Raw genomic sequence first — 57,123 nt, forward strand, 5'->3', positions numbered from 1 at the left:
GCCACATCGTTGACCAAACGCTCACCTATGAAGATGTTGCCCGCGGTCGCCTCTTCCAGCCCGGCGATCAATCGGAGCGCCGTCGTCTTGCCGCACCCCGAGGGACCCACGAGCACCGTGAACTGCCGGTCGGGAATCTCCAGCGTTACGTCGTTTACCGCGGTAACAGCGCCGAACTTCTTGCTCACCTGTTCGAGGTAGACGCGGGCCATTCGAACGCCTCCGTTTCCTTCCGGATCCAGCGAACGTGCTTCTAGTACACATTCCGCGGGGACAGGTGGCTTCCTGCCGGATCAGCGACCTCCCATCCGCCGCTTGATCTCCGAGATGATCTCCACCGGGGTCGGATCTACGGCGGTCAGCAGCGCGAGATACACGCTGACCAGATCGCCGAACAGGATCAGAGAGAGAAGGCGCGCCAGCAGGGCGGTACCCTGAGACCATACCTCGGTGACGCCGTCGGCCCTTCGCTCCAGCAGCTCTCGCGTGATCTCGACCCTGAGCGCGTTGCGGGCTCCCTCGTCCCGATCGCGCAGGAGCACGGCGTGCAGGCGCGGGTTCCCTCCGCGGATCCCCTCCCACCCAACCGTCTCGTTGTGATTGATTTCGGGAAATGCGTTCCAGCACGCGAAGACCCTGCTGTTCTCGTTGAGCTGGGTCTTCCAGCGCTGGGCCACCGGTTCAAGCTGTGAAGAGGAAGCGTACACGACGGGAACCGCGTCCTTCAGCGCCGCGGCCAGCGCCTTTGTGGGATTCCCGCCGGAATGCGCCTCCGGCCCCCACCGCACGGCCAGTTCGCCCAGCACTGCTGCCGCCTCGCGGACTTCGGAATCGCGGACTTCGGGATCGGTGACGCCGCTGACACCCAGCCGGTCGGTGATGCGTAGCAGCGGCATCAGCATGTACGGCAGCGCCGCGCGCGGTGGGAGCCCGGGCGGCACGCGCACGACCGGGTGGCCGTCGCAAGCCGCGAGCCCGGCCAGCGTCCCTCCCGAGGTCACGGCGACGACCGCTGCGCCGGCGGCGTGTGCCTCCTTGTAGGCGGCCAGCGTCTCCTCTGTGTTCCCTGAGTAGGAGCACGCGAAGATCAGCGTGTCGCGCCCGACGAACGCCGGCAGCCGGTAGTCCTTGACCGTGATCACGGGGACGGCGGCGGTCGGAGCCAGCAGCGCGCGAAGGAGGTCGCCGCCGATGCCGGACCCACCCATCCCACTGACGATAACCGCGCATGGACTCACCGGGGTCAGCGCCAGATCAGACGCAGCTTCCCAGCCCTCGACGGTCATCGCGCCCAAACGCAGGACCAGACCCAGCATCCCGCCGGGGTCAAGGCGGGCGATCTCCTGGCTGTCATCAAGGACCATAGGGTACGTGTTCGGACGCACGCCAGGGATTCCTTTGTAGGGGCTCACTGCTGTGCGGGAGGGGCGAAGGAGGCAGCAGCGAACCCATCCACAATGACCATGGATGCGGCTCCTCGGACACTGCTCCTCTCGGGCTCGGATCTCAGGCGGTTGCTTGTGCTACGCGAACGGCTACGAAGAGAGATCGTGGAAGGAAGCCGGCGGCAGCGGCAGGAGGTGCTCCGCGCGATGGAGCAGGCACGCCAGAAGCGGCTCCATGGCCGGACAGTCCCCCATCAGGTGCCGGCGATGACCTCTTCCGAACTGCTGCGCGAAATCAAATGGCAGCTGGACGCCGCGTCGCTGGAGGAAGCTACCGCGGCCGCCCGCGTGATGGACTCGGCCAGAAGGAGAGCCCGCGGTGCTCGCTGAGTCCGACCGGATCGGTCGCGCGATCGAGGCCCTGCTTACCCCTGCCAGGATCGAGGCGATGGTGGAGGCGGTCATTGCGGTCGCCGTCATTGCCGCGGGCCTTCGATTGGCCCTGTACCTGGCCACCGTGGTGCTCCAGCGGTGGCTGCGGCCTGACGACCCGCGCCGAGACCCCGAGCGAGCGGCCCAGATCCGCACGCTGGCCCCGCTGCTTGGGAGCGCAATCCGGTACCTCTTCTATTTCGCCGCCGCGGTCATGATCCTGGACAGGCTGGGGGTCAACGTCGCGGCGATTCTGGCCAGCGCAGGAATTGCCGGGATAGCCATCGGGTTCGGAGCGCAGCACCTCATACGCGACGTAATCGCCGGCTTCTTCCTCATCTTTGAGGGGCTGATCCAGGTGGGCGACGTTGTCCGCGTCGGTGAGGTCACGGGAACGGTGGAGCGGATCCACCTGCGGACCACGCAGGTCCGCCAGTTCTCAGGCGAACTGACCACGATTCCCAACGGAGAGATCCAGAGGTTCGGCAACATGAACCGCGGGTTCATGAGGGCCATAGTGCAGGTCGGCCTTGCGTACGAGGCGAACCTGGAGCGCGCCATCGCCGTGATGCACCAGGTCAGCGAGTCCTGGGCTGCCGATAACCCGGACCTGGCGCTGGCCCCGCCCGAGGTGCAGGGAATCATGGAGTTCGGCGCGTCGGAGGTGCAGGTGCGCATGGTGATCATGGTGAGGCCGCAGACCCATTGGGAGGCGGAGCGACAGCTCCGCGTGTTGTTGAAGGCCGCGTTCGAGGCAGCGGGCATTGAGATCGCCTTCCCGCGCCAGGTGGTGTACCTGCGATGAGGGTGCTGATCACCGGAGGCGCCGGGTTCATTGGCTCCCACATAGCCGATGCCCACCTGGCCCGCGGGGACGAGGTGACCGTGGTGGATTCGCTGGTCTCCGGCAGGCAGGAGTTCGTGGGGACGGCGGCGCGATTCTACCAGATGGACATCCGCGATCCGGGGTTGCGCGAGGTCTTCGAACGGACACGCCCCCAGTTGGTGAACCACCATGCCGCCCAGGTGTCGGTCAGCGTCTCGGTCCGGGAGCCGCTGCCGGACGCGGAGATCAACGTCCTGGGCACGCTGAGGGTGGCGGCGCTGGCTGTGGAGTACGGCGTCGAGCAGCTCATCTTCGCCTCCACAGGCGGAGCGCTGTACGGCGAACCGAAGCTGCTGCCGGCGGACGAGGCAACCCCTATCCTTCCGTTGAGCCCCTACGGCTGCGCCAAGGCGGCCGCAGAGGGCTACCTGGGGCTCTACCGGCGCCTGCACGGACTGCCGGTCTGCTGTCTGCGCTACGCCAACGTCTACGGCCCGCGCCAGGACCCGCACGGCGAGGCAGGCGTTGTGGCGATCTTCGCGCGGGCGTTGCTGGCCGGGGAATCCCCCACCATCTTCGGCGACGGAGAGCAGACGCGCGACTTCGTTCACGCGGACGACGTCACGCGCGCGAATCTTCTGGCAGCCGATCGCAGGGTAGAGGGTGCCTTCAACATCGGAACCGGGGAAGGCACCTCGGTCAACGCCATCTTTCGCGTCCTGGCCCGGAAGATCGGCGCTACGGTCGCGCCGCGCTGCGCCTCCCCGCGTTCCGGCGACGTTCGCCACATCCGGCTCGCCGCCGACTCCGCGCGCCGGCACCTGGGCTGGATGCCGATGGTCTCGCTCGAAGAAGGCCTGGCTTCCACTGCCGCCTGGTTTGCACGGCAGGCCGGGTAGCGACGCCCATGCAGGATTTCGTCTGCCCGGCCGATAAGTGAGCCGGAGGAGCCATGGCCCCTTCGCGCGGGAGCTTCTTGCTGGTTCTCCACTCACACCTGCCCCTGGTCCTCGGGCACGGCAGGTGGCCGCACGGGAGCGACTGGCTGTGTGAGGTAGCGATCGGGTGCTACCTGCCGCTGATCGAGGTGTTTGAACGCCTCGGCACCCGCGGCCGCGGTTCTCGCGTAACGCTGAACGTCACCCCGATCCTCGCCGAGCAACTCGCGCACCCTTCTTTCCCGCCGGAGATGGAGGCGTTCTTGCGGCAGCGGCTGGAATCGGCCGCGGAGAACCGCACCCACTTCGAGCGCAGCGGGCTGCCGGACCTTGCAGGACTTGCTCAGTTGTGGGGACAGACCTACCAGAACACGCTGAGCCGGTTCCACGCCTTGGGGGGCGACCTGCTTGGTGCCGTAAGACGGCTGGCCGAAGCCGGGGTGATCGAGCTGATCAGTTCGGCCGCGACCCACGGATATCTTCCCCTCCTTGGACGCGAGGAGTCGGTGGATTTGCAGTTGCGCGCCGGCAGCGCGGCGCACCTGCGGCACTTCGGTGCCCCCCCGCGCGGCGCCTGGCTGCCGGAATGTGGCTACCGCTCGCGCTACGAGTGGACACCGCCGGCCGGACCGCAGGCAGGCAAGGTACGACGGCGGCGGCGCGGGATCGAGGAGTTCCTGGCTGCGCACGGCCTGGAGTTCTTCGTAACCGACTCCCACCTGCTGCGCGGCGGCGTGCCCATGTCGTTCTACGCCGACCACTACCCGGCGCTGCGTACCCTGGCCGCGGGCGCGGAATACCCTGCCTACACCCGCGACCGAAGCCCGTACCGTCCCTATTCCGTCGCTTCTCGCGGCGGGAGCGGAAGCGCAGTTGCCTTCACGCGCGACCCACGGACCACAATGCAGGTGTGGAGCAGAGAGGCAGGGTACCCGGGCGATCACAGGTACCTGGAGTTCCACAAGAAGCACTTCCCCGGTGGGATCCGATACTGGCGGGTCACCGACTCCCGCGGCGACCTGGGGTCCAAACTGCCCTACGAGCCGCAGGCCGCGCAGGCGGCCGCGCGAGGGCACGCCGAGCACTTCGTCCGGATAGTCGGCGACCTCGCGGAAGCCGAGGCGAACCAATCGGCGTGGCCGGTCGCGGTCTGCAACCCCTACGACACGGAACTGTTCGGGCACTGGTGGTTCGAGGGGCCGGCGTTCCTTGAGGAGGTCCTGGAGCGGCTCCCCGCGGCCGGCGTCGAGCCCGAGTCGTTGGGCCGGTACCTCGATCGCTGCCAGCGGCCGGAGACGATCACCCTGCCCGAAGGATCGTGGGGCGAGGGAGGCGACCACCGCGTCTGGCTCAACCGCGACACCCGATGGACCTGGGAGATGGTGTACGCGGCGGAAGAGGAGTTCTGGTCCGTGGGCTGCGACCTGGCCTGGGAAGGCAATCCGTTCCTCCGGCGGGCAATGGCCCAACTGGCCCGCGAGCTGCTGATCCTCCAGGCGTCGGACTGGCAGTTCCTCATCACGACCTGGGCGGCCCGCAACTACGCCGAGGCACGGTTCGCCGAGCACTACGCCCACTTCACGCGCCTGGGACACATGCTGCGCCGCGTCGCCGAGGGGCAGCCGGTACAGCAGGAGGACGAGTTGTTCCTGGCCGCGCGGGAGGCGCAGGATTTCCCGTTCCCCGACGTGCTCGATCATGTGCTCGCCGCGCGGGAGGTGCGGTCGCTGTGATCCTCCGGGCGCGGCCGTACCGGCCGCGCGTCCTGGCGTTCGTCCTGGCCGGAGGCCGCGGCGAACGGCTGGAGCCGCTCACCCGCGAGCGGGGCAAGCCAGCGGTGCCATTCGGGGGCAAGTACCGGATCGTGGACTTCGTCCTTTCCAACTTCGTCAACTCGGGGATCTACGCCATCTACGTGATGGTCCAGTACAAGGCGCAGTCGCTGCTCGAGCACCTGCGCGTGGGCTGGCGGTTCGGAGGCCTGCCAGACCAGTTCGTAATCGCGGTCCCCCCTCAGATGCGATGGGGCGAGTCCTGGTACAGCGGGACCGCCAACTCGGTCTACCAGAACCTAAATCTATTGAGGGACTTCAATCCGGACATCATCATGGTCTTCGGCGCCGACCACATTTACCGGATGGACCTCAACCAGGCGTTGGCCTTCCACCTGGATCGCGGGGCCCAACTTACGGTTGCTGCGCGACCGGTACCCATCGGCGAGGCCTCCGAGTTCGGCATCGTCGAGACCGACGGGGATGGGCGGATCGTCGGTTTCGAGGAGAAGCCGGCCAAGCCGCGGCCAATGCCCACGGATCCCTCAAGAGCCCTTTCCTCGATGGGCAACTACGTCTTCAACCGCGACATCCTGGTCGAGACGCTCATCGAGGATGCCCGCCGCAGCACCGACCATGACTTCGGGCGGACGATCATCCCGGAACTCCACCCGTACGCCGACGTCTTCGCTTACAACTTCCTCGACAACGAGATCCCGGGCACCAAGGCCCACGAGGAGCGCGGATACTGGCGCGACGTGGGAACGATCGGAGCGTACTGGCAGGCGCAGATGGATCTGCTGGGCATCACGCCGGTGTTCGACCTGGATAACCCTCAGTGGCCCATCCACACGAGCGCATACAGCGGCCCGCCGGCCCGCCTGGTCGGCGGCGAGATAACCGACTCGCTGCTCGGTGAGGGAACCCGGGTGGAGAGCGCCATCGTTCGCCGCTCGATCCTGGGCCGCGGCGTCCGGATCGGTGAAGGCGCACTGATAGAAGAGTCCGTCGTCATGGACCACACAACGGTCGGCAGGGGCGCGCACCTGCGGCGTGTCATCGTTGACCGCCACAACGCGATCCCCGACCATGCGGAGATTGGCACCGATCCGGCCCGGGACGCCCGGCACTACCAGGTTGACGCCTCGGGCATCGTCGTGCTGCCGCGAGGCGCAACCCGCTACACCTCGTGAGCGCGCTGATCTGCATCCACGGGCACTTCTACCAGCCCTCGCGCGAGAACCCCTGGCTGGAGCAGGTGGAGGTGGACGACTCCGCGGCGCCGTACCACGACTGGAACGCGCGCATCACCGCCGAGTGTTACTCCTCCAACGCCGCCGCGCGGATCCTCGACGCGCAGGGTCGCATCGAGCGCATCGTCAACAACTACTCGGCGATCTCTTTCAACCTGGGACCGGCCCTGGCTACCTGGCTCGAACGCAACGCCCCAGAGGTCCTCGGTCAGATCCTGCGCGCGGACAAGGAGCGTCTGGCGGCCCTCGGGTACGGCAACGCCATAGCGCAGCCCTACACGCACGTGATCCTGCCGCTGGCCTCGCGGCATGACAAGATGACACAGGTCCGCTGGGGGATCGCGGACTTCACGCGCCGGTTCGGCCGGCCGCCGGAAGGGATGTGGTTGCCCGAGACCGCGGTGGATCGCGAAGTGCTTGCCGTGCTCGCCGAGTGCGGGATCGCCTTCACGATCCTGGCCCCACATCAGGCGGCGCGCGTTCGCGCGGCCCCTGCCGGTGAATGGGTGGACGTGCGACCAGAGGTGCTGGACACCACGCGGGCATACCTGTGTCGTCCGGCCGCGGGGCTACGCATCGCCCTGTTCTTCTACGATGGCGCACTGTCCCGTGATATCGCGTTCGGCAACCTGCTGGACAGCGGAGCGGGACTGGCCGGCCGGCTGGTGGGGGTGGCAGCCGACGCCGGGTGGGCGGGCGGCCGCGTGGTCCACGTGGCCACGGACGGCGAGACCTACGGTCACCACCACCGCTTCGGGGAGATGGCCCTGGCGTACGCGGCCGAGGTGCTCGAACGCAACGGTAGCGGGCGCCTCACGAACTACGCCGCGTTCCTGGCAGATCATCCGCCCACGCACGAGGTGGAAATCCACGAGCGCACATCATGGTCCTGCGCCCACGGCATAGAGCGGTGGCGGGCAGACTGCGGCTGCCGAACCCGGCCCGACTGGCACCAGCGCTGGAGGGCGCCACTGCGCGCGGCGCTGGACTGGTTGAAGGCCGAGGCCGACGCGCTCTTCGAGGAGGCCGGCGCCCGGGTCTTCCACGATCCTTGGGCCGCGCGCGACGCCTACATTGACGTCGTGTTGGACCGCGGGGAGACATCGCTGGCGCGGTTTCTGACGGTGCAGGCCCTACGGCGCGACGATCCGCAGGATCGCCACACCGCGCTGCGACTGCTGGAGATGCAGCGGCACGCGATGCTGATGTTCGCGTCCGACGGCTGGTTCTTCGACGAGATCTCGCGGGTCGAGACCGTGCAGTTGCTGCGACACGCGGCCAGGGTGATCCATCTTGCCGGGGCGGGCCGTGCGCTCGAGGCATCGTTCCTCGACCGACTGCGCGGGGCGGAGAGCAACCTGCCGGCCTTCCGGAACGGTGAGGCCGCCTACGACCGCCTTGTGCGCCCGGCGATGGTGGACGCGCGCCGCGCCGCGGCCCACTATGCCATCATGTCGCTCTTCCAGGAGTTCCCGGACGACGCGCGTCTCTACACCTACCGAGCAGTGCGCCGGGCAATGCGCCGGCTGGCCCGCGGCCCCCTAACCCTGCTGATCGGGCGCGTCGAGATCACCGAGACGCTGGTTGAACATGCGCACGACTTCTCGTTCGCGGTCCTCCATATCGGCGGCACCGACGTCCACTGCTGCGTGGCCGAGGGCTGGAGCGACGGGGCCCACGCCACGGTCGCCGACGCCCTGACCACGGTGTTCGAGGGGGGAACGGTTACCGAGGTCATCCGGCGGATGGACGAGATCTTCGGCCGCCAGTTCTACACCCTCCGAGACCTGTTCATCGAGGAGCGGCGCCATGTGTTGGCCCGCCTCTCGGAGGAGACCATGGCACACCTCGAGGCGTCTTACCGGCGGCTCTACCACGAGAGCCGCGGCCTGATGGAAACGCTCCGCGACGCCGACGTGCCGGTGCCTCGTGAGTTCGTCGCGGCCGCGGAGTTCATCCTGACCGCCGATCTCCGCAGGGCGCTGGATGCGCCCGGAGCGCTCAGCGCCACGGCATGGGATGCCCTTGCCGAGCTGCGCTCGTGGGGGCTGGCGTTGCCGGCCGAGGAGTTCGAGCCGCTGCTGCGCGCGCGCATCGAGCGCCGCCTGCGCGACGCCAACGGGCTCTTCCTCGTGGAGAACCTGGCAGAGGTGGAGCGCACGCTCGACTTCGCCCGCGACGCCGGGATCACGGTCAACCTGTGGCAGGCCCAGAACCTGTTCGTGGAGCGGTTTGCCCCGCGGATGGGTGGGGCGGCAGGCGCAGGTGGGGCAGGCGGCGGTGAGGCAGCGGGCGGCGGCGCCGAGGAGACCGTGCGGGTCGCCCTAGAGGCGATAGCCGGACGTCTCTACTTCAACCTGGACGCGCTGCGGGTGCGGGCTGGGGGCGATCCAGTCAAAGCGTACGGCTCGACCCAATATTGACATTCATCGAATTACCATGTAATCTGATCTTATGAAGATCATCGCGGAACGCCCTGCCGAGGGCGCCTGCTGTCCTGAGTGTGGCTGCCAGTCTCACACCGATTCCCTGGATCGCGCCGCGGTGGATGCTGGCGCGGCCCTGCTTGCCGCGCTGGGCGACCCGGTCCGCCTGGGCATCGTCGAGCTCCTTGCCCGTCACGACAGGATGTGCGTCTGCGACATCGCCGAGGCGTTCCCGGTCGGCCAGCCCACGATCTCGCACCACCTGCGGCTGCTGCGCGAGGCCGGGCTGGCGGACGTGGTGCGCCGGGGAAACTGGGCGTTCTACGGTCTGCGCCGGGAAGTGCTGAAGCAGGTGGCCCACCAGATTCTGAACCTGCTGTGATATCGAGGAATGTCGAACGATCACGATTGCTCAATGACAACCGCGACGATCTCTGAAGGCCGCGCAGCCGATCTGGATGAGGTGCTGGCGCTGCTTGCATCCGCCGGTCTGCATGGCGGCGGGATGCCCGAGCACCTCGACGGCTTCCTAGTCGCTCGCGAGGATGGCCGGCTGGTGGCGACGGTTGGACTGGAGAACCACGGCACCGTCGGGATCCTGCGCTCAGTCGCGGTCGTGCCCGGCTGCCGGGGCCGCGGGATCGCCGCGGCGCTGGTACGCGCGGCGATCAGCCGGTCCCTCGCGAGGGGCCACCAGGCCCTCTACCTGCTCACGAATACCGCCGAGTCCTACTTCGAGCGGTTCGGCTTCCAACGGATCGAGCGTGCGCAGGTCCACCCCGCGGCGCTTGTATCGAAGCAGTTTGTTAAGAAGGCGTGCGAGCAATCTACTGTAATGATGCTGGAGCACAAACGATCAGGGAGGGCTGAGATGAACGAGCACGCAATCCGCAACGCGGTGCGAGAACGCTACGCCCGCGCAGCAACGGCCGGAGCGACCTGTTGCGACGGGTCCGGACAGAGTGGAGCCGCGGCCTCCTGCTGTGACGGAGCCGGGCAGCGTACCGGATCGGCCTCCTGCTGCGCTCCTCCGGCGATCATCTTCGCGGACGGCCGCGCCGTGCCCGAGGAGATCGCGGGCACGTCGCTGGGCTGCGGCGCTCCAATCGAGGCGGCTGCGCCGCAGCCGGGTGAAACGGTCGTGGACCTGGGCAGCGGCGCCGGGCTGGACGCCTTCCTGGCGGCTGATCGGGTAGGACCGAGCGGCCGGGCGATCGGGGTGGATATGACCCCTGAGATGATCGCGAAGGCACGCGCCAACGCCGACCGCCTGGGCGCTGCGAACGTTGAGTTCCGCCTGGGGGAGATCGAACACCTGCCGCTGCCCGACGCCTGCGCCGACGTCCTGGTGAGCAACTGCGTCATCAACCTGCTGCCGGACAAGAGGCCGGCGTTCTCTGAGGCGTTCCGCGTGCTGCGGCCGGGCGGCCGGCTCGTGGTCTCCGACATCGTCAGCGCGGCGCCGCTGCCCGACGCGCTCAAGACGCCGGAGCTCTGGAGCGCGTGCCTGGCCGGGGCTCTGCCCGAGGCAGACTACCTGGGGCTTGTTGCCCGGGCCGGCTTCACCTCGATTGAGGTACTCTCGAAGCGCGGATGGGACGCCGCCGGACTGTTCAGCGTCACGGTGCGCGCGGTGAAGCCCGGCCGCGAGTGAAGCCCGCCGCCCTGGCAGGACTGGTTGTCCTTGCAGCCGCGCTGCCCGCACCCGGCATCCAGACCAATCTCGACTCGCTGCGGGCCGCCTACCTCACCGGGCGTGAGCTGACCCGGGCCGGCAAACACGCGGCCGCGTCCGACGCGTTCCGAACCGCGGCCGCGCATCCCACGCTGCGAGCCCACGCGCAGTACGAGCAGGCGGCCGCGCTGCTTCGGACCGGCACCCCGGGCGCCGCTACTGAGGCGTCTTCGATCCTCCGATCCACCGCGCCCTCTGCCCCGACCCGGCTGCGCGGCCGGATTCTGACCTTGCTCGGCGAGGCCGATATGGCCCTCGGCCGTCCTGTGCAGGCGGTGGCCGCGCTCCAGGCCGCGTCCGGTCTGCGACCGGACGATCCTGAAGTCTGGCTGCGGCTGGGTGACGTGGCCGCCTCCGCGGGCCGCGCGGACCTGGCGCGCCCCGCGTATGCACGTGCTACCTGGGCGTTCCCCGGGCACGGCGTCGAGGGACGTGCCCGAGCAGCGCTGTCGGCACTGCTCGGCAGGCCGGTCCGGGCCGGCGACATTGACGCGCAATCGAGACTGCTGCGCGGCAGGCGCCTCGCGCAGGGCGGCGAGTGGAATCAGGCTGCGGTCGAGTTCCGCGCCGTGGTGGCCGCGGCGGCAGCGGGAACAACCCCTGGCGCAACTCACCGCGCCTCGCGGAGCGTGGCCGGCGAATCCTGGTACCGCCTGGGCGAGATCTACATGCACTTCGACCTGCGCGCGGCGCACGACGCTTTCCGGCGGGCGGCCGGTGCCGGCTGGAACACACCGGGCGCCTGGTACTGGGCGGCCCTGACCGCGCGGCGGGCCGGCCTGACCGCGCAGGCGCGGGAGGCCTCCTCCGCGCTGTTGCGGTCGGCGCCGGCAGGGTCCTGGACCGCCCGCTTCTGGCTAGATGCGGGCAGGCGCGCCGAGTCCGACGGCCGAAGGCCCGAGGCCACCGCGCACTACCGCCGAGCGATCGCGGCGGCGGCGGGCTCAGGAGAAGCGGCCGAGGCGCGATGGCGACTAGGATGGGGGGCACTGGGTGCCGGGCGGCACGCCGATGCTGAGGCGGCCTTCCGCGAGGCCGCGCGGACCGCGCCATATCGAAGCGACGCAGCGCGTGCCTGGTACTGGGCCGCCAAGACCCTTGAGGCCCGCGGCCACCGGCCTGGCGACGCGTCGGCGCTTCTCCGCACGGTCGCCGCCCAGTACCCGCTCACGTTCTACGGCCAGCGCGCCAGGACCCGGCTGGGGCTGCCTGCACCATCGCTACCGCCGGCACCTTCCGCTACGCCCGATGCGCCCGAGCGCACCGTCGCGGCTCCCACCCACGAGGAGCTGGCCCGCCTGGGCCTCGACGCCGACGCCGTGGAGGCAGCAGAGGATTACCTGGATGCGCGTCCAGGCCGGCGCGATCTGCGCGATCTGCGAGTGGCGCGCGTGGTGCGCTTCCTGGCCGAGACCTGCGGCCGCATGGGCGCTGTACGCAGGTCGGTCGCGTACGCGGAAGAGGCCCTCGCCGGGGGGGTCCGTGACAAAGCCGTATGGCGGCTGGCCTATCCCAAGGCCTATTGGGCCGATGTGTCAGCCGCTGCGAAAACCGCGGGCATTGATCCCCTGCTCCTGCTTGCGCTGGTGCGCGAGGAGAGCCGCTACGATGCGCTGGCCATCTCACCCGCGCGTGCCGTGGGCCTGGCCCAGATCCTGCCGACGACCGCGCAGGCGATGACCGGCGATCCTTCGATTACCGCGCACCGGCTCAAGGATCCCTCCACCAACCTGACGCTGGGCGCCCGGTACCTGCGCCTCCAACTTGACCGGTTCGACGGCGACCTACGGCTGGCGCTGGCGGCCTACAACGCGGGACCCGGCGCGGCGCGGCGGTGGAGAAACCTGGATCCCGATCCAGACTACTTCATCGAGAAGATCGGCTACGCCGAGACCCGCGCCTACGTGCGCCGTGTGCTGGGATCGTACGGCGTCTACAGGATTGTGTGGTAGTAGGCGGCGAAACGATCCGTCATGGAAGAGATGCACGCCTACGAGCGCCTTGCCGATGCCCTGGACCGGCTTCCAAACGGCTTCCCCAGAACAGCCACCGGAGTTGAGATCCGGATCCTAAAGAAGATCTTCTCGCCCAAAGAGGCCTCCCTGGCGAGTCATCTCACAGGCATGCTGGAGTCCCCTGACGAGATCGCCCCCCGCGCCGGCCTGCCCCTGGAGGAAGCCGGCAAGCAGTTGTTCCAGTTGGCGCGACGCGGCCTGGTTTGGTTCGACAAGAAGGATGGCGTAGCACGTTTTCGGCTGGCCCCTTTCATCGTCGGCATCTATGAAGCCCAGAAGGACCTGCTGGACCACGAACTCTCGCACCTGGTGGAGGAATACCTCGTCAACGGCGGTGCTGCCGGGATCATGCAGCCGCAGCCTGCCCTGCACCGCGTCGTGCCTGCCGGGGGCGCGCTCAAGTCCGAGTGGATTCTTCCTTATGACGACGTGCGCGCATTCCTTCTGTCTGCCAGGGCATTCAACGTCCGCGACTGCATCTGTCGCCTCCAGCAGGACCACTTTGGCCGGCGGTGTGACTTCCCGTTGAACATCTGCCTCAGTTTCTCGTCGAGTGAGCGTCCTGCCCGGCCAGGGGACATCTCGCAGGAGGAGGCGCTGTCCCTCCTGGAGCGCAGCGAGGAGATCGGCCTGGTCCACACGGTCAGCAACACAATCGCGGGCGTGGGCTATGTCTGCAACTGCTGCGGCTGCTGCTGTGCCCTGCTGCGCGGGATCGCGGAGTGGGGGATCGAGAACTCGGTCGCCCACGCCAACTACTACGCGGTCATAGATCCTGAAGTGTGCGCAGGTTGTGGGATCTGCGTGACGCGCTGCCAGGTGCACGCCGTTGCCGATCAGGATGGGGTATCCGTCGTGAACCGGGAGCGTTGCATCGGCTGTGGGTTGTGCGTCACAGGATGCTCCACCGGGGCCTCCAGCCTGCAGCGCAAGCCGGAGGCGGAGATTGTTCACCCGCCTGCCGATTTCGCCGCCTGGGAGCAGGAGAGGTTACGCAACCGCGGGTTGATTGACTAGCCCGCCCTCGGACGAGGAGCGCCCGCAGGCAGTCAGGCCGGCGATTGAACCTCAAAGGAAAGCGTGCCCGCCCACGCCTCCCCTGGCTGCAGCCGCATCGGCCAGACAAACAGCAGCGAGGCGCCCTGGAAGGTGCGCTCGAAGCCGGCCTCGGAGGCCGAGACGACCTCAATCGGCACGACCCACAGGGATGCCGGCTCCTGGGCCTCGACGCGCGCGCCCACTACCATGCTCCATCCCGGGTCGCGCAGCGCAAACGCCCTCACCCCGTCGTGGCGTCCCGCATCGCCCACGCGGCGCGCGGCGCAGGATGCGACCACTGCGGCGTCAGGCCCGGTGGTCCCCCAGTTGGTCTCGATTGCAAGCTCGGCGGTCAGTACTGCCCCGCTCTGGTTCGTAATGCAGTAACCTGCCTCCAGCCCGGCCGTGCCGGGCCGGACGAGCAGCGTCTTCTCGACCCGCACGGGCGCGTGCACACCACCGACCCACACGTGACCATCGCGGGCCAGGCGCACCGAGATCTCTCCTGGCGCGTGCCGGGTCTCTGCCACAAACGGCTGGTTCACGAAGTCGCCCAGCTCACGCACTCCGCCCCGGGCAAAGGCCGCGGGCCCGCCGCCGGGCTCAAGGAAGTGGTCCAGGAAGCTCGATCGCCGGTACCAGTCGGTCGTCAGGTGCCGGTCCAGCCCCCATTCCTTCACCCGTACGCGTGAGGTGTGGATCGTCTCCACTTCTCCGGTGGCCGCGAGCACGGCCTCGCCGCGAGCCAGCGCCCTCCGCAGCATTTCGTGATAACCCTCGGGCCGGCGGGTCATCACGTTGACCAGGTTCACGCCGGCCTCGCGCACGTCCCACGCGACCACGCTGCCGCCGTCGGCAGGATCAACGGTCAGCACCTGCGCGTCGGATCCCAGCAGCACCTCGTCCTGGCCGTCACCGTCGAGATCCTCGATGCGCGCATCCACCCAACGCCGCGGCCTCCTGCCGCGGTCGGCCAGCCGCTCTGCTTCGATCAGGTGGGAGTAGTTGGCCGAACGAATGTGCCCCAGGTAGATGCCACCGAAAACCCCGTGCCAGTAGGGGCAGTTGCACTGCGCCTGCCAGAGATGGTCCAGCGCGGCATCGCGTCGCAGGCCGGGCCGCATACGCCACACCTTGCGGCTGACGCGCAGCATTGCCTTGTGCAGCGTGTTGATCTCTGGGTACTTCACCAGGAAGTGGCGCCAGTACCCGCCCCGGAGAAACGGCAGAACGTCGGCGCGGCCCTCTGCTTCGAGGTCGTGCCTGAGCGCGGGCAGCCGCGAGGCACCCTCGGGGGGCAGCGCCCACTCGGTCATCTCGTCGTAGGAGGCGGTCGGCAGGTAGACGCGGCCCTGCGGTGGGTGCTCGCGGATCCACTCCCCGGGCGGGACCACGGCCAGCCAGTCGCGGGCGCCCTCCAGCGCCGAGAAGAACGCCTCGATCCAGCCGCGTTCCCAGCACAGGACGCGCGTGCCCGGCCACAACCCGAACTTCTCGCCGTCGTCTCCCATGACCAGGATCCGATCGTCATCTGATGCCTGGCCGCGCAGCCAGGCCATCAGCGTCTCCACCGTGGCCCAGGGGATGCGGTACCGGAGCGCCTTGGCGCTGGGGAAGATGCGCAGCGGCGCGCCGACCTCCTCGGTGACGAAGTAGCCGGTCAGCTCGTCGGAGGACATACCCACGTGCTGGAAGTGCGTGTCGTCCACAATGGTGTAGGTGACGCCGGCCGCTGCCAGGGCCTTGGGCAGGTGGGGCTCCCAGACGCGCTCGGCCAGCCACAGCCCCGTGGCCTCGCAGCCAAAGAGGTCGCGCACCGCCGCGGTCATCTTGAGTATCTGGCCGTGCTTGTCCCGGTCTGGGATGATCGGCAGGATCGGCTCGTAATAGCCGCCGGTCATGATCTCCACCTGGCCGCGCGCCACAAGCGCGCGGACGCGCTCGATCAGGTCCGGATGCTCGCGGAGCAGCCAGTCCAGCAGCGGCCCTGAGTAGTGCAGCGCCACGCGCACCGCAGGGTGCCGTTCCAGCGCGCCGACCATCGGCTCGTACGCCTCGTCGTGGCCGCGCGCGAAGACCGAGTGGAAGTTGCCCACCGGCTGGTGGTTGTGCAGTGCCAGCGCCAGGGTCAGGCGCGGCGTCAAAGCCGTGCCACGAACCGACCGGGATTGAGGACGCCTTTGGGATCAAACGCCTGCTTGATCGCGCGCATGATCTCAAGCGTCCTCACGTGGGGGACGGGCGACCAGACGTCGCCCGTCGCTTTCAACTCGCGCGGCGCGCGCGCTACAAGCATGTTGCCTTGGTGGCCCGTCGCGATCTCCTTCACCGCGCCAAGCGCAGCAGCGTCGAAGCCGGCGGGATCAGCATGGATCCAGATGGTCCCACTTGCAGTGTGTGCCACGACGCCCGTTGGGTCGGGCACGGTCGAGCGCAGGCGGGCCAGCGCCGCCGGGACCTCGCCCGAGGGTACGGCGACGCGGATCGCGATGCCGTCCCCCTGCCAGCCGAAGTCGCGGATCGCCCGCCAGAGCGCGACCTCGGCCTCGCCCTCAAGAGTCTCGGCGTCGAGGGCCGCCTCCGCCGCCCATGCGGTGACATCGCGCACCTGCCGGGCCACCGCGGCCTCAAAGCCCGTCGCGCGCACCAGCAGGCCCGCGGCACTACGGCCGAGCGCGCGGGCCGCGACCGCGTCTACCACCGTGACCGCTGCCGGCAGCAGCAGCGATCCAAGCACGCGGCCGGACAGACGCAGGAGGTCAGAGGCGTCGGCGCCCCAGACCGCGACCGTGCGCGATGCCTCGGGCACCGGGAGCAATCTCAACGTCAACTCGGTCAGAACGCCCAGCGTACCCATTGAGCCGACGAGCAGCTTGCACATGTCGTATCCCGCTACGTTCTTGACGGTCTTGCCCCCTGCCTTGATGAGCGTACCGTCCGCCTGCGCTGCCCTCGCGCCGATGACCAGGTCGCGCGCCGAACCGCAATACGCGCGACGGGGACCGTTCAGGTCGGCCGCCACCGCGCCGCCCGCGGTCGCGCTCTCGGCGCGCGGGGGTTCCAGCGGGAGGAACTGACCCCCGGCAGAGATCGCGCCCTCCAGGGCGCCCAGCGTCATCCCCGCCCCTACCGCCACGGTCAGGTTCGCGGCGTCGTGCTCGACGAGCCCTGATAACCGGTCGGTCAACAGCGCGACGTGGTGGGCGCGGGGAGGATTCCCGACCTCCATCGCGGTGCCACGACCCCAGGGCACGACAGCGGCGCCGGCCTCGCCGCAGAGCCGCAGGACAGCGCCGACCTGCTCGGCGTCTCCCGGCCGAACCGCCAGGGCAGGGGTCAAGCCGTCCACGGTCCACCGGGAGGCGCCGGCAACCGTAACCCACTCCGCGCCCAGCAGCGCCTCGAACCTGGGAACCAGCGTCAGGGGGTCGGCGATCACGCGCCTGCCTCGTCCAGGAGGTCGAGCAAGTGCGCCACGCGCACCGGCACCCCGAATCGCCTGGCGCCGTAGCGAAGCTGCATCATGCAGCCGGGATTGGGTGCGACCACGACCGAAGCGCCGGTGGCGCGGATCGCTTCCATCTTCTCGGCCAGCAGCGCCTCGGAGGTCTCGGGCTGGAGGAAGTTGTAGATGCCCGCGCTGCCGCAGCAGCGGTCGGACGCGGCCATCTCCCGAAGCGTGAGGCCGGGAATCGCGGCCAGCAGCGCCCGGGGCTGCGCGCGCACTCCCTGCCCGTGTGCCAGGTGGCAGGGATCCTGATAGGTCGCTACCTGATCGGTGGCGTTGGGCGAGTTGCGCAGGCCCAGCGCGGCCAGGAACTCGCCCGTATCCCGCACGAGCAGGCTGAAGCGTTCGGCCCTTTCCCTGTAGTCCTGGTCGCCGCTGAGGAGGTGTCCGTACTCCCTCATCGCGGCGCCGCAGCCCGCGGCGTTGGTGAGGATGGCATCCACGTCGGCTGGGAAAGCGTCCACGTTCCTCCTGGCCATCGCCCGGGCGCTGGCGATCTCACCGTTGTGGATGTTCAGGGCACCGCAGCACGCCTGGTTTCGCGGGATCACCACCTCGCAGCCGTTTCGCCGCAGTACGCGCACCGTTGCTTCGTTGATCTCGGCGAAGAAGAGACTCATCGCGCAGCCCGAGAGAAATGCCACGCGCGCGCGCCGCTCGCCGATCGCGGGCAGCACTTCGGCCGCAGGCGTGTAGAAGCGCGACGACGCCTCTGGCAGCAGCGCGACGGCCCGGCGCAGGCGTCGTGGCAGCAGTCGCATTGCCAGGGCTGCCAGGCCGCTGCGCTGGAAGAACCGGATCACGGCTGCCAGTGACCGAAGCCGCCCAGGACGCGGCATCATGTGCCGCAGGGCAAAGCGCACCACCGTACGCTGGAGCGGGCGCCCCGGCGGACCCAGGACCTCGCGCGCGGCCTCTGCCACCCGGCCGTACTGCACGCCCGAAGGACACGCGGTTTCGCACGCGCGGCACGCCAGGCACAGGTACAGGTGGTCGGCCACGCCCGGGCTCACTGCGAGCCTTCCGTGCGAGGCGGCCTCGATCATGTAGATCCGTCCGCGCGGCGAGGCGGCCTCCAGGTGCGTCAGGCGGTAGGTCGGACACTGATTGAGGCAGAGCCCGCAGTGGATGCAGGTCTCAACCTCAGGGATGACCGGCATCGTCCGGATCACCGGGCCGCCTCCCCTGCCGCCCTGGCCGCTGGGATCGTCCCGTGCACCGGGCGACCGGTGGGAAATATCTTGTCAGGGTTCATCGCCCCGTCCGGATCGAAGGCCGACCTGACGCGCTTCATCGCGGCGATGTCGTCGTCCGAGTACATCCATCTCAGGTACTCCCGCTTCTCCATCCCCAGTCCGTGTTCGCCGGTGATCGTGCCGCCGACCGCGATGCAGGCCCACATTATGTCCTCGGTGGTGGCCACGACCCGCGCATACTCAGAGGAGTTGTCGTCGAACTCGAACAGCAGGTTGGGATGCAGGTTGCCGTCCCCGGCATGGAAGAAGTTGGCAACCTGGATGTTCAGGCGTGTGCCGGCCTCGGCGATCTTGCGCATTATCCCGGCCAGATGAGAGCGCGGGGCGCAAACGTCGAGCATGATCGCCTTGCGCGCAAGTTTCCCGAGCGCGCCGAAGGCGTGCTTGCGGCCCTTCCAGAGACCCATGCGGTCCGCGGCGGTGGCCGCGGTCTGGACGCGGCTGGCGCCCTGTCCGTGGCAGATTGCCTCGATCCGTTCTATCAGTACCGGCACCGATTCAGCCAGCCCCTCGACCTCGATGAGCAGGGCCGCCTCGGCGTCCTCGGGAAAGCCCGCGTGCAGCGTCCTGTTGACCGCCCGCATGGACATCCCGTCAATGATCTCCAGCGCCTCAGGGATGATTCCTGCCGCGATCACCGCCGATGCCGCCTCGCAGGCGGCATCCATGGTGTCGTAGACCGCCAGCAGCGTCCGCACCGCCTCGCGTCGCGCGAGCAGGCGCACTATGATCCTGGTTACAATGCCGAACGTGCCCTCCGAGCCGACCAGGACACCGGTCACGTCATAGCCGGGCGCGTCCAGAGCGCGGCCGCCGACGCAGGTAACGGTTCCGTCGGCCAGCACCACCTCCAGACCGAGCACATGGTTGCTGGTTACCCCGTAGGACAGGCAGTGCGGGCCGCCCGCGTTGTTGGCAACGTTGCCGCCGATCGTCGCGGCCACCTGGCTGCCCGGATCGGGCGCGAAGAACAGCCCGTAGGGTTCGAGCATGGCGGTCAGCTCGGCGTTGACCACGCCGGCTTCCACCACCGCCGTTCGGCCGACCGGATCCACATCGTGCACGCGCGTCATGCGCGTCAGCGCCACCACGACGCCGCCGCGCTCCGGGATCGCGCCGCCGGCAAGCCCGGTGCCGGCGCCCCTGGGAACTATCGGCAGCCCCCAGTCGCGCACCGCCCGCACGACCTCACAGACCTGCTGGGTGGTATCCGGAAGCACCACCAGGTCCGGCATGTGCCGGCTGACCATCAGCGCGTCCTGCTCGTAGACGATCAGGTCTTCCGGACGGTGCAGAACGTAGGCGTCGCCCACGATATCCCGCAGCCGTCGGATCAGCGGGGCAAGCGTCATGGCCCGATTATAGCCGCTGGGCCTGCTGGGCGCATCGGTAGAGGAACCTAGGAACTCCGGCCAGGAGGCCGGTTGGAGTTGGGCGAAGTCGAGAGCATGCCCGCTACCGGAGTCGCCGTCCTCGTCCTCATATCCGCCGCCGCGTGGTTCCTCGGCGGGTTCGTACCCCTGGTTGGAGCACCTGTGATCGCGCTTCTCGCAGGCGCGGCCATCCGCAACACTGTCCGCAACACTGTTGGAACGCCCACGGCGCTTGCCCCTGGGGTAGAGTTCACGCTCGGCCGTCTGCTGCGGCTGGCCATCGTCCTCTTTGGCACAACGCTGAGCTTTACCGAGGTGGTATCGCTGGGCAGCGCATCCTTTCTTGCTATATGCGCCACGATCGTCCTGGCCCTGGGACTCACCGGCCTCTTCGGCAGGTGGGTGCAGGCGCCTCCAGGGCTGGTCAGACTGATCGGTGCGGGCACGGCGATCTGCGGTGCCACGGCAGTCCTGACCGTCGGGCCGATCATCCAGGCCAAGAAAGAGGAGATCGCCTTCGCGGTCACCACGATCTTCCTGTTCAACATGGCTGCGGTCGTCGTCTATCCGCTGATGGGGCACCTCTTGGGGCTCCCGGATGCCACCTTCGGGATCTGGGCCGGCGCGGCGATTCACGACACGTCCTCGGTGATGGCCGCTTCGCTGGCCTATAGCGAGCAAGCCGGAAGGGCGGCCATGGTCGTCAAGCTTACGCGAACCTTGATGCTTGTCCCCCTCGCGCTTGTCTTCGGCCTCGTCGCGCACAGCCACCGGAGCGTCAGCGTGGCCAGGGTATTCCCTTGGTTCGTCCTGTGGTTCGTGCTGGCCACGGGCCTGAACACACTGGGGCTGTTTGATCCAAGGACGGTACGCCTGGCAGGCCTGCTGGCGAAGTTCCTTGTTATCATGGTGATGGCAGCGGTAGGCCTGAGCGCCGACCTCCGGCGGATGCGCGAGATCGGCCTTCGGCCGTTCTACGTCGGCCTCTTCGCCTCGGTGCTGATCGCCGCGGTGAGTCTGAGTCTGATCCGCTGGCTTATAGGATAGGGCGCCGGGAAGGCCGTGTGGACTGCCTGCTGCCGCTGACCGGAAGGGCCGCAGTGTGTTGGCGAGAACTCCTTGGGGCGGGGGGGAATCGAACCATGAGCAGGTCTCGCGTCCTCACCTTCGCCACAGCGGTGGCAATCCTGGGGCTGGGAGTGTGGTTGATGGCGTTGAACCCTTGGCAGGATGAGTCGGGAGCCGCCGGGCCCTCCGGCGAGCGGGTGAAGCTGCCCGCGCCGCGCACGGACGGCGACACCTCGGTCGAGCAGACGCTGCAGCGGAGGAGGTCGGTCAGGGAGTACCGGGACGCGCCACTGTCCCTCGCCGAGATCTCGCAGCTCCTCTGGGCCGCGCAGGGCATCACCGAGCCCAGGGAGTCGCGCAGGACAGCACCCTCGGCGGGTGCTACATATCCGCTCGAGGTCTATCTCGTCGGCGGGAACGTGGCCGGACTGCCGAAGGGAGTCTACAAGTACAGGCCCCTGGACCACGAGATCGCCCGGGTGAGGGAGGGCGACGTGCGCAGGGAGCTGGCGGCCGCGGCGTTGGGACAATCCTGCGTCGAGCAGGGCGCCGTTGCGCTGGTCTTCTCTGCCGTGTACGAGCGCACAACCAGGCGGTACGGCGAGCGGGGTATACGGTACGTGCACATGGAGGTCGGGCACGCCGCCCAGAACGTGTACCTGCAGGCGGTCTCCCTGGGGATGGGCACGGTCGTTGTTGGGGCGTTCGACGACGACCGGGTTCGGAGGATCGTGGGAATGTCCGAGGGCGAGCACCCGCTGTACATCATGCCCGTGGGCAGGAGATGAGCCGGGTGAAGAGCGGGGTCTCTAGCTTCCTGGGCCGGCTTGTTCTAAGCACTTCACCAGGCGCATCAGCGCGAGGTTCACCGGCGTCGCAACTCCCAGCCGGGCTCCTTCCCTGACGACGGCACCGTTGATCACATCGATCTCGGTCTGACGTTCCATCTCCACATCCTGCAGCATCGAGGACCTGTTGTCCCCGGTCCGACGGGCCACATCCCGGACGTGCGCCCAGGGATCCTCCAGCGGCACCCGCACGCCGGCCCGGCCGGCCACGGCGAGGCCTTCATCCACCGCCTCCTTCATGATCTCGACCGCTTCGGGCATCTCTAGCAGCCGCCCATTCCGCACACGCAGAATGGCGGTCAGCGGGTTGATGGCGATGTTGACGAGCAGCTTCGCCCATATCACGCCCTGCACGTTGTCGCTGGCAGACGCATGGAGCCCGGCGTCCGTAAACGCCTCCACGAGGCATCGCAGCCGATCCGTGGGCGCGCCGTCCAGTTCCCCGATCAGGGTCTCGCCTGAGCCGGCATGGTGGATGCGTCCGGCCCCGAGCACATTGGCCCCCTGACCCGTGGTCCCTGCCATGAGATGGCTCCTGGGTACCTCCTCAGCCAGGGCGTCAACATTCCCTAGCCCGTTCTGGAGAGTCAGGACCACCGTGCTCGGAGCGAGGAGCGGGGCAAGCGAGGCGGCGGCCTGCCTCGTGTGGTAGGACTTCACGAACACCAGCACCAGGTCGCACGGGCCGACGGATCGGGGATCGGTGACGGCCCGCGGCCGCACGACCCGTTCCTCGCCGTTGGGCTCCACAATGCGCAGCCCCTGGCGCGCGATGGCGTCCGCGTGCCCGGTTGCTGTGTCCACGAGCCAGACCTCGTGCCCGGCGGCCGACAGATATCCCCCGAACAGGGACCCCATGGCTCCCGCGCCTATCACGCACACCTTGAGCTGCCGCGCCCCTCCTGCCTCCATCGCAATCACCCGATTCCCAACCGCCTCCCTCAGGGGCAGCGTGTCACCTCAAGAGGCCGGCGCGCACAAGCCCTTCCCTCAACTCCCTGGCCTGTTCGGCATCCATGGGGTAGCAGTGCTCGGGAGCTGGAAAAGCCCTTTCCCGGACCTCCACGGCAAACTGAGCCAGTGATTCGCGGCAGGCCGCGCCAAGATTAGCGTACCGTTTGACGAACTTCGGAACAAACCGCTCGAACAGCCCCAGCATGTCGTGAAGGACGAGCACCTGTCCGTCACAATCCGGACCGGCACCGATGCCTATGGTGGGAACGCCTACGGCCTCCGTGACCATCTTCCCCACAGGTGCGGGAACCGCCTCCACCACCATGGCGAAGACACCGGCCTCCTGCAGGGCGAGCGCGTCCTCCACCACGGCCTGCGCAGAATCCATGGTCTTCCCCTGCACCCTAAACCCTCCAAGCTGAGAAGCGCTCTGCGGCGTCAACCCGATGTGGCCCATCACCGGGATTCCGGCCCGCACGATGGCCTGAACAGCCGGCGCTGTGCGCCTGCCGCCCTCCAGCTTCACGGCGTCCATCCCCGCCTCTTTCAGGAAGCGGCCGGCGTTCTCGACAGCCCGTTCGGCGGACACTTCGTATGAGAGGAACGGCATGTCTCCCACAAGGAACGTGTTCTGGGCACCTATCGACACTGCCCGCGCCATGATCAGCATCTCTTCCATGGTCACCGGGACGGTGTTTTTGTAGCCCAAGGTCGTCATCGCGCCCGAATCGCCCACAAGGATCATGTCAATGTCCACCGAGTCAACGAGCGACGCGAAGGCGTAGTCGTATGCCGTTACCATTGTGATCCTGCGGCCTGAGCGCTTCCGCTCCAGGAAGTCAGGAATCGTGCCCTTCTTCTTCCGCGGCGTCTCCACGTCAGCACCTCCTCGTTCCATTTGGAGCCGCTTCCTCCCCCAGGAAGTACACGATCGCGGCGGCGTACAGCCGGGCCGCCTCCACCAGCTCGCCGACCTCCACGTATTCGTCAACCTGATGCGGGATCTGCCGGTTCCCGGGGCCGATGGTCACAACGGGGATACGGGCCCACGCGTGCAGAAACGTCCCGTCGGTTGAGCCGGGAACGCCTCCGTACCGGGGCTCCCGGCCCAGCGACTCCCGAAAGGCCCGCTCGATGGCCCGCACAATGGCATCCCGCGGAGTGGTCTCCGTCCAGGGGCGGTCTTCGACCAGCTCCACGGTTACCCTCACGCAGGGGTCGTCGGCCTGCGCGGCATTCGCGAGGTCACTGATGGCGCGGTGCAGGTTGGCGTGATCCTGGCCTGGGATCGTCCGCACATCCACCGTCACGCGCGCCTCGCCGGCAATCACGTTGAACTGCGGCTCTCCGTGCGCGGGCGCGCGAAACGTGGTAGGCGTGATGTGGGGCAGGCCCAGGTAGGGATCGCGTTCATGACCCTCCTGCTGACGGCGGTCCTCCTCCGAGAGCAGGGTGACGAACCTCGCGGCCGCCGGAATGGGGTTGGCGCCGGCATAGGGCATCGCGCCGTGGGCCATCTTGCCCGTGAAGGAAACCAGCACGCGCATGGCGCCCTTCTGACGCAGACAGATCTCGTTCTCCTCCGGCTCACAGACGATCGCGCCGTCGAACCCTTGCGCGTGCCCGTCGCGGATGAAGGACTTGATCCCCAGCATCATGCCTTCCTCGTCGGCCACCGCTGCAATCCGAATGCGGCCGGGCAGGTCGGGCGCCGCTCTGCGCACCGCGTCGAGGGCGCACACCGCGGCGGAGAGCCCTCCCTTCATGTCCGCGGCCCCGCGGCCATAGATGCGGCCGCCCGAGATCTCGGCATCGAAGGGCGGATGCGACCATGCGCTGCGGTCGCCCTCGGTTACAACATCGGTGTGCCCTTCTAGGATGAGGCCCCTGCCCCACCGGAGGGAGGTCCAGTCGGCAATAACGTTGGGGCGGCCCGGGGCCGCCTCTTGCACCGAGACCCGAAACCCGAGGCGGGAGAGATGCCCTGCCAGGTATGCCGCCACCGCCGTCTCGTTGCCCGCCGGATCATCGGGACGGTACACGCTGGGGATCCTGACGAGTTCGCGCGTGAGCCGCACCACCTCGTCAGCGTTCACCGCCGCGGCCGCCTTCCCGGCCAGGACGTTGGCTGCGCCGGAGCCGAAGCGCGGCGGCGCGCTCTCCACTACCGCTGTCCCTGCCGCAGGCGCGGGTCGAGCAGGTCGCGCAGGCCGTCGCCCATCAGGTTCCATCCAAGGACCGTGGAGGCGATCGCAGCGCCCGGCCAGACTGCCATCCACGGCCTGACGAAGAGCACGTCGCGGGCCTCCAGCAGCATTCCGCCCCAGCTCGGGGTCGGCGGCTGCGTCCCTAGGCCCAGGTAGGAGAGAGCCGCCTCGGCCAGCACCGCGCCCGAGAAGGCGACCGTGGCCTGGATCAGCAGCGGCCCGGCGATGTTGGGCAGGATGTGGGATGTCACTATGAAGACGTCCTTCGCACCCAGCGCCCTGGCTGCCAGCACGAACTCCTGGCCGCGCACCGCCAGCGTCTGCGCGCGGGACAGGCGCGCGAACACGGGTATCAGAACAACGCCGATCGCAATCATGGTCTGGATGTGCCCGGGCCCCAGCGCGGCCACCACCATGATCGCCAGCAACAAGGATGGAAAGGCCATCAGGCCATCTATGACCCGCATGAGAATGGCATCCACCCGGCCGGCCCGGTACCCCGAGAGAAGACCGATGCTCGTCCCGGCTCCGGCGCCGATGGAAACCGCCACGACGCCAACCGTTACCGCTACCCGGCCTCCGTAGAGGATCCTGCTGAGCACATCGCGGCCCAGCCGGTCCGTGCCCAGCAGATGGCCGGGCCCTGCAGGGAGAAGCCGGCGGGGAGGATCTATGGCCGTCGGATCGTGCGGCGCCAGGGCCGGCGCCAGCAGCGCGGTAGCCGCGACAAGCAGGACCAGCGCGCCGCCGATCAGCAGGGGCAGGTTGTAACGCCGGCGGCGGGCGGCGGCCATCAGTCGTAGGTAATGCGCGGATCCACCACGGCGTACAGCAGATCCACCAGCAGGTTGAGCAGCGCGAACATGATGGCGATGGTGATGACCACGCCCTGCACTATGAGCAGGTCGCGGGAGAATATCCCGTGCAGGAGCAGGCGGCCCAGCCCGGGCAGGCCAAAGACCTGCTCTATCACGATGGCGCCGCCCATCAGGTACCCAAGTTGCAGCCCGGCCACGGTCAGCACTGGGATGAGCGCGTTGCGCAGCACATGGCGGCGCACGACGTACGCCTCGACCAGGCCCTTGCTTCGGGCGGTGCGCACGTAATCCCTGTGCAACTCGTCCAGGGTGGCGGCTCGGCTCAGGCGCACCAGCGCGGCGGCCCGCTCGGTGCCCAGCGCCAGCGCCGGCAGGAACAGGTGCCGCCCCCACTCAATCGGGTTCTTGCTGAGCGCAACGTAGCCCTGCAGCGGGAAGATGGGAAGCGCCGCTGCCAGCCCCAGTATCAGCAGTATGCCCATCCAGAACGCCGGCACCGCCAGGCCGGCCTGCGAGCCGGCCAGCACAGCCAGGTCCACCACTGACCAGGCCCTCCGGGCGGCCATCACGCCCAGCGGGAGAGCCACCACGATCGCGATGAGCATGGCGGCGCCGGCGACCGAGGTCGTGACAGGCAGCCGGGCCAGGATGAGACGCGCGACCGGCTCCCTGTAGCTGACCGACATCCCGAGGTCGCCGCGCGCCAGGTGGCCGAGCCATTCCAGGTACCGCAACGCCAGGGGCCGGTCGAGGCCGAGTTCGCGACGCAGTTGCGCCAGGTCCTCCTGGCGCGCGTCCACGCCCAGCATGATCTCCGCGATGTCTCCGGGCACGACCTGGAGCGCGAAGAAGGTGACGGTGGCGACCACGAGAACCGTGGGCGCCACCGCGAGCAGCCGTCGAACGACGAACGGCATCTACTTCGTGGTCTTGCGGAAGTCGTATGTGTCGACGGCGTAGACCTGCCGGAAGTCTCGGACGCCCGCGCGGGTCGCAACGTACCGCGCCGGGCTTCCGAGGATCACCATCATCGCCTCCTCTGTCATTATCTTCAGGGCCTCGGCGTAGATCCGCCTGCGGAGATCCGGGGTTGAGGTGATGCGGCCGGCATGGATCAGGTCAACGACCTTCTGGTTGTCGTAACGAATGTAGTTCCTCGCGGGGTCGCCCCAGCCCACCAGGCGGCCCTCCGGATCGAGCTTACCGGTATGTCCTATGACGGTGAGATCGTACTCGCCGCCGCCGAAGACGCGGGAGAGCCAGAAGGCCCACTCCACGACGCGTGGGCGCGCCGTGATGCCGGCCCTCGCCAGCATGGCCTGGACCAGCTGCCCGGCCTCGACGTGCATCGGGTACGGCTGCGGCAGCACGAGGTCGAGGGTCAGACCGGCGCCGTGCCCGGCCTCCGACAGCAGCCGGCGCGCACGCTCGGGGTCAAACGGGTACGGGTCCCCCAGGTCGACCCAGAAGGGACTCGTGACATCCATGAACACCGCGGAGGTCCGCGAGTCAGTCCCGTAGGCCGTCCTGAGCACCTGCCTACGGTCTATTGCGTGCCACAGCGCGCGCCGCACGCGCACGTCGCGCAGCGGCCCCCGGCTGTTGTTGACCGCGACCACGTTGACCAGGCTGGTGAGCTGCGTGATGACCCTGACGTCCGGGTTGGCGCGGACGCGGGGCAGGTCGTCCGGATTGATGTTGTCCACGGCGTCGAACTCGCCCGACAGCACCCCGGCGACCTTCACTGCCTGCTCTGGAACGAATCGAATGAACACCTCGCGCAGCCTGGGCTGGCCGCTAATCCAGTAGCCGTCGAAGCGCGCCAGCCGGATGAACGAGTCGCGCTGCCATTCACCCAGGGTGAACGGGCCGGTGCCGACGGGCTTGGTGCCGAACTCGTGCTTGCGGGCGATCAGGTCGGCGGGAAGAATCGCTCCCCATCCTTCGGCGAGGGCGGCGAGAATCGGCGAGAACCGCTCCGCCAGCACGATCCTGACAGTCAGCGGGTCCACGACCTCGACGGCGCGGATCGGCCCGATCTGGAGACGCCGGGGCGATCGCGTGGCCGGGTCGAGGATCCGCTCCAACGTCGCCTTGACGTCTGCGGCGTCGAGAACCTTGCCGTGGTGGAAGCGCACGCCCGGCCGCAGCTTGAACGTCCAGGTGATGCCGTCGGGGGAAACGGTCCACGACTCGGCGAGGGCCGGGACCAGCTTGCCCTCGTCGTCGGGCTCGACCAGCGTGTCATACAGGCTCTTCATCACCATGAAGCTCAGGGTTGCCGCCGTGCCGTGGGGATCCAGCGTGTCGGGCCCCCCTGACAGCGCAAACGTGAGGCGATCTCTGGGTGCCTGGGCGCTCGCCGGAACGCCTGCGGCCGCCAGGGCGGCGGCCAGCGCCAGCACGGTCAGCTTCCACGCCCACCGGGTGGTCCTCAGATCGTGCGCGGTTCGGCTCTTCATGGCTGTCCCCTCCTCGACAGGAGATCCTTCGAGATACGCTCGAGTGACTTCCGGGATGACTCAAGAGACGCGGTCTCGACGATGATGTTCTGGGCTGATTCGGGCAGGTCGCGGGCAAGGTCCACGACCCGGGTAATGTCCCCGTCGCCCCACGCCAGGTGATCGTCGTGCCATCCGTGGTTGTCGCTTACGTGGATGTGCACTACGTCGTTGTCCTGCAGCATCGCCTTCAGACAGTTGCCGCCGGCCAGATAGGCGTGGCCGATATCCAGGCACAGCCGCAGCGACGGGTGGTTCACCTGATCGAAGATGCCCCGCAGCTCGTCGTACTGCACACCGTAGGAGAAAGGCATCGGCGGCACGCCGTCGGCAATGGATACGGCCGGCATGTTCTCCAGGTACACCTCGACGCCTGCGGCCTCGGCCGCCTCGGCGACCCGGCGCAGCGACTCGACGGCGTACGGAAGCCCGCGGTCGCGAGGGAAGACCTCCTTGTATGGCGGAATGCCGGGATGCACAACGACCCCGCGGGCGCCCAGCCGCGCCGCCTCGCCCACTGTTGCCAGCACCTGCCGAACCGACTCCTCACGGATGCCGGGGTTCGTGCTGGCCATGTTGATCCCCAGGATCGGCATGTGCAACCCGAGCAGCGGCCCGCTGTTCCACGGCACCGGCGCCGGCCAGGCATGCGGGCACTCGCACATGACCTCCACGCCGACGCCCATGCCGTCGAGCTCTGCCTCGACGTCCTGCAGCAGCTGCCTTACGGCGGCGAAGCTCGATACGCCTATCCTCACGGCCACCTGCTCACCTCCGGCGAGCTGAATGACGCACTGACAGCCGCGAACACGCCGGTCACCCGCATCCGGCAAGATCTGTGTGTCCCGGGATTCCGCCGAGCCCCCTTGCCGCGCGGACGGCCCGGCGCACAGACTCGGCGACCGTCTCGGCCGCCGCCTCACCGATCTGGATCAACTCCTGAGATTGCCCCACGCCGATCTCATGCCGACCCGTCGCCAGGACGAACACCGTATCGCCGTCGTAGAGCGTGTGTGAGGGGACGATCGCGCGTGAGAGCCCCGCGTGTCCCTGGACCGCCAGGCGCCAGGCCTGAGCCTTGGACAGAGCCGCGGTGGTAACAATGACGGCCAACGTGGTGTTCCCGCCGAACGGCATGCCAGGCGCGCCCCGGAGCAGCACTTGCGATGTGCCCGCGCACCGGCCGTCGGGCCCGCGGGCTCCTGCCAGAATCTCGCCAGTGCCTTCGTCCACCACGTCGCCGTAGGCGTTTACCACCACCAGCGCGCCTACGGATGGGCCGCCGGGCAGGCGAACGCACCAGGACCCGACGCCGCCTTTCATCGCACGATCCATGCCCAGCGCCTTGCCCACGGTCGCGCCCGCACCGGCGCCAACGCTGCCTTCATCCACCGGCTCTGCCGTGGCCCGCACGCAGGCTTCGTATCCCATGGCGGCGTCGGGGCGCGCGCGCGGATCGCCGATGGCGAGATCGAAGATCACGGCGGACGGCACAATCGGAACCCGCGCCACCACGGCATCGAACCCGATCCCGCGCTCTTCGAGATACCTCACCACGCCGTCGGCGGCGGCCAGGCCAAAAGCGCTCCCGCCTGCCAGAAGCACTGCGTGGGCGTGTTGGACGAAGGCTCCGGGGTGCAGCAGATCGGTCTCGCGCGTGCCCGGCGCGGCTCCGCGCACCTCACCGCTGGCGACGGCTCCGGCCCCGCAGAGCACGGCGGTGCAGCCGGTAATGCCCACCGGGTCGGTGACATGGCCTACGCGGATGTCGGGGATATCGGTGAGTGACGGCACGGCGTGCTGGCTCCCGCCTGCGGCCTCCGCGGTGTGCATGAAGAAGCCCGGGGTCTCGATGCTGGCTTCCTGGCCTGGATTCAGTATACGGTCGAACATCTGGCCATGGCAACCCGGCGAATCGCGCCGCCTGAAACGATGCTGAGCTCCTCTCCCAGGATCCGACCTTCCGGCCGATCGGGTCGGGGATTTGGCCCGGGACGAGAACCTCGCCCGGCTGGCCGCGCTCAACCGGGAGTTGATTGCGCGGGTGGAAGCCATGGAGTCCTCACGGCGGGTGGTGCTTGACATCGAAAGCACCGATTCTAGACGGAAACGGCCGGGTAGGAAGATTGCTGATTACCCTGTTCCTGGTCGAGCGGAAGGTGCTGACGAAGCCGCTCCTGGACCTGAGCGCCTTCTTCGAAGCGACGCGGCAAGAGTACTACGGCCGCCTGCTGGGCGTCAGCGAACGCGGGGAATGGAAGGCCTGGCTCGAGTACTTCCTGACAGGCGTGACCCTGCACGCCTCCCGTCAAGAACGCCGGCCGCGGTGATTGATCTGCTTGCCGAAAACCCGTATTGCACGATCAAGCGGGTGGCGAGACGTCTGAACGTGGCCTACACCACGGCGCAGCGGGCTGTCGAGCAGCTCGAGTCGCTCTCAATCCTCTCGCAGGTGGGAGCGACGAAGCGCGATCGTGTGTTCTGCGCCAGGGCGCTGATGGGCATTCTGGATGAGCCGGCCATGCTGCGCCCTGGGGAGGAGCGCTGACTCTTAGCGCCCCTGGCTGGCCATCACCACCAGCACCGCCACCTCCATCGGCCCGTGCGCGCCCAGCACCGGAACCAACCCGATGTCAGCGCTGCGGCTGGGTCCGGTGATGAGAACCAGCGCCGACGGCAGCGGGTCGCTCCGCTCCAGGAGCGTGGCCAGTTCCGGCACGATGCGGTCGGACCTCAGCACCGCCAGGTGTAGCGGAGCCAGCAGGGACGCCGCCTGCGGCTTGCCCGGACCGGTGGAGATGACCAGCGACCCGGTCTCAGCCACGCCCCACTCTGCCCTGGTGATCCCGATCTCGGCCCCAGCGAGCGTCTCAAAGGATCCCCGAGGGTCGAGGACCTCCACTCCCTCGGCGAGCAGCCGATCCCTGATCGGATCCATCTCAGGAGTGTCCCACAGCGCGGCGCGTTGCACGCGCCGCTCCCTACACAACGCCACCGCCCGCTCGACCGCCTCATCGTAGGTGCCGACGGTGATTACCGACATGCCTACCTGCTCGGCCCTCTCGATGAAGAGCGCCATCGGATCGGCAGTGGGGTTATCGCCCGGGGGAACCGGCCGGTTCATCGGGGTCCCCCCTGCCGCGACTTCCACCACGCGCGGAAGGGCGTCGAGGCAAGGGCCGGCGCGGCGCGGTGCGCGGTCCACCCTGACAGCGGGTACGGCAGACGCTCGATCTTGCCTCCACGCGCTACAAGACGCTGCGCCAGGCGTCCCAGGTCTCCTGCCAGCATGAATCGCGCAGGGCTGCGCATGAAGAAGGTCCACGCGCCCACGAGCATCCTGTCCCGCCAGGGCGCAAGCCCGGTTCGCACGGCCCGCGCCCGAAGCTCGACCAGCATCCCGGGCAGGTCAATCTTCACCGGGCAGACGTCGGCGCACGCCCGGCACAGTGTGGACGCGAACGGCAGGTCGCGGGCCCGCTCCATCCCCTCGTAGGCAGGTGTCAGCACGGCGCCTATCGGACCGGCATAGACCGACCCGTAGGCGTGACCGCCAGCGTGCCGGTAGACAGGGCACTCGTTCTGGCACGCGCCGCACCGGATGCACCGCAGCGCCGTGCGCAGGCCTGGGTCGGCCAGCAGGCGCCTCCGGCCGTTGTCCAGGATGACCAGATGCAGTTCCTCGGGACCGTCGGTCTCACCGGCCCGACGCGGCCCGGTGAGCAGCGACACGTAGACGCTTGCACGCTGGCCTGTGCCGCTGCGGGCGAGTATCCGGAGGAAGACGCTGAGGTCCGCCATTCGTGGCAGAACCTTCTCGATCCCCATCACGGCCACGTGGATGCGCGGCCGGGCGGTCGTGAGTCGGGCGTTGCCCTCGTTCTCGACGATCACCAGCGTGCCGCTCTCCGCTATGGCGAAGTTGACGCCGGTGATCCCCATCTCGGCCGCCAGGAACTCGGCGCGCAGCACCTCCCGCGCCACGCGGGCCAGCTCCTCAGGCCGCTCGTAGCGCGGGACGCCCAGCTTCCTGACAAAAAGGTCGGCGATCTCCTCTGTGGGCTTGTGGATCACGGGTGCAATCAGGTGGCTGGGCCTCTCGCCGGCCAGTTGCACCACGTACTCGCCCAGATCGGTCTCGACCACGCGGGCACCCGCCGCCTCCAGCGCCGCATTGAGGGAGATCTCCTCGGTGGTCATGGACTTGCTCTTCACGATCCGGCGCACTCCGCGCGAGCGGGCCAGGTCCGTGATGATCGCGCGCGCCTCCGCGGCGCCGGAGGCCCAGTGAACTGTGCCGCCGAGCGCGGAAACCTGCGACTCCAGTTGCCGCAGGTACGACTCCAAGTTCGCCAGCACGTGGTCCTTTATCCCGGCCGCGGTGCTGCGCAGGGATTCCCATTCGGGCAGTTCGGCCACGACGTCGGCCCGCGCCTTGCGGGACGCCGGCATGGCCTTGCCCATCTGGCGTTGCAGCGACGCGTCCCGCAGCGCCCGCTCGACGTTGCGGATCAGGTCGATCCGGGGCGGACGGTTCGTCATCACGATCCCGCCAGGATCTCTGCCAGGTGCAGCGCGCGCACGCGGCTGCCCCGGCGGGAGAGTCCACCGGAGATGTGCATCAGGCAGCTTACGTCCGTGGCCGTGACCACCTCGGCGCCGCTGGCCTCGATGTTGTCGAGCTTGACGGAGAGCATCGCGCCGGAGAGCGCCGCGAACTTGATCGAGAAGAACCCTCCGAACCCGCAGCACTGGCCGGCGTCAGGAAGTTCCACCAGGCGCAGATCACGCACCGCCCGGAGCAGGCCGAGCGGCTCTTCCCGCAGTCCCAGCCCACGCAGGCCGTGGCAGGACGGGTGGTAAGTGACGGTGGCGGGAAAACGGGCGCCCAGGTCGTCAACGCCCAGCACGCGAACCAAATACTCGCTCAGTTCATATGTGCGGGAGGCGACGGACCGCGCCAGAACACCCAGCGCCGGCTCATCGCGAAACAGGTGCGGGTACCACTCGCGCACCATGTCCGCGCAGGAACCCGACGGCGCCACGATGGCCGGCGCATCGGCGAACACGTCCAGGAACCGCCGCCCCAGTACGCGCGCCTCTTCCTGGAACCCGTTGTTGAACGCCGCCTGGCCACAGCAGGTCTGTTCCGCCGGAAACGCCACGGCGCAGCCGGCGCGTTCCAGCACGCGCACCGTGGCCTCGCCCACGCGCGGGTAGAGTTGGTCAACCAGACAGGTGACGAAGAGCGCTACCGGCTTCACTGTCTCCGGTCGCTATCTCACAGGAATGCCGCTGCCTCAGCAGAAGCGGCTCCCTTCGGCAGCCGGACTCCCTCGGCTGATAGGACCGCCTCCAGCGCGCCGAGAAGCAGCAGGACCCAGCGCGGCTGGCTCGAGTGTCCCATCAGGCCGATCCTCCAGATCTTGCCCCGCAGCGGTCCCAGCCCGCCGGCTATCTCGATCCCGTACTCCCGCAGCAGGCGCGTGCGCACCCTAGCATCGTCCACGCCTTCGGGTATGGTAACGGTCGTGATCGTGGGCGACCGGTCGGGCTCGGAGGCCAGCAGCCCCAGGCCCATGGCCTGAAGCCCGGCCCAAAGGGCGCGGGTGTTGCGCCAGTGGCGCGCCACCCGGGCCTCCATTCCCTCCTCCACGACGAGCCGCAGCGCCGCGCGCATCGCGTAGATCTGCTGAACAGGCACGGTGTGGTGATATGCGTGCGCGGGTCCCCAGTACTTCCACAGGCCCTCGAGATCCAGGTAGAAGGCGGCGGGCGCGCTCCGGCCGCGTGTGCGTGCGTGCACCGTCAGCGGCGCCATTCCAGGAGGCGCGCTCAGGCACTTCTGGGATCCGCTGTAGCAAGCGTCAATGCCCCATCCGTCCACCGGCAGTTCGGCTCCGGCCAGCGAGGCGACCGCGTCCACCAGGAACGTCGCACCGTGCTCGTGCGCCACGCGGGCCAGATCGGTCAGGGGCTGCAGCACCCCGGTTGAGGTCTCGACGTGCACCACGGCCACGCAGGCTATCCCTCGGCCCCCGGGAGGCGACGCCACCGCGCGCTCGAGATCGGCCGCGCTCACCGGACGGCCCCAGGGCGCTTCGACCCTGACCACCTCGGCGCCGATCCGGGTCGCGATCTCGACGATGCGATCGGCGAAGAACCCGGCGGTGCAGACGGCCAGCCCCTCGCCCGGCTTCACCATGTGCAGCAGCGCCGCTTCCATCCCGGCGGTGCCTGTGCCCGAGATCGGCAGCGCCAGCTCGTTCTCGGTCTGGAACACGCGGCGCAACAGCCCGACGGTCTCGTCGAGAATGACGAGCATGTCGGGATCCAGGTGTCCAAGCAGTGGCTGCGCAAGCGCCTCGGTCACCTCCGGGGGTAGCAGGCTCGGCCCGGGACCAAGGAGGATACGCTCGCCGGGAGTTGTGCTCATCGCTGCCTCCTTCAGGAATGTGCGGCGGTGCGTCGCCGTGGTCTATCCCGACACTATTCATTCTCCCCGCCCGGCGCCAACACCTCGGCGCCCGGCTTCATGGCGCACTCGCGCAGGAACCGCGCGCCCTGCTCGGGCACCACCGGGTTGATGTAGAACCCCGACCCCCACTCGAACCCGGCGACCTGGGTCAGCCGCGGCATGATCTCAAGGTGCCAGTGGTAGAAGTGCCCGGCTTGGTCGGTGTAGGGCGCGGTGTGCACGATGAAGTTGTACGGTGGGTTGTTCAGGCACGAGTGAAGGGCGCGCAGCGTCTTTCGGAGTGCATCAGCGAACGGCAGTACGTCGCCCTCGCTCAGCCCCCCGAACGAGGCCCGGTGCTCCTTGGGCATCAGCCACGTCTCGAAGGGGAAGCGGGCCGCGTAGGGCTGCAGCGCCACGAACCGTTCGTTCTCGAAGATCACCCGTTCGCGGGACGCCAGTTCCTGCTCGATCAGGCGACAGAAGACGCAAACAGCGTTACGACCGAAGTACCGCTCCGCCACCTCCAGCTCCTCGGCCGCGCGCTTGGGGATGACCGGCAGGGCGATGAGCTGCGAGTGCGGGTGGGACAGCGATGCGCCCGCGGTGCGGCCGTGGTTGCGGAAGAGCAGCGCGTACTCGAACCGTTCATCGCCGTCCAGGTCGCGGTACCGGTGCAGGTAGGCCCTGACCACGTTGGCCACCTCACGGACCGGCATCAGGCCGAGGTGGGTGTGGTGGTCGGTCGTCTCGATGATGACCTCGTGCGCGCCAACCCCGTCCATTCGCGTGAACATGCCGGCGCTGCTGCGCGCGGTGTCGCCCTCTATGCGCAGGGCCGGGAACTTGTTGGAGACGACCCGCACCTGCCATCCGGGCGTGTTGCGTGCCGTGCCGGGGTCTCTTATTGCAAAGACCTCGGGCGGCGTCCGGTCCTCACGCCCTGAACAGAACGGACAGCGCTCCAGGTCGTTTACCTCCACCGGCGGCGTCGAGAAATCGGTAGGCCGCGCCGCCCGCTCGGTGGCGATGATCACCCAGCGGCCGGAGATCGGGTCGGTGCGCAGTTCAGGCAAGACCGTTCACCTCGCTTGGAAGATGTGCTGGCTCAGAACGGGCGCTCCGCGGCCCGCCGGACGGTGGCCTCGTACAGATCGAGATACCGTCCGGCAACGCTGTCCCACGAGAAGTCCGCCCGCATCCCAACCTGCTGCAGCGGCCACCAAACGCCCGGGTCGCGATAGGCGGCGACGGCACGTTCGATTGCCTCCACCAGCGCCTCCGGGGTGTAGTCGTCAAAGACGAACCCGTTGGCGCGCCCCAGGTGCAGGTTCTCGGGCATGGCGTCCACAATGCTGTCCGCCAGCCCGCCGGTGCGACGCACCACAGGGGGCGTGCCGTACCGAAGACTGTAGAGCTGGTTGAGGCCGGAGGGCTCGAAGCGTGAGGGCATCAGGAAGATGTCGGCGCCTGCCTCGATCCTATGCGCGAGCCCCTCATCGAACCCTATGATGGCTCGCAACTGCTGGGGGAACCTGGCGGACGCGGCCCGGAACGCTTCCTCGAAGGCGGGCTCGCCGGTGCCGAGGATGACCACCTGCGCGCCGGTCGCGAGGATCGCATCCAGCGCGGCGGCCACTAGGTCGAACCCCTTCTGGGGAGCCAGCCGGGCAACGGTTCCGATCAGGGGCGCGTAGGGCTGGACCGGCAGCCCCATCTCCTGTTGAAGCGCCGCCTTGCATCGGGCCTTCCCGGTGAGGTCGCCGGCGTGATACCGGGCCGGGATGTGCGGATCCACGCCCGGATCCCACTGCGCGTAGTCCACGCCGTTCAGTATCCCGAACAGGTCGGCCGAACGCGCACGGAGCAGCCCGTCCAGCCCCATTCCAAACTCCTCGGTCTGGATCTCCCGGGCGTAGGTCTCGCTCACCGTGCTCAGGGCGTGCGAGTACACCAGGCCCGCCTTCATGATGTTGACATTCCCGTAGAACTCCAGGCCGTCCGGCGAGAAGGTCTCCGGCGGCAGGCAGACCAGCGGAAACTGCTCGCGTGGAAAGATCCCCTGGTGGGCCAAGTTGTGCACTGTAAACAGGGTCGGAAGAGGGTTGCGGTGTGCCCGTAGGTAGGCAGGGATAAGCGCCGCGTGCCAGTCGTGGCAATGCACCAGGTCCGGCTTCCAGGTGTTGTGCATCAGCCCCAGCGCGGACTGGCAGAAGAAGGCAAACCGCACCAGGTTGTCCTCGTAGTCCCGCCCCACTTCGCCGTAGAGGCCGGCGCGGTCATAGAGGGAGGGCTGTTCCAGGAAGTAGTGCGGCACGCCGTCGGAGGGAGTGCCCGTCCAGACAGCGCCCTCGATCGCGGTCCCGCCGATGACGCTGTATACCTGCTGCACCGGCTCGAGCCCGTTGCGGTCTACGCCGCGGTAGCGCGGCATCACCACCCGCACGTCCAGGCCCTTGCGGCGCAGCGCCGCGGGCAGGGCCCCGGCCACGTCCGCGAGCCCTCCGGTCTTCGCGTACGGCACCGCCTCTGACACGCAGAACAGAACCTTCATGGATGGCCTGCCCTCACTTTGTCCCCTGCGCAGGCCCGATCAGCCCCAACCACAGGTCGTTGACATTCGTGTTCGTCGGTCCACTGATGATCAGATCGCCCAACGCGTCAAAGAACGCATAGGCGTCGTTGTTGGCCAGAGCCGCGACCGGGTCGAGCCCCATGGCGCGGGCCCGCGCCAGCGTTGTACCATCGGCCACCGCGCCCGCGGCATCGGTGGGCCCGTCGGTCCCGTCGGTCCCGAACGCGGCCACCAGCGTCTGCGGGATGCCGGCGATGATCTCGACGGATGCCAGCGCCAGTTCCTGGTTGCGACCTCCACGGCCCGTGCCTCGCACCGTCACCGTGGTCTCGCCGCCCATGATCAGGCATACCGGCCCTGGCCGCGACTTCCCTGCGGCCCGCTCGTCGCGCACCTGCGCGCCGAACCGCGCCCCCACCTCGCGCGCTTCACCTTCGGTGTCGGTCGCGCGCAAATCAACATGATAGCCCAACGCCCTGGCCTGCTCAACCGCCGCGGCCGCGGCCAGGGTGATGTCGCCGACCACCACGGTCCTCGCCCCTGCAAAGGCCGGGTCACCCGGCTTGGGAGTCTCCGGGATATCACCTGCCGCGCCGCGCTCCAGATGCCGTCGGACTGCGGCAGGCAGCTGGCCACGCAGCCCGTGTCGGTCCAACACCGCCAGCGCGTCGCCAAAGGTTGTCGGATCAGGCACGGTCGGGCCCGAGGCGATGGCGTCGAGGGGGTTGCCGAGGACATCGGAAAGAACGAGCGTAACAACCTTTGCGGGCGCGGCACGGCGGGCCAGCCATCCGCCCTTCAGACCGGAGAGGTGCTTGCGGACGGCGTTCACCTCGGTGATCGTGGCGCCGGAGCGCAGCAGCAGGTCGGTCGTGGCGACCTTCTCTTCCAGCGATATGCCCTGGGCAGGCATCGGCAGCAGGGCCGAACCCCCGCCGGAGATCAGCACGAAGACCAGGTCGCCCCGATCGGCGGCTTCCGCGATACCAGCAATCCGGCCGGCTCCCCTAAGCCCGGCCACATCGGGTAAGGGGTGGCCGGCCTCGGTGAGCGCGATCCTCCGGAGCGGTTCAAGGTATCCGTGTTTTGTCGTGACGGCTCCACCGGCGATGCGGTCGCCCAGCACGGCTTCCAGCGCCGAGGCCATCCGCGCCGAGGCCTTGCCCGCGCCCACCACGAAGATGCGGCCGTCTGGATCAAGATCGAAGGGCTCGCCACAGACTATCAGGCGCTCAGCATCCCTTCGCACCGCGCGGAACACGGCTGCCGCGGGATCGGCGGCGGACACCGCCGCTCCCAATATCGCCACGGCGTGGCGGCGCAGCCCTGCGGTCTCGCCGTGAAACAGTCGGCCGTCAACCTTCATGGATTGCCCGGCGCAGGCGGAGCGGTCCACCACGGCCCGGCGCTGTTGGGACGGACTGCCTCAACCCGCACGCCGCGCGCCCCTGCGGCGTCCAGCGCGGCCCTGACGGTATCGCGCGCCAGCGGCGCGAGGTTGTTGGCCTCGCTCAGGTGGACCAGGCAGATGGTCTGCGGCCTGCCGTTGAGCGCGGCTACTGCCGCGCGAGCCGCGCCGTCATTGGACAGGTGCCCTTTCGCGCTGACGATGCGGTTCTTGAGGAACCACGGGTAAGACGAGACCGCCATGAGCCCCAGGTCGTAGTTGGCCTCCAGGACGAACAGGTCGGCGCCGCGGGCGCGCGTGAGCAACTCATCGGTGACCTCACCCAGATCAGTGGCGATGGCCGCGCGCACACCATCCACGCAGAGCACGAACCCCACGGGCTCCGCGGCGTCATGGGGAAGCGGGAACGGCGTCACCTCAACGGACCCCAGTGCAAACGTCCTCCCCGGCTTGAACAACTCCACGCGGACGCCGGCAAGCAACGAGCCCGCTGCCCTGAGGGTCGGCTCGTTGGCCAGCACCACGGCGCCTGTTGCGCGGCCTACTGCCGCCGCTCCACTGGCGTGATCGTCGTGCTCGTGGGTCAGAAGGATCGCGTCCAGGCACGGCGCCTGGCCATCTTGCCCGATCTCCCGGAGAACCGCTTCGGCGGTCAGCCCCGCGTCAATCAAGAAGCGTGTCGGCCCTGCCTCGACCAGGATCGCGTTGCCGGAGCTGCCGCTGCGCAGCACGCGCACGCGGAGCGGGCTCTGCCGCAGCGTCACGAGCGCAGTAGCTCCTGGTCCTGAGGCATCAGGAGCAGCGCTCCTTCCTCGGCGAGCCCGGCCGCGATCCTGAAGGCCTCGACCGCCTCCGCCACCGCTGCGAATCCGGTTGACGCCGCAGGGCCATTGGATGCCGCGGGAACGGCCGCCGCGTGCGGGGGCCGGATCGTGACCGTTATCGAACCTACTGCGTCGGGGATCCCGGCCAACTCCCGTGCCCGGCGCACCGCCAAAGGGAAGTCCCCAATCTCATCCACGAGCCCATGCTCCACCGCCTGGCGGCCGGTCCATACGCGGCCGCGGGCGATGGCTTCGATCTCGGCCTCGGTCTTTGCGCGGCCTCGGGCCGCCTTACCCACGAAGCGCCGGTACACCGCCTGGATCTCGTGGCGTATCCGGTCGAGCTGCGTCGGGGTAAACGGCTCGAAGCCCGAGGGCATCGTGGCCGCCTCGCCCCGCGCCACGACCTCCCGGTTGAGTCCTAACCGGCCAAACAGACCCCGAACCGTCAGCTTGCCGTTGATCACGCCAATCGAGCCGGTGACGGTCGCGGGCTGGGCGACGATCCTGCTGGCGCCGCAGGAGACATAGTAGCCGCCCGAGCCGGCCACGTTGCCCATGAACGCGACCACGGGCTTGCTGGCCTTGATGCGCTCAACCTCGCGCCAGATCAGATCGCTGGCCAGCGCGGATCCGCCGCGCGAGTCCACGTGGAAGACGACGGCGCGCACGCGTGGGTCGCGCTCCGCTGCCCTGAAGGCGCGGGCCACGGTCTCGGAGCCCGCGAATCTTCCTCCCAGGAACGGGAGGGGAAGCGGCAGATCGCGGCTCTCTCCGGTTGTTATCGTGCCGATCAACTCAACGACGCCGATCACCGCGGTGCGGGACCGCCACCGGTACGGCGCGCGCAGGCGCCTGCGGGCCTGCGCCCACGGGCGCAGGGCCGCGGGGCGTGCCGGGGATCCCAGGCGGGCGGGCAGTTCGTCCTCGTAGCAGATTCCATCAACCAGCCCGGCGGTCCACGCATCGTGTGCGCAGAGCGGGGCGCGGTCCACGGCCGCGCGCACGGCGCCCGGATCGAGGCGGCGCGCCGCGGCCACATCCTCCGCGAACTCGGCCATCACCGAGTCGAGCACCGACTCGACGACCTCTCGGTGATGCTCCGAGAGACCGAACCGCATGAACGGGTCAACCGCGGTCTTGTACTCCGCGATCCGCTCGAACTCCGGGAGGATCCCTGCCCGATCAAATGCCTCGCGGAAGAAGGTGATCTCCGTGCGCAGCCCTAGCACGGTCCAGTGGCCTGCCTCGGGCATCCAGATCTCGTCGGCGGCCGCGGCCAGGTAGTATTCGGGCAGATCGGCGCCTTGAAGATAGGCGACAACCCGCTTGCCCCTGCCCCGGAACTCCCGCAGGAGCGACCGGATGCTCTGCACCGTCGCCATCCCTGCACGCAGGTCGCGCACGCGCAGCACGATGCCCCGCACGCGCTCATCCCCGGCGATGCGCTCCAGCCGGTCTCGCAGCGCCTCCATGCTCTCCTCCGGGCGCTGCAGAGGGCGCATCAGAACCCGCTGCGCCAGGGGACGAGGCGTCGGGTTGCGTTCGGGGTATGAGCCCGTCAGCTCAACGACCACGTAGTCCAGCGGCGGTCCAGGCAGGCGGGCCAGGGCATTGCAGAGAAGGAGCAGGCCGTTGCGCACCAGATCCAGAATCCAGGTCATAGGACTATTCTAACCACCGGCGACGGACACGCCTAGCGGTATGTACACTGCCGCTCCTGAACCGATGAAGTGGTGGGGCTGGGGGGAGCCCTCCAAGACCTACCCGCTCGAGCACCGTCCCGGGTTCTGGCCGTTCCTCTTCTCGAAGATAGGCGCCCCCTCAGGAAGCCCGGCGGCCCGGGTCAACCTCGACCAGATCCGGATCCCGCCGCTCCGTATCCCGGCCCGGGCCCTGGAGGCGCTCACCGCGGCCGTGGGCGCCGAGCACCTCTCTCTCTCCGCAGACGTTCGAATCGCGCACTCCTGCGGCAGGGGCTATCAGGATCTGATCCGCCTGCGGCAGGGCGAGGTGCCGCGTCCGCCCGATGCGGTGGTGTTCCCTTCCTCCGAGGAAGTAGTCGTGCCCCTGCTCCGCATCTCTGGCAGCGAGGGGCTTGCAGTCATCCCGTTTGGAGGCGGGACCAGCGTCGTCGGAGGCGTTGAGGCACCGGACGGCGATCAACCGGTCCTGTGCGTTGACCTGCGGGGCATGAGCCGGCTCATCAGCGCGGATCCGGCTGGTCTCGTGGCCACGGCCGAGGCAGGCATCCTGGGCCCTGCGCTCGAGGCCTCGCTCAGCGCGCACGGACTGACGCTGGGCCACTTCCCCCAGTCGTTCGAGTTCTCCACGCTGGGGGGCTGGATCGCCACCCGCTCGGCCGGATACGCCTCGACCGGCTACGGCAAGATCGAGGCCATGGTCATCGCGCTCCGCGTGGTCACCCCGCGCGGGATCATCGCAACGCGCGTGGTTCCTGCCAGCGCCAGCGGACCGGACCTGAACGCGCTGTTCGCCGGATCCGAGGGCACGCTCGGGATCATCACTCAGGCCACGCTGCGCGTGCACCCGCTGACCGCAAAGAGGGATTACCGGGCCTGGCTCTTTCGCGGGTTCCCGGACGGTCTCTCCGCGGTGCGCGCCATGCTGCAGGAAGGACCAATCCCCACAACCGTCCGGCTGTCCGATGCGCCCGAGACCGAGGCCTACCTGACGATGAGGGAACGCAGACACGGATGGCCTTCGCAGGTTCAGGAGTGGGCAGGGATGCGCGTGATCCGGACACGCGGGTTTGCGGCCGGGCGCATGTGCGCCGCCATCATCGGGGTCGAAGGAAGCGCCCGCGTCGTGTCGCAGTCGTGGCACGGACTGGGCCGCCTGCTGGGGCGGCACGGCGCCTTTCCTCTGGGATCCGGGCCAGCCCGTGCCTGGTACCGGGAGCGCTTCGAGCTTCCCTACCTGCGGGATGAGTTGCTGGATGCCGGCATCATGGTGGACACGCTGGAGACCGCCGCCCCATGGGATCGCCTGCTTCCTCTACACGCGCGCGTCGCGGACGCTCTGCGCGATGCCCTGACATCGTTCGGCACCCCGCCCCTCGTGCTCTGTCATCTCTCGCACGCGTATCCCACAGGGGCCTCCCTCTACTTCACCTTCATGGCCCATCAGGCGCCGGGACGCGAGATGGAGCAGTGGCAGGCTGCCAAGCGCGCGGCGACCGACGCGATCATGGCAGGGGGCGGAACGCTCAGCCACCACCACGGCATCGGAACGGTGCACCAGGCCTGGATGCACGAGGAACACGGAAAGGACGGCCTGCAGATGGTCCGGGCCATCAAGACCGCGCTCGATCCCGACGGCATCATGAATCCGGGCAAGATGGTGCCCTGAGACCGTGGCGCGGGACGAGCCCTCGAGGGACGGGTTCTCGCCCGCCACGCGCCGCGAGAATCTCGACCGCGTGGCCCGCGGCACCTGGGACCTCCTCGTGATCGGCGGGGGCATCACCGGCGCCGGCAGCGCGCGCGACGCGGCGCTGCGGGGCCTGCGGGTGGCGCTCGTCGAGGCAGAGGACTTCGCCAGCGGCACCAGCGGCCGCACCGGACGAATGGTGCACGGTGGCCTGCGCTATCTGGCTGAGGGACATCTCCGGATGGTCGCCGAGTCGCTGTCAGAGCGCGCGGTGCTCAGGCGCACCGTTCCGCATCTCGTGGCGCCCCATCAGTTCATGCTCCCTGTATGCGGGTCGGCGCTGGCGATGGCGCGGATGGCCGCGGGGCTGGCCCTTTATCAGGGGCTGGCAATGGGCCGGGCCGTTGGCCCGGCCCGCCTGGTCTCCGCGCGCCGTGCCCGCGCCCTGGAGCCGATGGTCGCCCCAGACCGGCTCGCAGGCGGAGCGATCTACTGGGATTGCCTTGCGGACGACGCTCGTCTGGTGCTGGCGCTGGTCCTCGACGCGTACCGGCACGGCGCGGCCGCGATCAACCATGCGCCCGTCGTTGATCTGCTCAGGACCGGTGGCCGCGTCGCCGGGGCCGCGGTGCGGGACGCCCTCACCGGCCGCACCTTTGAGGTACGGGCTCGCGCCGTCATCAATGCCGCAGGGCCGTGGAGTGAGAGGATATCGGCGATGGCCGGCCGGTGTGCCCTGCGCCTGCGTCCGACCAGGGGCTCCCACATCGTGGTTCCGCGCCCGCGCCTGGAAACCCACCGTGCGATCATCTTCTCCTCGCCTCGCGACCGCCGGAACCTCTATCTCGTGCCGTGGGGAAAGCACACCGTCGTCGGTACGACCGAGACCGACTACGGCGACGATCCAGAAGCCGCCTGCGCGACCGCCGAGGATGTGGACTATCTTCTGGAGGCAGTCAGGGGCACGTTCCCGGAGGCAGGCCTGGGGCCCGGGGACGTCCTCAGCACCTTCGCAGGTGTGCGCCCGCTGCTGGATCGGCCCGGACTCGCGGCCTATCGCGTCCCGCGCGACTACCGGGTAGTCGAGGATCCCCCGGGCCTCATCTCCGTCGCAGGAGGCAAGCTCACGACCTTCAGGCGGATGGCGCAGGACGCGGCGGACCTCTCCGCCAGGTCCATCGGCGGCGCAGCGGCGCAACAGGGATGCCGGACTGCCAGGGTGCCGGTCGAGCCACTCGGCGAGATGGTCTCGCCGCTGGCAGAGAGCGTGGTACGCGCCACTAGGTACGAGATGGCTGTGACGCTGTGCGACTGCCTGATCCGCCGGCTCCGCCTCATCCACGAGTCGCCTGACCAGGGTGTGTCTGTGGCCCCGGAGGCATCGCGGCTGATGGCTCCAATGCTCGGCTGGACCGAGGCACAAAGGCAGGCACAGATCGAAGAATACGCGGCGGCCGTGGCGCAGACGCGCCGGTGGCAGGCCTGACAGGAGCAGATTGATGCTGACCGACGCAGAGCGCCGAACCCTGCGCGCGCTGTGTGATGCCGTGGTTCCGGCTCTCGCCCGGGCCGAAGACCCCCACGGATTCCTGGCGCGTCGCGGATCGGACCTCGACTTGCCGGCGCTGATCGAGGAGGGGCTGGCTGAAACCCCGGAACACCTGCGCGCACAGTTTCGGCGGCTCCTGCGGGTCATGGGAAGCCGGGCCGCGAACCTGGTGCTGGGCGCCGGACCGCGGGGCGTGGCAGAGATGTCCGCGTCCGCGGCGGAGGCCTATCTGCGATCGTGGGGCACCAGCCGCCTGCCGCTTCGGCGCGCGGCCTTCCAGGCCCTCAAGCAGGTCATCACCTTTCTGTTCTACGCCTCCCATCCTGCAGGAGAACCCAACCCCAACTGGCCTGCCATCGGGTTTCCCGGCCATCCTCCCGTGGCGCCGGGCACGGTGCCGGGCACGGCGCTAGGCGCGGCGTCGGGCGTGATCCCGCGCATCACGCCGCTGGAAGTGGCCTCAGACGCCGGCCTGGAGGCCGATGTCTGCGTCATCGGGTCGGGCGCCGGCGGAAGCGTGGCCGCGGCCGAGCTGAGCCGGGCAGGCCGGCAGGTGCTGATCGTAGAGCGCGGCGGGTACTACGACCAGGGCGACTACAACGGTGACGAGTACGAGATGCTACGACGGCTCTCGCTGGGCAAGGGGCTGTTCGGCACCGCTGACAACGCCTTCGGGCTGCTCGCGGCCACGTGCCTGGGCGGCAGCACAGTGGTCAACTGGTGCACGAGCCTGCGGCCTGCCGGTGATGTGCTCGAGGAGTGGGGGTGCGAGCACGGGATTGACGGCGCCTCCGGTCCTGAGTTCCTTGAGGCGATGGGCGCCGTCGAGGCCCGGCTGAACGTAAACACCCTGGAGAGCGGGCACAACCCCAACAACCAGGTCCTCGCGGACGGCGCCCGGGCATTGGGATACCGCCTCGAGACGATTCCGCGGAACGTGCGGGGGTGCGATGACTGCGGGCCGTGCGTGTACGGCTGCGCGCGCGGTGCCAAGCAGGATGCTCTCGTCACGTACCTCAGGGACGCCTGCGGGCACGGCGCCCGGGTGCTGGTCCGCTGCCGCGCGGAGCGCGTACTCGCCCGCTCCGGTGAGGTGACCGGGGTGGAGGCCGTCGTGACCGATCCCGCATCCGGGCAACAGCACCGCGTCGCTATCCGCTGCAGGACCGTGGTGGTGGCCGGCGGCGCCATATTCTCGCCGGCGCTGCTGCTGCGCTCCGGGCTCGGCAACACGATGGTGGGCCGCGGGCTGCGGCTCCATCCGGTGACCGCCTGCCTGGGCCTCTATCCTCATCCGATAAGGATCTGGGCAGGAGCCGCCCAGACCGCCACCTGCACCGAGTTCACAAGGGTGCGCGGGATGCACGGGTTCTGGATCGAGGCATCCCCGGGCCATCCCGGGCTGTCTGCGATGGCCTTGCCCTGGGTCAGCGGCGAAGACCACAAGCGCCAGATGGCCCGCCTTGAGCACACCGCCGCGCTGATCGTGCTCGTGCGCGACAGCGGAAGCGGAAGGGTTGGCCTCACGCCTGACGGACATCCCTTGGTACGCTACGCGCTGAACGCGCAGGACCGGGCGCTCATGCTGCAAGGGTTAGAAGAGATGGGCAAGATCCACTTTGCCGCAGGAGCGCAGGAGGTCGCAAGCCTGCACACCCGGGGCGTGCGCGTGCGCCGGGAAGAGCCTGGCGCCGCGGTCCTGTTCGCGGACGGGGTTCGGCGCGAGGGGATCCGTCCGAACGCGCTCGCTCTGTTCAGCGCGCACCTGATGGGCGGCCTGCCGATGGGATCGGATTCGCGCCTCGCGGCCGTGGATCCGTCAGGAGGGCTCTACGGCGTGCGCAACCTGTTCGTGGCCGACGCGAGTCTCTTCCCTTCCGCGCCCGGCGTGAACCCGATGATTGCCATAATGGCGATGGCCTACCGCGTAGCGCGGCGGATCGCATCCGATCAGCCGTAGCCCAGTTCGGCCAGCCGCTCCTCGTCGAACCCGAAGTAGTGCGCGATCTCGTGTACGACCGTGCGCCGGATCTCCTCGCGGATCTCGTCCTCGGTATCGCACGCTTCCTCGAGCGGCCCCTGGAAGATGGTGATGACGTCGGGCAGGGTGTAGGGCAGCATGGGGCTCCGATCGGGAAGCGGCGTGCCGTGGTAGAGACCGAACAGAACATCGTCCCGATCCATCCCGGCATCGGCAAGATGCTCCTCGGTCGGCCATTCGTCCACCGTGACCTCGATGTTGTCCAGGGCGCCGCGCAGATCCGGAGGGATGCCGCGCAGGGCGTCGGCCACGATTTGCTCGAATCGTTTGCGGCTGATACGGATCATTTCAGTTCCCAGGATACCACTGCGCTTGACAATCCTCCTGGGAGCCGGGTACAATCATACGGTACTTGTGTACGTCACCGTATTGTTCGCCGTACACTGGGTTGGTCATGGTAACCCGCACAGGACGTTTGGAAGTCCGACTCCCTGATGCCACACGCCGGCTGCTGAGCGAGGAGGCACGCCGCCGCGGCATCCCGGTATCCGAACTGGTGCGACAGGGTATTGAACTGGTCATCCGCGAGGACCGCGCCGCCCGCCTCAAGGCCGCCGTGACACTGTTCGCCGTCGGGGCACCGGTCGCCGATTGGGAAACCATGGAGGACGAGATCGAGCGTGCGCACGGGGCGGACAACCGGTGAGCCCCGTATTCCTGGATACCAACGTGCCCATGTATGCCGCCGGCACCGACCACTCGCTCCGCGGCCCGTGTCAGCGGGTGGTGCGGGCGGCCGCCGAAGGCACGCTGGACGCCGTCACCGATGTCGAGGTGTTCCAGGAGATCCTTTACCGGTACTGGGCAATCGGGCAGCGGCAGGCAGGCCTGGCGGTCTTCGACAGCTTCCACCGCATCATGCTCGGCAAGATCCTCCCGGTCGAGCAGGCCGACATCGAGCAGGCCAGAGCCCTGCTCGCGCAGCACGCCGCGCTAAGCCCGCGGGACGCCATCCATCTGGCCGTAATGGTCACGCGTGGAATCCGCGAGATCATCAGCGCCGATCTGGATTTCGACGCGGTCCCCGGCGTGCAGCGCATCGACCCCACGACGTTCGGATGATACCTGACCCGGCCGGGCATATTGCGGCCGGCGCCGGGGTTATAGGACAATGTGCGTTGATCTCCTCAAGCGAGAGGGTTCCCGGAGGTTTGCTCTGCAATGCCGATCTATGAGTACGTGTGCAACAACTGTGGCAAGAGGTTTGAGCGGCTCGTCTGGAGCAGCACGGCCGCGGACGAGATCGTGTGCCCGTCCTGCGGCGAAAGCAACTCGCGCAAGGTGATGTCCACTTTCGGCGTCGGCCGCTCGGCCGGCGGTGGCGGCGCGATCGGCTCGTCCTGCCCGGCGGCGGCGCCGGGGTGCAGCACCGGCGGCGGCTGAAGGCTGCAGTAGGGCGGCCGGGCGCCGCCTACGGTTCGATCCACCCCCTGGTGCGCTCCACGGCGCGCTTCCACCCGCGCAGCGCCGACTCGCGGCGGTCCTCGTCCCAGGCCGGCTCGAAGGTGCGCTCTGCCTTCCACAGGGCGCGCAGTTCTTCTGTGGACCTGAACGCTCTCGACGCCAGGCCCGCGGCGTAGGCCGCGCCTAGCGCCGTCGTCTCACGCACCGCGGGCCGCACTACCGGCACGCCCAGGATGTCCGCCTGGAGCTGCATGAGCAGGTCGTTGCCGGTCGCACCGCCGTCCACCTTCAGCACGCTCACCGCGTGATTGCTGTCGGCAACCATCGCGTCGAGCACCTCGCGACTCTGGAAGCAAATCGCCTCCAGTGTCGCGCGAACCAGGTGCGCCTTCGTCACGAACCGCGTCAACCCCACAACCGCGCCGCGCGCGCTCATGTCCCAGTGCGGCGCGAACAGGCCGGAGAACGCCGGAACGAAATAGATCCCGCCGGCGTCCCGCACCTGCGCCGCTATCGTCTCGGTCTCGGCCGCGCTTGAGATCAGGCCCAGGTTGTCGCGCAGCCACTGGACCGCGGCGCCGGTGATCGCCACCGACCCCTCCAGCGCGTAGGCCCGTCCATCGCCGGAATTCTGCGCCAGGCCGCCCACGCGGGCCGCGCCCAGATCGTACGCGGCCGTGCCGAGCAGCCCGCGCGTGCTGCGCACCGCGACCGCGCCCGCGTGCTGTAGCAGGAACGAGCCGGTCCCGTATGTGTTCTTGGCCTCACCAGGCGCGAAGCACGCCTGACCCACAAGCGCGGCCTGCTGATCGCCCAGGTCTCCGCACACCGGAATCGCTTCGCCGAGCGGTCCATCGGCAAGCGTGCTGCCGTAGGGCTCGGCAGCGGCAGAGGGCCGGATCGCGGCCAGCGCGCCGGAGGGGACCATGAAGCGCTCCAGGAGGACCGGGTCCCACCTCAAGTCGTCGAGGCCGCACAGCAACGTGCGCGAGGCGTTGGTGGGATCGGTCACGTGCGCGCCGCCCGAAGGTCCGCCCGTCAGGTTCCAGATCACCCAGGTGTCAATCGTGCCGAGGCGGAGATGCCCTGCCGCGGCCAGATCCCGCGCCTCGGGCACGTTCGCCAGCAGCCATCGGATCTTCGTCGCCGAGAAGTACGTGCTGATGGGCAGCCCGGTGCGGGCGCGCACGTCGTCTTCCCACCCGGATGCAATCAGCGCCCGGCAGTCGGGCTCTGTTCGCGTGTCCTGCCAGACGATCGCGTTGTGGACAGGACGGCCGGTGCGAGCGTCCCATGCAACCACGGTCTCGCGCTGGTTGGTGACGCCCACCGCCAGGATGCGCCCGCGCGGCGCAGCGGCGATCGCCTCGCGCGCGACCTCCTGCGTGCGCGCCCATATCTCCAGCGCGTCGTGCTCGACCCATCCGGGCTGCGGGTAGATCTGCCGGTGCTCGCGATAGGCTGAGGCGGCCGCGCGCCCGCTCAGGTCAAAGAGGATGCAGCGTGTTCCGGTCGTGCCCTGGTCAACCGCGGCAAGGTATTCGTTCATCTCTCGCTCCTGTGCACGAGTTTCCTGACCCACCTGGCATGCCCCAGGTGGAAGTGGCTGTGCCCGACGACGGCCCAGTAGAGGAGCCACGCCCTGGACTTCCCCTTCCACAGATCAACCAGCCTGGTCGCGTTCGGCCTGAAAGCACCCAGGGACGCCGCCTGGTCCACCCTAAGGGGATCCACCACGCCGTCCAGCGCCTCGGGCGTGAGGCCCCCCACGACTTCCCGCGTCCGCCAGCCTACGCCGGTACGGTACTGACGGAGACCTGGCAGGTCCACCGCGTCGCTGAACTCACCGACCTCGTCGGAAGTCATCCCGGTGCCGACGTCCCGCTCCGTCACGTTGAGGCGCGGGTAGAAGCCGCCTTCGAACAGCACCTGCGGGCGACCTGCCAGGACGACGTTGACGGTCACGTCCTCGATCCGGGTAATGTGCCAGAGCAGCCAGGCGATCGAGTTGAATCCGTGCGGCCTGACCCGAAGCTGCTCATCGCTCAACCCTCGCACCGCGAACACCTCGAGGGACATCCCGCCCTCGCCGTCCGCCACCTCGGGCAGGTGCACGAGCGCGTGCTCCCGCAGAAAGAACTGTAGCGCGTCCATGGTTCCCTCCTTGAGGCGCCTACCGATTTCGCCTCCCTGATTCCTACGTGACTCATACCTGCTGGCCGGGGAATTCTCCTGTGTCGGGCGCGGTTGAGTAAGGAGAGGACATGGAGCCGCCGGGGGCAAACATAAGAAGACACCCAGGCGATGTCATGAGACGCAGGGTCATCGGACCTGGAGGTGGGGGATTGTGAAGATCGTCCGTTGGGCGCTGCTCCTGGCACTGGTCACCGTGCTGATGGCATCTCCGGCCGCCGATACGCAGGAGGCCCCGGTTGCGATCCGGTACTTCGGGCAGTCGTTCTTTCTGGTCACGTCCGGCGCGCTCCGCATCGCGATTGATCCCTTCGGTGACATCGGGTACCCCTTTCCCTCGGGTGAAGGCGACGTTGTGCTGGTCACGCACGAGCACAGGGATCACAACAACGTGGGCCTGATAGGCGGCGCGCCCAGGATCCTGCGAGGGCTCACCGATGGCGGGCGGGAATGGGCGAAGATCTACGAGCGCATCGCAGGGACGCTTTTCTACACGGTGCCCTCGTTCCACGACGACCAGTTCGGGACGGCGCGCGGCCTGAACGCCATCTTCGTCATGGAAACGGGCGGGCTCCGAATCGCGCATCTCGGGGATCATGGGCAGCCGTTCCTGAGCGAAGGCGTATTGCGCGCCATCGGACGGGTGGACATCCTGATGATTCCGGTCGGGGGAGCGCCCTTCACGATCGGCGCGCGCGAGGCCACGCACATCGTGGGCCAGATCCATCCCCGCCTGGCTATTCCTATGCACTACAGGACCGCGGTCAGGCCCGAATGGCCAGGGACGGATGAACGGCCGTTCCTGGAAGGGAAGCCGAACGTTCGGCGGCTGGGTAGTAACTTGCTGATCGTCGCGCGCGACCAGCTCCCGGCCACGACGCAGATCGTGGTGATGAACTGGCGCTAGCCGCGGGGTGGTTTGCCGCGGCGACGGCGTGCTCTAGCCGCGGGCCAGCTCCGTCCTGATCGAGGCAATCACGGCGCGGCCCTCGTCGCTGTCGGTGACGAACTCGATCGCGCCCGGCGAGGACACGCCCAGCCCCAGCTCGACCGCGCGCCTGATCTGCTCCTGATCGAAGATGCGCCCGTCAGCCACCGGGCTGCCCACACCGTGCATCCGCAGCAGCGCGACGCCCGCGGAGTCGAGCGCCACGCGATCTGTGCCGGCAAGCACCACCCCGGGCCGCGCCAGCCGTCCGGCCTCGGGGCCAGCGTCCACGAACGCTAGGATTCCATCCAGCACAACCATGGCCGGCCGGTAGAGCAGGTTCAGCTCGGCGATGAGCGATCGCTGTCGCGGAGAACCGTGCAGTTCGCGCATGTATTCATAGCCGTCCGGGCCGGTTCGCGCCACCATGCCGACCGTGTTCTTCAGCGCCATGGTGAACTGGCCGCCGAAGCGATGGGTCTTCAGGCAGCAGGTCGAGATGATGAGGTCTGCCTGCTCGAACAACGCGGGGTATAGAACACCCCGTTGCCACTGCCCCCGGGGGAGGGAGCGCGCCAGCCACTCGGAAGGCGGGAGGGTCTCCAGGGGCACGACCCGCACCCCGAGCTCGCGGCCCACTACGTCCAGCCCTTTCTCGCGTATCACCCGGGGCGTGTCGCCCATGCCGCTGCGGTCGGCAACGGTGATCTCGCGAGCACCGCCGGTCTTGCAGATCTCGATGAGCGTGCGCAGGGTCTCCTCGTGTGTCGAAGCAGGGAAGGCGTGGCTGCTGTTGAGGTTGGGCTTGATGACGACCGACCGGCCTGCCATCTGGACAGGGGGCAGGAGGCGGAGCGCTCGCAACACGCCGTCGCGATGGCTGTCGGTCTTGACCAGCGCCACGCGGGCCGACTCTGAAGCCCAGAGGCGCGCGGGCCACTCCCGCAGTGCGAGCGCGCCTCCCACGGTCGCGGCGGTCTTCAGGAACTTTCGCCGGCTCTGGCGCACGGCAGAACACCTCCCTACCGCTGCGGTTCACGCCTGAATTCGGGAGGCGGCCCTCCACCTTCCTGCTTCCCACTATCCTGGCCGCCCTGCTCCCCTGGCTTCCTGGGATCCTATGAGGAATCCGTTCGTCCACCGATGCCGCAGGATTGCCCCGGTCCGTACATTGAATGGTACCAGCAGCCAGCCGAACGAACCGGACTGGAGAAAGCCGCATGGCGCACAAGAGGGCCGGCGCGATCACAATCAACGAGGCCTGGTGCAAGCGGTGTGATATCTGCATCGCCTTCTGCCCGCGGGACGTCCTGGCGGCCGGCGACGGCGGGATTCCCCGGGTTGTGGATCTTCAGGCCTGCACACTCTGCATGCTCTGCGTGTTGCGGTGCCCTGATTTCGCCGTCGAGGTCACTGAGGACAAGGAGGTCGCATCAGGCGATGTCGCAGCCGCGACTCATGCAGGGTAACGAAGCCTGCGTGGAGGGGGCGCTGGAGGCCGGACTGCAGTTCTTCGCCGGATACCCGATCACACCGTCCACCGAGATCGCCGAGATGCTGGCCGACCGGCTGCCCCGCTCCGGTGGTTTCTTCATACAGATGGAGGACGAGATAGCCAGCATGGCCGCCGTGATCGGCGCGTCGCTGGCCGGGATGCGGGCAATGACGGCCACCTCGGGACCCGGCTTCTCACTCAAGCAGGAGAACCTGGGCTACGCGGCCATCACAGAGACGCCCTGCGTGGTGGTGAACGTCCAGCGGGTGGGCCCCTCCACCGGGATGCCGACATCACCGGCACAAGGTGATGTGATGCAATCACGGTGGGGCACTCACGGCGATCATCCCGTGGTTGTGCTCTCACCCTCATCCGTCCTGGAGACGTACATGCTCACCGTGAAGGCCTTCGCGATCGCCGACGAGCTGCGCGTGCCCGTGATCCTGCTGACCGACGAGATCACCGGCCACATGCGCGAGCGGGTGGTGCTGCCCGATCCTGGAACCCTCCCGCGTGCCCAGCGCCCGAGGGCGGGCCAGGCGCCTCCGGACATCCCGCCCATGGAACACTTCGGGGAAGGTCGCAGGGTGATGGTTACCGGGCTGTACCGTGATTCCACCGGCTTCTGGACCGAAAGCCCAGAGGAGGCCGACCGGCTTGTCAGGCGGCTGGCCGGCAAGGTGGAGAGCCGGGCGGAGCAGTTGACCATGGTTGAACGCTGGCATCTGGACGACGCGCAGGTCGTTGTGGTGGCGTACGGATGCGTGGCCCGTTCGGCCCAACGGGCCGTGCACCTGGCCCGCGAGCGAGGCCGCCGCGTAGGCATGCTGCGCCTCTCATGCCTGTGGCCGTTCCCCGGTCACGAGATCGAGGCGGTCGCCAAGCGAGCGGACTGCATCCTGGTCCCCGAGATGAACCTCGGCCAGATTGTTGGCGAGGTGGAGCGGGCCGCCTGCGGCCGGTGCAGGGTCATCGGGTATCACCGCGTGGATTCGGAACTCATCCGGCCCGAGGAACTGCTTCCTGTGCTGGAGGGGGTGTAGAGTTGGAGGAAATGCGCTTCCTGCGCCGCGAGTACCTGCCGCACATCTGGTGCGTCGGCTGCGGCCACGGAATCGTCCTGGGCGCGGTCACCAGGGCAATGGAACGGGCCGGCGTGGACCAGGACCGCACGGTCGTGGTCTCCGGTATCGGCTGCTCGTCCCGCGCGGTGGGTTACATGAACATGGATGCCCTGCACACGACCCACGGCCGTGCCCTGGCCTTCGCCACCGGCGTCAAGCTGGCCCGTCCCGACCTCCGAGTGGTGGTGCTGGCCGGAGACGGCGATCTCGCCGCCATCGGCGGCAACCACCTGATCCATGCTGCCCGGCGCAACATCGGGATCACAACCGTGTGCTTCAACAACGGAATCTACGGGATGACGAGCGGCCAGTACTCACCGCTGACACCGGCGGGTTATCGCACGACCACTTCGCCCTTCGGCCACCTCGAGCGCGATTTCGACCTGTGCCGCCTCGTACAGGCCGCCGGGGCCACGTACGTCGCCCGGAGCACGGCCTACCACGTGCACCAGACGATCACCTACGTGACGCGCGCCCTGAGCCACGACGGGTTCTCCTTCGTGGAGGTGTTCTCGCCGTGCCCGACCTACTTCGGGCGGAACAACCGGATGGGTGAGCCCGTCAAGATGATGCAGTGGTTGCACGATGGCACCGTGCAGGCAGGGCAGGCCGCCAGGATGACCCCGGAAGAACTGCGAGGCCGTGTGGTCATCGGCGAGTTCCACCGGACCCAAGAGGTGCCAGAGTATGCCCGATCGTACCGAGACATGATCGCCCGCCTCGCCGAGGGCGGTGATCAACGTGCGCAGTAGCCGCTGGGAGGCCACCCTGGCAGGGTCCGGAGGCCAGGGCCTCATCACGGCCGGGATCATCCTGGCCGAGGCCGCGGTGCTGGCCGGGCTCAACGCCGTGCAGACTCAGTCGTACGGGCCGGAGTCCCGCGGCGGCGCCACCCGCGCCGAGGTAGTGATTGCCGACGGCGAGATAGACTACCCCAAGGTCACCAACCCGGACGCACTGCTGGTGCTGACCTCCGAGGCACACCGGCGGTACGGCCGCAGGCTCAAGGAGGGAGGCCTGCTGGTGGCTGACCTGGATCTGGTGGGTGAGGTCCCCTCCGGGCCCTATCGTCTCGTGCGTGTGCCCATCACCCGCATCGCCAGGGAAGAACTGGGGCGCGAGATCGTCGCCAACATCGTGGCCCTGGGCGTGCTGGCGGCGCTGACACATGTGGTCCCCACAGAGGCGCTGGAACGGGCCGTGCTTGAGCGGGTCCCCGCTGGAACCGAGGAGTTGAACCGCCTGGCGCTGGGGCGCGGTATGGAGGCAGGCCGGCAGGCAGAGGCTTCGGGAACCGGTCCGGCGGAGCGAGGATGACCAGCGTAGGCAGCGGCGCTACCGAACCACAGAGTGGCAGGGCCAGCGTCCACGGCGGCAGGCACGTTGCGTCCGCGCTGCGCCGGGCAGGGGTCGAGGTCCTGTTCACCCTGTGCGGCGGCCACATCATGCACATCTACGACGGCTGCCTGGACGAGGGTATCCGCGTTGTTGACGTGCGCCACGAGCAGGCCGCGGTCTTCGCGGCCGACGCCTGGGCGCGACTGACCGGCAGGCCCGGCGCTGCCGCGGTGACGGCGGGACCCGGCGTGTGCAACTCGGTCACCGCCATCGCCAACGCGTGGCGCGCCCAGAGCCCGGTCGTCGTGATCGGCGGCCAGGGGCCGATCGCCACACAGGGTCAGGGCAGCCTCCAGGAGATGGACCACATCTCGGTCCTTCGGCCCATCACCAAGTGGGCGGTCCAGGTTCCCGAGACAAGCCGGCTCGGCGAGATCGTCGCGCTCGCCTGCCGGCGTGCGATCGCCGGCGTGCCCGGGCCGGTGTACGTGGAGGCCCCGCTCGACGTGCTGATGGGATCCAGCAGGCTGCGACCCGGCGAGCCGCTGCCGCCGCGGGCTGCGACCCCGGGCGACCCCGGCGCCGTGGAGACCGCCGCGCGGCTGCTCCGGGAGGCGGGTAGGCCCGCGCTGCTGGTCGGCAGCCAGGTCCGCTGGTCGCCGGATCACGCAGCGGTGCGACGGTTTGCGGAGGCAGCGCAGGTGCCTGTCTACGCAAGCGGAATGGCCCGCGGCGTGCTTCCTCTGGAGCATCCGCTCGCGTACGCGCACTCCCGCAGGCAGGCGCTGAAGCAGGCCGATGTGGTGCTGGTCGCCGGAACCCCGCTGGACTTCCGGCTGAACTACGGCGAGGCGATCAGCGGCTCCGCCGCGCTCATCCAGGTGGACCTCGACTCCTCGGAGTTGGGCCGCAACCGCGAGCCGGCAGTCGGGATCGTCGGTGATGCGGGCGTGGTGCTGGACCAGATCGCGCAGTGCGGCGCCGCGCCGTTGGAGCGCGACGCGCGCGCCCGCTGGCTGGAGGGCCTACGCGCCATCGAGTGCGAAGCGTGTAGTGCCATGGAAGCCGGCATGGGGTCGGACGCCACACCGGTGGACCCGCTGCGGCTGTGCGCTGAGGTGAATCGCTGGCTGCGAGATGACGCCACGGTAGTTGGCGACGGCGGGGACTTCATCTCGACGGCATCCTACATCGTACGGCCGCGGCGCTATCCGGCCGGCTGGATGGACCCGGGCCCGCTCGGAACGTTGGGGATCGGTCCTGGGTTCGCCCTGGCCGCGCGCCTCGCCCGGCCCGACGGGCAGGTCGTGCTGCTGCTCGGGGACGGCGCCGCCGGGTTGGACTTGCTGGAGTTCGAGGCAGCGGTGCGCCAGGGCATCCCGTTCGTCGCGGTCGTGGGCAACGACGCCGCCTGGACCCAGATCCGCCGCCTGCAGATACAGGTGTTCGGCCAGGAGCGCGCGGTGGCGAGCGCGCTCGGCCGCGCCCGCTACGACCGGGTGGTCGCAGAGATGGGCGGGTGGGGGGAGCGCGCGACGCGGCCCGACGAGCTGCGGCCGGCGCTGGATAGGGCGTTTGAATCCGGACTTCCCTCGCTGGTGAACGTGGAGATGGGCGCCAGCGGGTTCAGGGCCGGGTCAATAGGGGTCTAGCCCTGCCGAGTGCTCAGAAAGGGCGCGCGTGCTCGAAGCGGGCGTGGAGCCGCGCGATCACGGCCCCTCGATCCGGAAGCGCGCCGTGTGTGCGAGCTGCCCGGCCAGATACAGCTCCACGCGGTAAGTCCCTGCCGCCCAGCCGTTGTCCGGCCGCGACAGCGAGAAGTTGCCCCGGTTCAGCGGTCCACCCGCCTTCACCTCGTACTCTCCGACCGTGTCGTTGGCAGGCAGTCCCTCGACCTGCTCTGCGATCCAGAGCGCCCTTACCAACGTGTCCTCCGGCACGTCCGCCAGCGTGAAGACCACATAGACCTTGGACGTGTCGGCCGAGAAGACGGTCTTCTCGGTCTTGCTCTGCTGGTCGTCTGTCATGATGACCGTCGCGA

Annotated in this window: 54 protein-coding genes (2 of these 54 cut by a window edge); 26 read left to right on the top strand and 28 right to left on the bottom strand. The window is 68.7% G+C overall.

Annotated elements, in window-relative coordinates; all coding sequences use genetic code 11:
- Together ugpC and FJX73_04295 are read right to left on the bottom strand one after the other, a co-directional pair.
- On the bottom strand, positions 1-212 hold the 5' end (the start) of the coding sequence (gene ugpC, locus FJX73_04290; protein ID MBM3469996.1) for a sn-glycerol-3-phosphate ABC transporter ATP-binding protein UgpC. Its footprint begins 889 nt before the window's first position; only the first 212 of its 1,101 coding nucleotides appear in the window; the start codon lies at positions 210-212; its stop codon lies beyond the left edge, outside the window.
- Positions 213-293: 81 nt separating this feature from the next.
- Positions 294-1,364 (bottom strand): bifunctional phosphoglucose/phosphomannose isomerase, encoded by a 1,071-nt coding sequence (locus tag FJX73_04295; GenBank protein ID MBM3469997.1) that lies wholly within the window; start codon positions 1,362-1,364, stop codon positions 294-296.
- Between the two features lie 93 nt (positions 1,365-1,457).
- Here FJX73_04295 and FJX73_04300 point away from each other — a divergent pair, with 93 nt between their 5' ends.
- The 10 genes from FJX73_04300 to FJX73_04345 are packed head-to-tail and all read left to right on the top strand — an operon-like array spanning position 1,458 to position 13,799.
- Positions 1,458-1,775 (top strand): hypothetical protein, encoded by a 318-nt coding sequence (locus tag FJX73_04300; protein ID MBM3469998.1) that lies wholly within the window; start codon positions 1,458-1,460, stop codon positions 1,773-1,775.
- Positions 1,765-2,622, top strand: a complete 858-nt coding sequence (locus tag FJX73_04305; GenBank protein MBM3469999.1) for a mechanosensitive ion channel family protein — start codon at positions 1,765-1,767, stop codon at positions 2,620-2,622. Before FJX73_04300 ends, FJX73_04305 begins: the two co-directional genes overlap by 11 nt.
- Positions 2,619-3,542: an NAD-dependent epimerase/dehydratase family protein gene (locus FJX73_04310; protein ID MBM3470000.1), complete on the top strand. Its 924-nt coding sequence runs from the start codon at positions 2,619-2,621 to the stop codon at positions 3,540-3,542. Before FJX73_04305 ends, FJX73_04310 begins: the two co-directional genes overlap by 4 nt.
- A 53-nt stretch (positions 3,543-3,595) precedes the next feature.
- Positions 3,596-5,314 carry a DUF1957 domain-containing protein gene (locus tag FJX73_04315; GenBank protein MBM3470001.1) on the top strand — a complete coding sequence of 573 codons (1,719 nt, stop codon included), beginning with the start codon at positions 3,596-3,598 and terminating at the stop codon, positions 5,312-5,314.
- Positions 5,314-6,546: a glucose-1-phosphate adenylyltransferase gene (gene glgC, locus FJX73_04320; protein ID MBM3470002.1), complete on the top strand. Its 1,233-nt coding sequence runs from the start codon at positions 5,314-5,316 to the stop codon at positions 6,544-6,546. The genes FJX73_04315 and glgC overlap by 1 nt, the downstream gene beginning before the upstream one ends.
- Positions 6,543-9,029: a DUF3536 domain-containing protein gene (locus FJX73_04325; GenBank protein MBM3470003.1), complete on the top strand. Its 2,487-nt coding sequence runs from the start codon at positions 6,543-6,545 to the stop codon at positions 9,027-9,029. Before glgC ends, FJX73_04325 begins: the two co-directional genes overlap by 4 nt.
- A gap of 31 nt (positions 9,030-9,060) precedes the next feature.
- A complete protein-coding gene (locus FJX73_04330; protein MBM3470004.1) occupies positions 9,061-9,414 on the top strand; it encodes a helix-turn-helix transcriptional regulator in 354 nt (117 codons plus the stop codon).
- 9 nt (positions 9,415-9,423) lie between these two features.
- Positions 9,424-10,686: a GNAT family N-acetyltransferase gene (locus FJX73_04335; protein MBM3470005.1), complete on the top strand. Its 1,263-nt coding sequence runs from the start codon at positions 9,424-9,426 to the stop codon at positions 10,684-10,686.
- On the top strand, positions 10,626-12,719 hold the full coding sequence (locus FJX73_04340; protein MBM3470006.1) for a lytic transglycosylase domain-containing protein: 2,094 nt from the start codon (positions 10,626-10,628) through the stop codon (positions 12,717-12,719). Before FJX73_04335 ends, FJX73_04340 begins: the two co-directional genes overlap by 61 nt.
- Positions 12,720-12,740: 21 nt before the next feature.
- Positions 12,741-13,799, top strand: a complete 1,059-nt coding sequence (locus FJX73_04345; protein ID MBM3470007.1) for a 4Fe-4S ferredoxin — start codon at positions 12,741-12,743, stop codon at positions 13,797-13,799.
- 32 nt (positions 13,800-13,831) lie between these two features.
- On the opposite strand, the gene FJX73_04350 is transcribed toward FJX73_04345, so the two are convergent.
- The 4 genes from FJX73_04350 to FJX73_04365 are packed head-to-tail and all read right to left on the bottom strand — an operon-like array spanning position 13,832 to position 19,936.
- A complete protein-coding gene (locus tag FJX73_04350; GenBank protein ID MBM3470008.1) occupies positions 13,832-15,964 on the bottom strand; it encodes a DUF1926 domain-containing protein in 2,133 nt (710 codons plus the stop codon).
- On the bottom strand, positions 15,961-17,259 hold the full coding sequence (locus FJX73_04355) for an FAD-binding oxidoreductase (protein MBM3470009.1): 1,299 nt from the start codon (positions 17,257-17,259) through the stop codon (positions 15,961-15,963). The genes FJX73_04350 and FJX73_04355 overlap by 4 nt, the downstream gene beginning before the upstream one ends.
- A complete protein-coding gene (locus FJX73_04360; GenBank protein MBM3470010.1) occupies positions 17,256-18,488 on the bottom strand; it encodes a (Fe-S)-binding protein in 1,233 nt (410 codons plus the stop codon). Before FJX73_04360 ends, FJX73_04355 begins: the two co-directional genes overlap by 4 nt.
- A gap of 8 nt (positions 18,489-18,496) precedes the next feature.
- Positions 18,497-19,936 carry an FAD-binding protein gene (locus tag FJX73_04365; protein ID MBM3470011.1) on the bottom strand — a complete coding sequence of 480 codons (1,440 nt, stop codon included), beginning with the start codon at positions 19,934-19,936 and terminating at the stop codon, positions 18,497-18,499.
- 78 nt (positions 19,937-20,014) lie between these two features.
- Between FJX73_04365 and FJX73_04370 the strand changes: the two genes are divergently transcribed.
- Both FJX73_04370 and FJX73_04375 read left to right on the top strand, forming a co-directional pair.
- Complete coding sequence (locus FJX73_04370) at positions 20,015-21,004, top strand: putative sulfate exporter family transporter (GenBank protein MBM3470012.1); 990 nt, start codon at positions 20,015-20,017, stop codon at positions 21,002-21,004.
- Between the two features lie 95 nt (positions 21,005-21,099).
- Positions 21,100-21,813 carry a SagB/ThcOx family dehydrogenase gene (locus FJX73_04375; protein MBM3470013.1) on the top strand — a complete coding sequence of 238 codons (714 nt, stop codon included), beginning with the start codon at positions 21,100-21,102 and terminating at the stop codon, positions 21,811-21,813.
- Positions 21,814-21,834: 21 nt separating this feature from the next.
- On the opposite strand, the gene FJX73_04380 is transcribed toward FJX73_04375, so the two are convergent.
- The 8 genes from FJX73_04380 to FJX73_04415 are packed head-to-tail and all read right to left on the bottom strand — an operon-like array spanning position 21,835 to position 30,186.
- Complete coding sequence (locus FJX73_04380; GenBank protein ID MBM3470014.1) at positions 21,835-22,785, bottom strand: 2-dehydropantoate 2-reductase; 951 nt, start codon at positions 22,783-22,785, stop codon at positions 21,835-21,837.
- Between the two features lie 43 nt (positions 22,786-22,828).
- Entirely contained in the window at positions 22,829-23,725 is an 897-nt protein-coding gene (gene panB / locus FJX73_04385) for a 3-methyl-2-oxobutanoate hydroxymethyltransferase (protein ID MBM3470015.1), read from the bottom strand.
- Entirely contained in the window at positions 23,706-25,058 is a 1,353-nt protein-coding gene (locus tag FJX73_04390; GenBank protein MBM3470016.1) for a M20 family metallopeptidase, read from the bottom strand. Before FJX73_04390 ends, panB begins: the two co-directional genes overlap by 20 nt.
- Entirely contained in the window at positions 24,992-25,828 is an 837-nt protein-coding gene (locus FJX73_04395) for an ABC transporter permease (GenBank protein ID MBM3470017.1), read from the bottom strand. Before FJX73_04395 ends, FJX73_04390 begins: the two co-directional genes overlap by 67 nt.
- A complete protein-coding gene (locus FJX73_04400; protein ID MBM3470018.1) occupies positions 25,828-26,769 on the bottom strand; it encodes an ABC transporter permease in 942 nt (313 codons plus the stop codon). The genes FJX73_04395 and FJX73_04400 overlap by 1 nt, the downstream gene beginning before the upstream one ends.
- The gene (locus tag FJX73_04405) at positions 26,770-28,314 is read right to left on the bottom strand and encodes a hypothetical protein (GenBank protein MBM3470019.1); all 1,545 of its coding nucleotides are present in this window, start codon (positions 28,312-28,314) and stop codon (positions 26,770-26,772) included.
- Entirely contained in the window at positions 28,311-29,117 is an 807-nt protein-coding gene (locus tag FJX73_04410) for a sugar phosphate isomerase/epimerase (protein ID MBM3470020.1), read from the bottom strand. The genes FJX73_04405 and FJX73_04410 overlap by 4 nt, the downstream gene beginning before the upstream one ends.
- 52 nt (positions 29,118-29,169) lie before the next feature.
- Positions 29,170-30,186 (bottom strand): P1 family peptidase, encoded by a 1,017-nt coding sequence (locus FJX73_04415; GenBank protein MBM3470021.1) that lies wholly within the window; start codon positions 30,184-30,186, stop codon positions 29,170-29,172.
- A gap of 245 nt (positions 30,187-30,431) precedes the next feature.
- On the opposite strand from FJX73_04415, the gene FJX73_04420 reads away from it, so the two are divergent.
- On the top strand, positions 30,432-30,683 hold the full coding sequence (locus FJX73_04420; GenBank protein MBM3470022.1) for a hypothetical protein: 252 nt from the start codon (positions 30,432-30,434) through the stop codon (positions 30,681-30,683).
- A complete protein-coding gene (locus tag FJX73_04425; protein MBM3470023.1) occupies positions 30,680-30,901 on the top strand; it encodes a winged helix-turn-helix transcriptional regulator in 222 nt (73 codons plus the stop codon). Before FJX73_04420 ends, FJX73_04425 begins: the two co-directional genes overlap by 4 nt.
- Positions 30,902-30,904: 3 nt before the next feature.
- Here FJX73_04425 and FJX73_04430 read toward each other — a convergent pair whose 3' ends face one another.
- Genes FJX73_04430 through sppA form a run of 9 tightly spaced genes read right to left on the bottom strand, consistent with a single transcriptional unit; the run spans position 30,905 to position 41,281 of the window.
- A complete protein-coding gene (locus FJX73_04430) occupies positions 30,905-31,477 on the bottom strand; it encodes a hypothetical protein (protein MBM3470024.1) in 573 nt (190 codons plus the stop codon).
- Complete coding sequence (locus FJX73_04435) at positions 31,474-32,895, bottom strand: iron-sulfur cluster-binding protein (GenBank protein MBM3470025.1); 1,422 nt, start codon at positions 32,893-32,895, stop codon at positions 31,474-31,476. Before FJX73_04435 ends, FJX73_04430 begins: the two co-directional genes overlap by 4 nt.
- The gene (locus tag FJX73_04440; protein MBM3470026.1) at positions 32,895-33,617 is read right to left on the bottom strand and encodes a (Fe-S)-binding protein; all 723 of its coding nucleotides are present in this window, start codon (positions 33,615-33,617) and stop codon (positions 32,895-32,897) included. The genes FJX73_04435 and FJX73_04440 overlap by 1 nt, the downstream gene beginning before the upstream one ends.
- A 17-nt stretch (positions 33,618-33,634) precedes the next feature.
- Positions 33,635-34,789, bottom strand: a complete 1,155-nt coding sequence (locus tag FJX73_04445) for an alanine--glyoxylate aminotransferase family protein (protein ID MBM3470027.1) — start codon at positions 34,787-34,789, stop codon at positions 33,635-33,637.
- A gap of 53 nt (positions 34,790-34,842) precedes the next feature.
- Positions 34,843-35,886: a galactose-1-phosphate uridylyltransferase gene (gene galT / locus FJX73_04450; GenBank protein MBM3470028.1), complete on the bottom strand. Its 1,044-nt coding sequence runs from the start codon at positions 35,884-35,886 to the stop codon at positions 34,843-34,845.
- A 32-nt stretch (positions 35,887-35,918) separates the two neighbouring features.
- Positions 35,919-37,364 (bottom strand): glycogen synthase GlgA, encoded by a 1,446-nt coding sequence (gene glgA, locus FJX73_04455; protein MBM3470029.1) that lies wholly within the window; start codon positions 37,362-37,364, stop codon positions 35,919-35,921.
- A gap of 13 nt (positions 37,365-37,377) precedes the next feature.
- Positions 37,378-38,751 (bottom strand): glycerate kinase, encoded by a 1,374-nt coding sequence (locus tag FJX73_04460; protein ID MBM3470030.1) that lies wholly within the window; start codon positions 38,749-38,751, stop codon positions 37,378-37,380.
- Positions 38,748-39,689 (bottom strand): MBL fold metallo-hydrolase, encoded by a 942-nt coding sequence (locus tag FJX73_04465; protein MBM3470031.1) that lies wholly within the window; start codon positions 39,687-39,689, stop codon positions 38,748-38,750. Before FJX73_04465 ends, FJX73_04460 begins: the two co-directional genes overlap by 4 nt.
- Positions 39,554-41,281 carry a signal peptide peptidase SppA gene (gene sppA, locus FJX73_04470; GenBank protein MBM3470032.1) on the bottom strand — a complete coding sequence of 576 codons (1,728 nt, stop codon included), beginning with the start codon at positions 41,279-41,281 and terminating at the stop codon, positions 39,554-39,556. Before sppA ends, FJX73_04465 begins: the two co-directional genes overlap by 136 nt.
- A gap of 40 nt (positions 41,282-41,321) precedes the next feature.
- Here sppA and FJX73_04475 point away from each other — a divergent pair, with 40 nt between their 5' ends.
- From FJX73_04475 to FJX73_04485, 3 genes are read left to right on the top strand one after another with little or no spacing between them, the layout of a single operon-like run.
- Positions 41,322-42,989, top strand: a complete 1,668-nt coding sequence (locus FJX73_04475; protein ID MBM3470033.1) for an FAD-binding oxidoreductase — start codon at positions 41,322-41,324, stop codon at positions 42,987-42,989.
- 4 nt (positions 42,990-42,993) lie between these two features.
- On the top strand, positions 42,994-44,496 hold the full coding sequence (locus FJX73_04480; protein ID MBM3470034.1) for a glycerol-3-phosphate dehydrogenase/oxidase: 1,503 nt from the start codon (positions 42,994-42,996) through the stop codon (positions 44,494-44,496).
- A gap of 13 nt (positions 44,497-44,509) precedes the next feature.
- A complete protein-coding gene (locus FJX73_04485) occupies positions 44,510-46,519 on the top strand; it encodes an FAD-dependent oxidoreductase (protein ID MBM3470035.1) in 2,010 nt (669 codons plus the stop codon).
- On the opposite strand, the gene FJX73_04490 is transcribed toward FJX73_04485, so the two are convergent.
- On the bottom strand, positions 46,510-46,887 hold the full coding sequence (locus FJX73_04490) for a metallopeptidase family protein (protein ID MBM3470036.1): 378 nt from the start codon (positions 46,885-46,887) through the stop codon (positions 46,510-46,512). The genes FJX73_04485 and FJX73_04490 overlap by 10 nt on opposite strands.
- A gap of 107 nt (positions 46,888-46,994) precedes the next feature.
- On the opposite strand from FJX73_04490, the gene FJX73_04495 reads away from it, so the two are divergent.
- From FJX73_04495 to FJX73_04505, 3 genes are all read left to right on the top strand, one after another.
- Positions 46,995-47,246, top strand: coding sequence for a ribbon-helix-helix protein, CopG family (locus FJX73_04495; protein MBM3470037.1), 252 nt, complete (start codon positions 46,995-46,997; stop codon positions 47,244-47,246).
- Complete coding sequence (locus FJX73_04500; protein ID MBM3470038.1) at positions 47,243-47,662, top strand: type II toxin-antitoxin system VapC family toxin; 420 nt, start codon at positions 47,243-47,245, stop codon at positions 47,660-47,662. Before FJX73_04495 ends, FJX73_04500 begins: the two co-directional genes overlap by 4 nt.
- Before the next feature lie 99 nt (positions 47,663-47,761).
- On the top strand, positions 47,762-47,983 hold the full coding sequence (locus FJX73_04505; protein ID MBM3470039.1) for a zinc ribbon domain-containing protein: 222 nt from the start codon (positions 47,762-47,764) through the stop codon (positions 47,981-47,983).
- Positions 47,984-48,011: 28 nt separating this feature from the next.
- Here FJX73_04505 and glpK read toward each other — a convergent pair whose 3' ends face one another.
- Positions 48,012-49,553: a glycerol kinase GlpK gene (gene glpK / locus FJX73_04510; GenBank protein MBM3470040.1), complete on the bottom strand. Its 1,542-nt coding sequence runs from the start codon at positions 49,551-49,553 to the stop codon at positions 48,012-48,014.
- Positions 49,550-50,158, bottom strand: a complete 609-nt coding sequence (locus FJX73_04515; GenBank protein MBM3470041.1) for a DinB family protein — start codon at positions 50,156-50,158, stop codon at positions 49,550-49,552. Before FJX73_04515 ends, glpK begins: the two co-directional genes overlap by 4 nt.
- A 193-nt stretch (positions 50,159-50,351) precedes the next feature.
- On the opposite strand from FJX73_04515, the gene FJX73_04520 reads away from it, so the two are divergent.
- Entirely contained in the window at positions 50,352-51,104 is a 753-nt protein-coding gene (locus tag FJX73_04520; GenBank protein MBM3470042.1) for an MBL fold metallo-hydrolase, read from the top strand.
- 33 nt (positions 51,105-51,137) lie between these two features.
- On the opposite strand, the gene FJX73_04525 is transcribed toward FJX73_04520, so the two are convergent.
- Positions 51,138-52,133, bottom strand: coding sequence for a DUF362 domain-containing protein (locus FJX73_04525; GenBank protein MBM3470043.1), 996 nt, complete (start codon positions 52,131-52,133; stop codon positions 51,138-51,140).
- 212 nt (positions 52,134-52,345) lie between these two features.
- Between FJX73_04525 and FJX73_04530 the strand changes: the two genes are divergently transcribed.
- Genes FJX73_04530 through FJX73_04550 form a run of 5 tightly spaced genes read left to right on the top strand, consistent with a single transcriptional unit; the run spans position 52,346 to position 56,734 of the window.
- Positions 52,346-52,594 carry a 4Fe-4S dicluster domain-containing protein gene (locus FJX73_04530; GenBank protein MBM3470044.1) on the top strand — a complete coding sequence of 83 codons (249 nt, stop codon included), beginning with the start codon at positions 52,346-52,348 and terminating at the stop codon, positions 52,592-52,594.
- A complete protein-coding gene (locus FJX73_04535) occupies positions 52,566-53,663 on the top strand; it encodes a 2-oxoacid:acceptor oxidoreductase subunit alpha (GenBank protein ID MBM3470045.1) in 1,098 nt (365 codons plus the stop codon). The genes FJX73_04530 and FJX73_04535 overlap by 29 nt, the downstream gene beginning before the upstream one ends.
- An 11-nt stretch (positions 53,664-53,674) precedes the next feature.
- Positions 53,675-54,496 (top strand): 2-oxoacid:ferredoxin oxidoreductase subunit beta, encoded by an 822-nt coding sequence (locus tag FJX73_04540; protein ID MBM3470046.1) that lies wholly within the window; start codon positions 53,675-53,677, stop codon positions 54,494-54,496.
- The gene (locus FJX73_04545; protein MBM3470047.1) at positions 54,486-55,061 is read left to right on the top strand and encodes a 2-oxoacid:ferredoxin oxidoreductase subunit gamma; all 576 of its coding nucleotides are present in this window, start codon (positions 54,486-54,488) and stop codon (positions 55,059-55,061) included. Before FJX73_04540 ends, FJX73_04545 begins: the two co-directional genes overlap by 11 nt.
- Positions 55,058-56,734, top strand: coding sequence for an acetolactate synthase (locus tag FJX73_04550; GenBank protein MBM3470048.1), 1,677 nt, complete (start codon positions 55,058-55,060; stop codon positions 56,732-56,734). The genes FJX73_04545 and FJX73_04550 overlap by 4 nt, the downstream gene beginning before the upstream one ends.
- 57 nt (positions 56,735-56,791) lie before the next feature.
- On the opposite strand, the gene FJX73_04555 is transcribed toward FJX73_04550, so the two are convergent.
- Positions 56,792-57,123: the 3' end of an RDD family protein gene (locus FJX73_04555; GenBank protein ID MBM3470049.1), read on the bottom strand. 631 nt of this gene lie beyond the right edge of the window; the window shows 332 of its 963 coding nt (coding positions 632-963); the start codon falls outside the window, past its right edge; it ends in the stop codon at positions 56,792-56,794.

This window comes from Armatimonadota bacterium, assembly GCA_016869025.1.
Classification (GTDB): Bacteria; Sysuimicrobiota; Sysuimicrobiia; order Sysuimicrobiales; family Humicultoraceae; genus VGFA01.

What these genes read in the sequence shown, in the direction of transcription:
- FJX73_04390 (MBM3470016.1), bottom strand. Translation starts at nt 25,058, where the DNA reads ATGGAACCTGATGGGCGACGGCCTGCGCGACCTGCTCGACCCGCGCCT.
- FJX73_04540 (MBM3470046.1), top strand. Translation starts at nt 53,675, where the DNA reads ATGCGCTTCCTGCGCCGCGAGTACCTGCCGCACATCTGGTGCGTCGGC.
- FJX73_04550 (MBM3470048.1), top strand. Translation starts at nt 55,058, where the DNA reads ATGACCAGCGTAGGCAGCGGCGCTACCGAACCACAGAGTGGCAGGGCC.
- FJX73_04430 (MBM3470024.1), bottom strand. Translation starts at nt 31,477, where the DNA reads ATGAACCGGCCGGTTCCCCCGGGCGATAACCCCACTGCCGATCCGATG.
- panB (MBM3470015.1), bottom strand. Translation starts at nt 23,725, where the DNA reads ATGGAACGAGGAGGTGCTGACGTGGAGACGCCGCGGAAGAAGAAGGGC.
- FJX73_04460 (MBM3470030.1), bottom strand. Translation starts at nt 38,751, where the DNA reads ATGAAGGTTGACGGCCGACTGTTTCACGGCGAGACCGCAGGGCTGCGC.
- FJX73_04315 (MBM3470001.1), top strand. Translation starts at nt 3,596, where the DNA reads ATGGCCCCTTCGCGCGGGAGCTTCTTGCTGGTTCTCCACTCACACCTG.
- FJX73_04395 (MBM3470017.1), bottom strand. Translation starts at nt 25,828, where the DNA reads ATGGCCGCCGCCCGCCGCCGGCGTTACAACCTGCCCCTGCTGATCGGC.
- FJX73_04475 (MBM3470033.1), top strand. Translation starts at nt 41,322, where the DNA reads ATGTACACTGCCGCTCCTGAACCGATGAAGTGGTGGGGCTGGGGGGAG.
- sppA (MBM3470032.1), bottom strand. Translation starts at nt 41,281, where the DNA reads ATGACCTGGATTCTGGATCTGGTGCGCAACGGCCTGCTCCTTCTCTGC.
- FJX73_04345 (MBM3470007.1), top strand. Translation starts at nt 12,741, where the DNA reads ATGGAAGAGATGCACGCCTACGAGCGCCTTGCCGATGCCCTGGACCGG.
- FJX73_04505 (MBM3470039.1), top strand. Translation starts at nt 47,762, where the DNA reads ATGCCGATCTATGAGTACGTGTGCAACAACTGTGGCAAGAGGTTTGAG.
- FJX73_04515 (MBM3470041.1), bottom strand. Translation starts at nt 50,158, where the DNA reads ATGGACGCGCTACAGTTCTTTCTGCGGGAGCACGCGCTCGTGCACCTG.
- glgA (MBM3470029.1), bottom strand. Translation starts at nt 37,364, where the DNA reads ATGAAGGTTCTGTTCTGCGTGTCAGAGGCGGTGCCGTACGCGAAGACC.
- FJX73_04415 (MBM3470021.1), bottom strand. Translation starts at nt 30,186, where the DNA reads ATGCACACCGCGGAGGCCGCAGGCGGGAGCCAGCACGCCGTGCCGTCA.
- FJX73_04375 (MBM3470013.1), top strand. Translation starts at nt 21,100, where the DNA reads ATGAGCAGGTCTCGCGTCCTCACCTTCGCCACAGCGGTGGCAATCCTG.
- FJX73_04435 (MBM3470025.1), bottom strand. Translation starts at nt 32,895, where the DNA reads ATGACGAACCGTCCGCCCCGGATCGACCTGATCCGCAACGTCGAGCGG.
- FJX73_04330 (MBM3470004.1), top strand. Translation starts at nt 9,061, where the DNA reads ATGAAGATCATCGCGGAACGCCCTGCCGAGGGCGCCTGCTGTCCTGAG.
- FJX73_04530 (MBM3470044.1), top strand. Translation starts at nt 52,346, where the DNA reads ATGGCGCACAAGAGGGCCGGCGCGATCACAATCAACGAGGCCTGGTGC.
- FJX73_04495 (MBM3470037.1), top strand. Translation starts at nt 46,995, where the DNA reads ATGGTAACCCGCACAGGACGTTTGGAAGTCCGACTCCCTGATGCCACA.
- FJX73_04380 (MBM3470014.1), bottom strand. Translation starts at nt 22,785, where the DNA reads ATGGAGGCAGGAGGGGCGCGGCAGCTCAAGGTGTGCGTGATAGGCGCG.
- FJX73_04400 (MBM3470018.1), bottom strand. Translation starts at nt 26,769, where the DNA reads ATGCCGTTCGTCGTTCGACGGCTGCTCGCGGTGGCGCCCACGGTTCTC.
- FJX73_04445 (MBM3470027.1), bottom strand. Translation starts at nt 34,789, where the DNA reads ATGAGCACAACTCCCGGCGAGCGTATCCTCCTTGGTCCCGGGCCGAGC.
- FJX73_04365 (MBM3470011.1), bottom strand. Translation starts at nt 19,936, where the DNA reads ATGACGCTTGCCCCGCTGATCCGACGGCTGCGGGATATCGTGGGCGAC.
- FJX73_04300 (MBM3469998.1), top strand. Translation starts at nt 1,458, where the DNA reads ATGACCATGGATGCGGCTCCTCGGACACTGCTCCTCTCGGGCTCGGAT.
- FJX73_04335 (MBM3470005.1), top strand. Translation starts at nt 9,424, where the DNA reads ATGTCGAACGATCACGATTGCTCAATGACAACCGCGACGATCTCTGAA.
- FJX73_04295 (MBM3469997.1), bottom strand. Translation starts at nt 1,364, where the DNA reads ATGGTCCTTGATGACAGCCAGGAGATCGCCCGCCTTGACCCCGGCGGG.
- FJX73_04485 (MBM3470035.1), top strand. Translation starts at nt 44,510, where the DNA reads ATGCTGACCGACGCAGAGCGCCGAACCCTGCGCGCGCTGTGTGATGCC.
- FJX73_04360 (MBM3470010.1), bottom strand. Translation starts at nt 18,488, where the DNA reads ATGCCGGTCATCCCTGAGGTTGAGACCTGCATCCACTGCGGGCTCTGC.
- FJX73_04340 (MBM3470006.1), top strand. Translation starts at nt 10,626, where the DNA reads ATGGGACGCCGCCGGACTGTTCAGCGTCACGGTGCGCGCGGTGAAGCC.
- FJX73_04405 (MBM3470019.1), bottom strand. Translation starts at nt 28,314, where the DNA reads ATGAAGAGCCGAACCGCGCACGATCTGAGGACCACCCGGTGGGCGTGG.
- FJX73_04310 (MBM3470000.1), top strand. Translation starts at nt 2,619, where the DNA reads ATGAGGGTGCTGATCACCGGAGGCGCCGGGTTCATTGGCTCCCACATA.
- FJX73_04490 (MBM3470036.1), bottom strand. Translation starts at nt 46,887, where the DNA reads ATGATCCGTATCAGCCGCAAACGATTCGAGCAAATCGTGGCCGACGCC.
- FJX73_04535 (MBM3470045.1), top strand. Translation starts at nt 52,566, where the DNA reads ATGTCGCAGCCGCGACTCATGCAGGGTAACGAAGCCTGCGTGGAGGGG.
- glpK (MBM3470040.1), bottom strand. Translation starts at nt 49,553, where the DNA reads ATGAACGAATACCTTGCCGCGGTTGACCAGGGCACGACCGGAACACGC.